34 protein-coding genes and 1 pseudogene (2 of these 35 cut by a window edge) are annotated in these 57,671 nt (G+C 46.1%); 4 read left to right on the top strand and 31 right to left on the bottom strand.

Going from position 1 to position 57,671, the window contains the following annotated elements; all coding sequences use genetic code 11:
- Positions 1 to 429, top strand: partial view of a small multi-drug export protein gene (locus AC1DM9_RS20225; protein ID WP_339207415.1) — the 3' portion only. The gene continues 48 nt to the left of window position 1, outside the view; the window shows 429 of its 477 coding nt (coding positions 49-477); its start codon lies off the left edge, out of view; its stop codon occupies positions 427 to 429.
- Between the two features lie 113 nt (positions 430 to 542).
- Here the strand turns inward: AC1DM9_RS20225 and AC1DM9_RS20230 are convergent, their stop codons facing one another.
- From AC1DM9_RS20230 to AC1DM9_RS20255, 6 genes are all read right to left on the bottom strand, one after another.
- On the bottom strand, positions 543 to 8,018 hold the full coding sequence (locus AC1DM9_RS20230) for an S-layer homology domain-containing protein (RefSeq protein WP_477581846.1): 7,476 nt from the start codon (positions 8,016 to 8,018) through the stop codon (positions 543 to 545).
- Positions 8,019 to 8,389: 371 nt separating this feature from the next.
- Positions 8,390 to 11,509, bottom strand: a complete 3,120-nt coding sequence (locus AC1DM9_RS20235) for a hybrid sensor histidine kinase/response regulator (RefSeq protein WP_477581848.1) — start codon at positions 11,507 to 11,509, stop codon at positions 8,390 to 8,392.
- Positions 11,510 to 11,541: 32 nt separating this feature from the next.
- Positions 11,542 to 12,681, bottom strand: coding sequence for a response regulator (locus tag AC1DM9_RS20240; RefSeq protein WP_441877008.1), 1,140 nt, complete (start codon positions 12,679 to 12,681; stop codon positions 11,542 to 11,544).
- Positions 12,682 to 12,748: 67 nt separating this feature from the next.
- A complete protein-coding gene (locus tag AC1DM9_RS20245; RefSeq protein WP_477581850.1) occupies positions 12,749 to 21,292 on the bottom strand; it encodes a cadherin-like beta sandwich domain-containing protein in 8,544 nt (2,847 codons plus the stop codon).
- Positions 21,293 to 21,529: 237 nt separating this feature from the next.
- Entirely contained in the window at positions 21,530 to 22,348 is an 819-nt protein-coding gene (locus AC1DM9_RS20250; protein ID WP_441877014.1) for a PPK2 family polyphosphate kinase, read from the bottom strand.
- A gap of 22 nt (positions 22,349 to 22,370) precedes the next feature.
- Entirely contained in the window at positions 22,371 to 23,057 is a 687-nt protein-coding gene (locus tag AC1DM9_RS20255; RefSeq protein ID WP_441877017.1) for a M50 family metallopeptidase, read from the bottom strand.
- Positions 23,058 to 23,175: 118 nt separating this feature from the next.
- On the opposite strand from AC1DM9_RS20255, the gene AC1DM9_RS20260 reads away from it, so the two are divergent.
- A complete protein-coding gene (locus tag AC1DM9_RS20260) occupies positions 23,176 to 23,991 on the top strand; it encodes an alpha/beta fold hydrolase (protein ID WP_441877020.1) in 816 nt (271 codons plus the stop codon).
- A gap of 37 nt (positions 23,992 to 24,028) precedes the next feature.
- Here the strand turns inward: AC1DM9_RS20260 and AC1DM9_RS20265 are convergent, their stop codons facing one another.
- The 10 genes from AC1DM9_RS20265 to AC1DM9_RS20310 all read right to left on the bottom strand — a co-directional run bounded on the left by AC1DM9_RS20265 (position 24,029) and on the right by AC1DM9_RS20310 (position 34,259).
- Positions 24,029 to 24,670 carry a hypothetical protein gene (locus tag AC1DM9_RS20265; protein ID WP_339207406.1) on the bottom strand — a complete coding sequence of 214 codons (642 nt, stop codon included), beginning with the start codon at positions 24,668 to 24,670 and terminating at the stop codon, positions 24,029 to 24,031.
- A gap of 192 nt (positions 24,671 to 24,862) precedes the next feature.
- Positions 24,863 to 25,393 carry a type 1 glutamine amidotransferase domain-containing protein gene (locus AC1DM9_RS20270; protein ID WP_441877023.1) on the bottom strand — a complete coding sequence of 177 codons (531 nt, stop codon included), beginning with the start codon at positions 25,391 to 25,393 and terminating at the stop codon, positions 24,863 to 24,865.
- A 45-nt stretch (positions 25,394 to 25,438) separates the two neighbouring features.
- Positions 25,439 to 26,326, bottom strand: a complete 888-nt coding sequence (locus AC1DM9_RS20275; RefSeq protein ID WP_477581853.1) for an STM4011 family radical SAM protein — start codon at positions 26,324 to 26,326, stop codon at positions 25,439 to 25,441.
- Positions 26,323 to 27,621 (bottom strand): STM4012 family radical SAM protein, encoded by a 1,299-nt coding sequence (locus AC1DM9_RS20280; RefSeq protein ID WP_441877574.1) that lies wholly within the window; start codon positions 27,619 to 27,621, stop codon positions 26,323 to 26,325. Before AC1DM9_RS20280 ends, AC1DM9_RS20275 begins: the two co-directional genes overlap by 4 nt.
- 74 nt (positions 27,622 to 27,695) lie before the next feature.
- Positions 27,696 to 28,481 (bottom strand): STM4013/SEN3800 family hydrolase, encoded by a 786-nt coding sequence (locus tag AC1DM9_RS20285; protein WP_477581855.1) that lies wholly within the window; start codon positions 28,479 to 28,481, stop codon positions 27,696 to 27,698.
- A 6-nt stretch (positions 28,482 to 28,487) separates the two neighbouring features.
- A complete protein-coding gene (locus tag AC1DM9_RS20290; RefSeq protein ID WP_477581857.1) occupies positions 28,488 to 29,741 on the bottom strand; it encodes an STM4014 family protein in 1,254 nt (417 codons plus the stop codon).
- Positions 29,714 to 30,553, bottom strand: coding sequence for an STM4015 family protein (locus AC1DM9_RS20295; RefSeq protein WP_179089872.1), 840 nt, complete (start codon positions 30,551 to 30,553; stop codon positions 29,714 to 29,716). Before AC1DM9_RS20295 ends, AC1DM9_RS20290 begins: the two co-directional genes overlap by 28 nt.
- Positions 30,554 to 30,699: 146 nt before the next feature.
- The gene (locus tag AC1DM9_RS20300; protein ID WP_477581859.1) at positions 30,700 to 31,551 is read right to left on the bottom strand and encodes an SDR family oxidoreductase; all 852 of its coding nucleotides are present in this window, start codon (positions 31,549 to 31,551) and stop codon (positions 30,700 to 30,702) included.
- 139 nt (positions 31,552 to 31,690) lie between these two features.
- A complete protein-coding gene (locus AC1DM9_RS20305; RefSeq protein ID WP_477551178.1) occupies positions 31,691 to 33,460 on the bottom strand; it encodes an ABC transporter ATP-binding protein in 1,770 nt (589 codons plus the stop codon).
- Positions 33,450 to 34,259, bottom strand: a complete 810-nt coding sequence (locus tag AC1DM9_RS20310) for a MerR family transcriptional regulator (RefSeq protein ID WP_477551177.1) — start codon at positions 34,257 to 34,259, stop codon at positions 33,450 to 33,452. Before AC1DM9_RS20310 ends, AC1DM9_RS20305 begins: the two co-directional genes overlap by 11 nt.
- Before the next feature lie 348 nt (positions 34,260 to 34,607).
- Between AC1DM9_RS20310 and AC1DM9_RS20315 the strand changes: the two genes are divergently transcribed.
- A complete protein-coding gene (locus tag AC1DM9_RS20315; RefSeq protein ID WP_076269769.1) occupies positions 34,608 to 34,904 on the top strand; it encodes a hypothetical protein in 297 nt (98 codons plus the stop codon).
- Between the two features lie 169 nt (positions 34,905 to 35,073).
- Here AC1DM9_RS20315 and AC1DM9_RS20320 read toward each other — a convergent pair whose 3' ends face one another.
- Both AC1DM9_RS20320 and AC1DM9_RS20325 read right to left on the bottom strand, forming a co-directional pair.
- Positions 35,074 to 37,266, bottom strand: coding sequence for an alpha-galactosidase (locus AC1DM9_RS20320; RefSeq protein ID WP_477512088.1), 2,193 nt, complete (start codon positions 37,264 to 37,266; stop codon positions 35,074 to 35,076).
- Between the two features lie 36 nt (positions 37,267 to 37,302).
- Positions 37,303 to 38,340 carry a LacI family DNA-binding transcriptional regulator gene (locus tag AC1DM9_RS20325; protein ID WP_477581862.1) on the bottom strand — a complete coding sequence of 346 codons (1,038 nt, stop codon included), beginning with the start codon at positions 38,338 to 38,340 and terminating at the stop codon, positions 37,303 to 37,305.
- A 153-nt stretch (positions 38,341 to 38,493) separates the two neighbouring features.
- Between AC1DM9_RS20325 and AC1DM9_RS20330 the strand changes: the two are divergent.
- A pseudogene (locus tag AC1DM9_RS20330) lies at positions 38,494 to 38,841 on the top strand (GNAT family N-acetyltransferase); the annotation flags it as partial.
- 95 nt (positions 38,842 to 38,936) lie between these two features.
- On the opposite strand, the gene AC1DM9_RS20335 reads toward AC1DM9_RS20330, so the two are convergent.
- From AC1DM9_RS20335 to AC1DM9_RS20395, 13 genes are all read right to left on the bottom strand, one after another.
- A complete protein-coding gene (locus AC1DM9_RS20335; RefSeq protein ID WP_441877053.1) occupies positions 38,937 to 39,806 on the bottom strand; it encodes an ABC transporter permease subunit in 870 nt (289 codons plus the stop codon).
- On the bottom strand, positions 39,803 to 40,756 hold the full coding sequence (locus AC1DM9_RS20340) for an ABC transporter ATP-binding protein (RefSeq protein ID WP_477581864.1): 954 nt from the start codon (positions 40,754 to 40,756) through the stop codon (positions 39,803 to 39,805). The genes AC1DM9_RS20335 and AC1DM9_RS20340 overlap by 4 nt, the downstream gene beginning before the upstream one ends.
- Positions 40,753 to 41,928, bottom strand: coding sequence for a hypothetical protein (locus AC1DM9_RS20345; RefSeq protein ID WP_477581866.1), 1,176 nt, complete (start codon positions 41,926 to 41,928; stop codon positions 40,753 to 40,755). The genes AC1DM9_RS20340 and AC1DM9_RS20345 overlap by 4 nt, the downstream gene beginning before the upstream one ends.
- A 65-nt stretch (positions 41,929 to 41,993) precedes the next feature.
- Positions 41,994 to 42,521, bottom strand: a complete 528-nt coding sequence (locus tag AC1DM9_RS20350; protein ID WP_477512084.1) for a sigma-70 family RNA polymerase sigma factor — start codon at positions 42,519 to 42,521, stop codon at positions 41,994 to 41,996.
- Between the two features lie 199 nt (positions 42,522 to 42,720).
- Positions 42,721 to 45,210, bottom strand: a complete 2,490-nt coding sequence (locus AC1DM9_RS20355) for an EAL domain-containing protein (RefSeq protein WP_477581868.1) — start codon at positions 45,208 to 45,210, stop codon at positions 42,721 to 42,723.
- 307 nt (positions 45,211 to 45,517) lie between these two features.
- Complete coding sequence (locus tag AC1DM9_RS20360) at positions 45,518 to 46,048, bottom strand: hypothetical protein (protein WP_477581870.1); 531 nt, start codon at positions 46,046 to 46,048, stop codon at positions 45,518 to 45,520.
- Positions 46,049 to 46,181: 133 nt separating this feature from the next.
- The gene (locus AC1DM9_RS20365) at positions 46,182 to 47,297 is read right to left on the bottom strand and encodes a CobW family GTP-binding protein (RefSeq protein WP_477512081.1); all 1,116 of its coding nucleotides are present in this window, start codon (positions 47,295 to 47,297) and stop codon (positions 46,182 to 46,184) included.
- Between the two features lie 174 nt (positions 47,298 to 47,471).
- A complete protein-coding gene (locus tag AC1DM9_RS20370) occupies positions 47,472 to 50,909 on the bottom strand; it encodes an S-layer homology domain-containing protein (RefSeq protein WP_477581872.1) in 3,438 nt (1,145 codons plus the stop codon).
- A 324-nt stretch (positions 50,910 to 51,233) separates the two neighbouring features.
- Positions 51,234 to 52,115, bottom strand: coding sequence for a carbohydrate ABC transporter permease (locus AC1DM9_RS20375; protein ID WP_441877076.1), 882 nt, complete (start codon positions 52,113 to 52,115; stop codon positions 51,234 to 51,236).
- 18 nt (positions 52,116 to 52,133) lie between these two features.
- Positions 52,134 to 53,006: a carbohydrate ABC transporter permease gene (locus AC1DM9_RS20380; protein WP_076269757.1), complete on the bottom strand. Its 873-nt coding sequence runs from the start codon at positions 53,004 to 53,006 to the stop codon at positions 52,134 to 52,136.
- A 310-nt stretch (positions 53,007 to 53,316) separates the two neighbouring features.
- Positions 53,317 to 54,645, bottom strand: coding sequence for an extracellular solute-binding protein (locus tag AC1DM9_RS20385; RefSeq protein WP_477581875.1), 1,329 nt, complete (start codon positions 54,643 to 54,645; stop codon positions 53,317 to 53,319).
- A gap of 97 nt (positions 54,646 to 54,742) precedes the next feature.
- Positions 54,743 to 56,281 carry a response regulator gene (locus tag AC1DM9_RS20390; protein ID WP_477581877.1) on the bottom strand — a complete coding sequence of 513 codons (1,539 nt, stop codon included), beginning with the start codon at positions 56,279 to 56,281 and terminating at the stop codon, positions 54,743 to 54,745.
- Positions 56,281 to 57,671, bottom strand: partial view of a cache domain-containing sensor histidine kinase gene (locus tag AC1DM9_RS20395; RefSeq protein WP_441877088.1) — the 3' portion only. It continues 382 nt past the right edge of the window; only the last 1,391 of its 1,773 coding nucleotides appear in the window; the start codon falls outside the window, past its right edge; the stop codon is at positions 56,281 to 56,283. Before AC1DM9_RS20395 ends, AC1DM9_RS20390 begins: the two co-directional genes overlap by 1 nt.

Consider the following 57,671-nt stretch of genomic DNA (forward strand, 5'->3'; position numbering starts at 1 on the left):
TTATTTTTACTCGCAGCAGCGCCGTGGTTGGATGTATTTCTAGTCGTACCTCTTGGCATCGTAGCAGGATTGTCGCCAGTAGCAGTAGCCATTATCGGCTTTGCAGGCAACTTTCTTTTGGTACTGCTCCTGGGCCTGTTTTTCAAACAATTTTCGAAGTGGAATACGAATCGGAAATTGAAGAAGGGCATTACCACAACATCAAAAAAGGAGACTCGCGCAAGGCGAATTTGGGAGCGTTACGGTCTTCCCGGACTTGCCCTGCTGGCTCCCCTTATTGTGGGTACCGACATCGCGGCTTTATTAGCTTTGTCATTAGGCTCCTCGCGAAAACGCGTCATTCAATGGATGGCAGTCAGCCTTGCCGTATGGACCATTGTAATGGCGCTCGGCTCTGTTTATGGATTTAGCTATATGAAAATAATTTAATTGCGATGATCGAGCATACAGGCTCACTTAAATCCTATTGCTCAAACAGAAAAAAGGGTTATCTCACATTGGTGTATTCACCTTTGTAAGATAACCCTTTAGTATTTAGTCTTTTAAATCAAATTAGATTTTTTGAGAAGTCTTTGGATGATCACAGCCACTTCTGCTCTCGTGATTTCATCTTTAGGAGCAAGCACAGTACTGCTTCTGCCTGAGAAGATCTCCACTTGCAAGCAATCGAGGATGCTGCTCTTCGCCCACTCGGATGCGGCATTCGCATCTTTATAAGGAAGCAGCAATTCTCCAGCTTCACTCGCTGCAAGACTCGGTTTCAAGCCGGTGATTTTCATTGCTTTTGCAATGATCGCCATGGCTTGCTCTCTCGTTATTTTGTCCATAGGACGGAAGGATCCATCTTCATATCCGTTAATAAGACCATTTGCAAATGCGGTTTGAATATAGCTGCTATACCATTCATTTTTGTTCACATCCGAGAATGACGATGAGCTTGCCTCCAATTTCAAACCTAATCCCCGAACGATAATAGCAGCAAACTCCGCACGAGTAATCGATTTACTCGGATTAAACATTTCATTGCCAACACCCGTTATTACCATTCGTGAACCCATATCATTCACAGCTTCTTTTGCCCAATGCCGCTCTACATCCTTAAATGCAAGTGGATGCCAGACAATGGTATACGTGCTGTTCGTTAAGCTGTTCACTACGGCATAATACTTTTCGTTCTTAACGACAAGTCTAGTTGGAACATGACGAACAGATCCATCTGGTTCAACCACAATCCCTGTCGTTATTCGGTTAGGATCAACACCAGCTGGGATAGCTATCATTCTTTCTACATACGCATCGAATTTAGAAACTTCAATCGTTTTTCCATCATACGAAGCTCGCACTGTAAAATTAAGCGGTGGAACAACCATCTCAAACTGGCCTTTAACTGCTGCACTTTCCACCATTTTTATGGTATCTGCTATTGGCTTGGCAATCTCTATCTCGAGCTTGAGGTCTTGAAGATTTAATTTTTTTCCAAAAAGCTTAGTGAGTGCATCGATACTGATCTGTGATGCAGGTATCGTATACGTAAATTGATCATGTTGAAGGACTAAGACAGCTTGCTTTAGTTCCAAATCAGAAATGATCTGCCCATTTATCTGTGAAGCATAAACATCTGAGCTGCCTTTTAGCGGAATCGTAATGACAGCACGCTGACCCTCAGACTCCAATCTGTTCTTAAGCTTATTCGGATCCACGATAATGGTTGTGACCTTTTGGTTATTCACAATTGCTGTAGTCGCTTTACCTGCATATTCAATTTTACCGTTCACCAGCACTTCAACATCGGTTTCGTCCGTTTTTGGCGGGTTTGGCTGTGAAGGTTCAATCGAATAAGTTGTTACCGTCAAGACATTCGAGTTTCCTGCATTCGCTCCGCCTGTTACAACTAATCGGAAGTCATATCCCGTTGCGGCGGACAAACCTATTACTGTCGCTGTTGTTGCATTCGTGGCAAGCGCTCCAGTTGTCGCTGTTGTCCACGTATTTGCACCTGTTGGTGATTGCTCAACTTTAATATTTGTTGCGCCTGTTGCTGCGCTCCATGTGAACGTTGCGCTTGTTCCCGTTTTGCTTGCACTCGCGAAGTCTGTTAGTGCGATCGGGTTTGTCGTCACCGTTACTACGTTCGAGTCGCCAGCATTTGCTCCGCCTGTAACTACTAGACGGAAGTCATAACCTGTTGCGGCGGACAAGCCTGTTACTGTCGCTGTTGTTGCATTTGTGGAAAGAGCACCTGTTGTCGCTGTTGTCCATGTGTTTGTACCTGTTGGCGATTGTTCAATTTTCAAACCGGTTGCACCCGTTGCTGCGCTCCATGTGAAGGTTGCGCTTGTTCCTGTTTTGCTTGCACTCGCGAAGTCTGTTAATGCGATCGGGTTTGTCGTCACCGTTACTACGTTCGAGTCGCCTGCATTTGCTCCGCCTGTAACTACTAGACGGAAGTCATATCCCGTTGCAGCGGACAAACCTGTTACCGTTGCTGTTGTTGCATTGGTCGCAAGTGCTCCAGTTGTCGCTGTTGTCCATGTGTTTGCACCTGTTGGTGATTGTTCCACTTTTATGTTTGTTGCGCCCGTTGCTGCGCTCCATGTGAAGGTTGCGCTTGTTCCTGTTTTGCTTGCACTCACGAAGTCTGTTAATGCGATCGGGTTTGTCGTCACCGTTACTACATTCGAGTCGCCAGCATTTGCTCCGCCTGTAACTACTAGACGGAAGTCATAACCTGTTGCGGCGGACAAGCCTGTTACTGTCGCTGTTGTTGCATTTGTGGAAAGAGCACCTGTTATCGCTGTTGTCCACGTGTTTGCGCCAATAGGAGATTGTTCCACTTTTATGTTTGTTGCATTCGTTGCTGCGCTCCATGTGAAGGTTGCGCTTGTACCCGTTTTGCTTGCACTCGCGAAATCTGTTAGTGCAATCGTGTTTGTCGTCACCGTTACTACGTTTGAGTCGCCTGCATTTGCTCCGCCTGTAACAACTAGGCGGAAGTCATATCCCGTTGCAGCGGACAAGCCTGTTACTGTAGCTGTTGTTGCATTGGTCGCAAGTACTCCAGTTGTCGCTGTTGTCCACGTATTTGCACCTGTTGGTGATTGCTCAACTTTAATATTTGTTGCTCCCGTTGCTGCGCTCCATGTGAACATTGCGCTTGTTCCCGTTTTGCTTGCACTCGCGAAGTCTGTTAGTGCGATCGGGTTTGTCGTCACCGTTACTACGTTTGAGTCGCCTGCATTTGCTCCGCCTGTAACTACTAGACGGAAGTCATATCCCGTTGCAGCGGACAAACCTGTTACCGTTGCTGTTGTTGCATTGGTCGCAAGTGCTCTAGTTGTCGCTGTTGTCCACGTATTTGCACCTGTTGGTGATTGCTCCACTTTGATGTTTGTTGCTCCTGCTGCTGCGCTCCATGTGAAGGTTGCGCTTGTTCCTGTTTTGCTTGTACTCGCGAAGTCTGTTAGTGCGATCGGGTTTGTCGTCACCGTTACTACGTTAGAGTCGCCTGCATTTGCTCCGCCTGTAACTACTAGACGGAAGTCATATCCTGTCGCTGCAGACAAGCCTGTTACTGTTGCTGTTGTTGCATTGGTCGCAAGCGCGCCTGTTGTCGCTGTTGTCCATGTGTTTGCACCTGTTGGCGATTGCTCCACTTTAATGTTTGTTGCGCCCGTGGCTGAGCTCCATGTGAACGTTGCGCTTGTTCCTGTCTTACTCGCACTCGCAAAGTCTGCTAGTGCGATCGGATTTGTCGTTACCGTTACTACGTTCGAGTCGCCTGCATTCGTCCCGCCTGTTACAACTAGGCGGAAGTCATATGTCGTTGCGGCGGACAAAGCTGTTACCGTTGCTGTTGTTGCATTGGTCGCAATCACGCCTGTTGTCGCTGTTGTCCATGTGTTTGCTCCTGCCGGCGATTGCTCCACTTTAATGTTTGTTGCACCTGTTGCTGCACTCCAAGTGAACGTTGCGCTCGTTCCCGTTTTGCTTGCACTCGTGAAGTCTGTTAGTGCAATCGGATTTGTCGTTACCGCTACTACGTTCGAGTCGCCAGCATTTGCTCCGCCTGTAACTACTAGACGGAAGTCATATGCCGTTGCGGCGGACAAGCCTGTTACTGTTGCTGTTGTTGCATTGGTCACAAGCGCGCCTGTTGTCGCTGTTGTCCACGTATTTGCACCTGTTGGTGATTGCTCAACTTTAATATTTGTTGCGCCCGTTGCTGCGCTCCATGTGAACGTAGCGCTCGTTCCCGTTTTGCTTGCACTCGCGAAGTCTGTTAGTGCAATCGGGTTTGTCGTCACCGTTACTACGTTCGAGCTGCCAGCATTTGCTCCGCCAGTTACAACAAGGCGGAAGTCATATCCCGTTGCAGCGGACAAACCTATTACTGTCGCTGTTGTTTCATTGGTCGCAAGCGCACCTGTTGCCGCTGTTGTCCATGTGTTTGTACCTATTGGAGATTGCTCCACTTTAATGTTTGTTGCGCCCGTTGCTGCGCTCCATGTGAACGTTGCGCTTGTTCCTGTTTTGCTCGCACTCGCGAAGTTTGTAAGTGCAATCGGGTTTGTCGTCACCGTTACCACATTCGAGTCGCCAGCATTTGCTCCGCCTGTAACTACTAGACGGAAGTCATAACCTGTCGCTGCCGACAAGCCTGTTACTGTCGCTGTTGTTGCATTGGTCGCAAGCGCGCCTGTTGCCGCTGTTGACCATGTATTTGCTCCTGCCGGGGATTGCTCAATTTTCAAGCCGGTTGCACCCGTTGCTGCGCTCCATGTAAATGTCGCCGATGTTCCGGTCTTGCTCGTACTAGCAAAGTCTATCAACGCAACTGAATTAGTAGTCACATTCACCACATTCGAGTTGCCAGCATTTGCTCCGCCTGTTACAACTAGGCGGAAGTCATAACCTGTCGCTGCCGACAAGCCTGTTACCGTTGCTGTTGTTGCATTAGTCGCAATCACGCCTGTTGTCGCTGTTGTCCATGTGTTTGCGCCAGTTGGCGATTGCTCAATCTTCAAGCTGGTTGCGCCCGTTGCTGCGCTCCATGTAAATGTCGCCGATGTTCCGGTCTTGCTCGTATTTGCAAAGTCTGCCAAAGGTACATTCATAGGAATTACTGTCAACGTTGCACTATTTGAGGTTGCCGCAGGCGTAGTACTACCCGAAGCGACTACGCGATAGTGGTATCCGCTCATTCCCGCTGTTGCACTTTTTATAACTAAAGTTACTGTTGTTGCTCCAGTGTAATCGGTATTATCACTAATATTTGTAAATCCCGCACCCATGTTCACCTGCCATTGATACGAACTCGCATTAGATGCAGCAACCGTGAAGGTAGCGTTGTCACCCTCATTGATCGTTGCATTGCTTGGATTGCTTGTAATCGACGGAGCTGGCCTTGTCACAGGATCACCAATTTGAACGTCATTAATTGAAGTCCACATTTCTGAATCTTGAGGAATTATTCGAATTTCATCAATATTGTCAAATGAAAAGTTTAATCCATTTGAGTGATCGAACGTAAACTTCCATGGATCAACACTAATTGTTAGATCGACCCATTCTCCAACCTGAACACCATCATTAAAAGCACCAATCTTGACATCTTTAGTACCCGAATCGATCAACGTAATCGATTCTAAAGAGAAGTTTTGAGATGAATTGCGACTTTTAATCGTCCATATACTTTGGGATTCATTATCTGCATAACCAGCAGATAGTCCACTTGCACCAATTGTATCCGGATAAGGAATTTCATAAGTTAGAACTAAATCTTTATTTGGGTTTACAGCAGACTTGGCCGAAAAATCTAGCGAAAAGCCCGGTATATCATCTGATCCGCCCTGCCCATCTGACACAACGGTTGCGTTGCCAGCAATACCAGCATTCGATTTAAACATAATAGTCGAAGCAATCGATGGTGCTTTTACCGTTAACGTTGCACTATTTGAGGTTGCCGAAGGCGCTATGCTGCCCGTAGCGATGACTCGATACTGGTATCCATTCATTCCCACTGTCGCACCCGTTATAGTTAACGTTGACGTAGTTGCTCCACTATACGTTGAACTATTAACAATATTTGAAAATCCAGCACCCGTATTTACCTGCCATTGATACGAACTCGCATTAGACGCAGCAACCGTGAAGCTAGCGTTCCCGCCTTCATTAATCGATGCATTGCTAGGATTTCCAATAATCAAAGGCGGTGAAGAAACTACGGCAGCAGCCTCTATAGTCGTAAAATTATATCCAAGTGAAAGAAACCGACTGCCGTCATAAACCACATTTGTAAGAAAAGCTGCTACATTAGTTGCTTCTGAAGTCCAGCTTGCTCCATCCGGAGAAGATACAATTTTCCCTCCAATACCTGAAACCATAAACTGTCCCGCTCCGTATGCAATCCCTGTTAAGAGACCAGTAGCTGTACTATCTTGACTAGTCCAGTTCGAGCTGGTGCCATCTGACGAGGTAAATATTTTACCACTGGCTCCTACAGCAACAAATAGATTATTTGCATAAACAACGTTTCTGAAAATGAAGGATGAACCTGTTAAAGAGGAAGCAGTCCAATTCAATCCGTCTGATGAATATGCCATTCTGGACCCTTGACCTACAGCAACATATGTTCCATTCCCATAAGCAACAGAGTAAAGAACAGTCGTGATGGCCGGACCTGCAGTAATTGCAGCTGGTGTCCACGACGTTCCGTCGCTAGATGTTAAAATCGTTCCGCTGTTTCCTACAGCAATAAACCGATTATTTACAAATTGGACGCCTTGTAAGTTGCTTGCCGTATTAGAGGCTGCCAAATTCCAATTGGTTGCATTACTTGATGCATAGATCGTACCGCCCGAACCAACTGCTACATAAGTGCCGTTGCCGTATGCAATACTTGAAAATCCATTTGCAGTTGGCGTTATCCGGCTTGTCCAATTCACTCGATCAGTGGAAGTAAAAATGGTGCCGCCAATCGTAGCCGAATTGTTATAGCCTACAGCAACATAAAGACCATTGTTATAGACCGTATCTGTGATGTTTGGTGTTACCGTTGTCCATTCAATACCATCAAGCGAATACATGATAGAGCCGCTATTGCCTGCAGCAACAAATTTTCCATTGCCAAATGTAATAGCCTGCATCGTGTTTCCATAGTTTGTTGTCCGTTCAGTCCAGCTCACCCCATCCGTAGAAGTGAAGGCTGTATTAGCATTGCTATACAAAACATACACGCCATTGCCATATGCACCTGCAAAAGCCTGCCAAGCTAAAGGAGTACTTGTCCAGGTAAGGGCATCTGAAGATCTGTAGCTTGCAAGTATTGGACTGGAATCAAAAGCGTAAAAATGATTATTTAAAAATCCTATAAAGTTTATTGAACTATAATATGTACTGTTAAGCTGCTGTCCTCCGCCCCATGTTGATGGATTTCCAGTGGCCGAATAATAAATTTTTCCGTTTGCATCGCCTAAGACATACTTACTGTTTCCATAGGAGATGTTGTACAAATCGTTGGAAATTCCAGATGCAATGGATGTCCACGACTGTCCATCACTTGATTTCAAAATAATGCCGGATGCTCCAACTGCCCAAAATGATCCATTTAAAAATTTCACAGAAAATAACTGATTCGACGTGTTGGATGTTGCTGCATTCCATGTAACAGCATCAGTAGAATATAAAATCGTACCTCCTGCACCAGCTGCAACATAGACGTTGTTTCCATAATCCACTTCATTTAAGTTTTGAGTACTATTCGTACTTCTTGTTGTCCACTTTGCAGCATCCGAAGATGTAGCAATCAGACCGTTACTTCCTACTGCAACATAAACGCCGTTACCATAGCCCATCCCCAAAAACTGGTTGCTCGTATTATTGATAGGATTATTTAATGTATTCCAGCTCGAGCCGGCTCCATATGTTGTTGATGAGAACCATACGATTTGAGAAAATACGACGAGAAAACTAAGAATAACGAGTAAGGGAGCGCGAAAAAAACGAATACGCTTATACATAAATTCAACTCCAAATTAGAATTTTACAAGATGTGTCTTTTGATACAGCTGCTACTCAACTAAAAAAATGTCTAGCATTCTCCTTTCTAGTAAAGGAACTGAACTTCCGATTCGTTTCTATGAAATGCTATCCAGTTGAAATTTCCTCCCAACCTTCCTTTCACCAAAAAATGTCAGTGTTATAACTAATTTGATATTCGACAATATAGAATAAAATCCTCTTTTTTTCGACATAAAATGACGTTTTATTTCAGACAGAATCAACAATAAACTGATGTTTTCTCCAAGCAGTTTTTTTCAAGAAAAAAAAAGCACTTAGGTTCAAACTCTAACTCACCTAAGCGCTTCTCTCTTCATCGATTCAATCATCTTTACGAAGTCTTGCTCATATCTATTTGTATCTGCGGCACCTCAAAGGTCACCGTCGTCCCTGCTCCCGCTTCGCTTGAAATACCAAGACCATTTCCGTACAAAGAGAGCAGTCTGCGGTGAATATTGGTTAAGCCAACGCCTGACAACTGCCTTTGCCCTAGCAATAGCGAGCTGAGATCACTTTGCTTGATGCCGACCCCATTGTCCGAAACCGAAATAATTAACTTCTCCTCTGCCTCTTGAATACGTAATACGATCTTGCCCCCAGCAGCCTTTTGCATGACACCATGCCTAACTGCATTTTCTACAATCGGCTGAATGCTGAGCGGCGGAATAAATCCTCGCAGCTGTTTATCCACCTCATATACAACATTCAATCGTTTGCCGAACCGGGCTTGCTCTAATTTGACATAAGACTGAACAAGCTCCAGCTCCTTCTCTAAGCTGACGATCTGCTGACGATTCTGGAAATCGAAGCTGCTGCGTAAATATCGGCTTAAATTCAATAACAATTCTGTAGCCTTATCCGGATCATCAGGACATATCGAAATAATCGTATTGAGTGCGTTGTACAAAAAATGAGGTTTAATTTGTGCCTGCAGAAAAGCCAGTTCCGATCGAATAGCCGCTTGAACAGATTGTCTAAGCTCAAGCAAAGTTCGTACGCGAGCACGCAGTACAATTCCGTCAACAGGTTTAGTTAAAAAATCATTGATTCCAGCACTAAAGCCCGTTTGAATATCACCTGCCAGTTTTCTTGCGGTCAGCATAAGTACAGGCAGTTCAGACAACGAGTATCGTTCCCTGATCCTACGGCAAAGCTCTAGTCCAGACATCGCTGGCATCATCCAGTCTGTTATCACGAGATCAATCCGTCGCTCACTGGATAGTACCTCCAGCGCTTCAGCGCCACTGTCAACCGCAATGACTGTGTAATTTTCCATAGACAATACATTTATTAATACTTGCAGGTTTACGGGATCATCATCTACTACTAACACAGTGAATGGATGTGTATCTTCTATTACTTCATTCCCATTCATCGCTGCTTGAAATGTTTTATTGAGCGCTAATGCCGGTTGAATCGCTGCTCTGCCGCTTTTACCAGCAGCAACCTCAGAAGCAGCAGACAGCGCAGCTGAAGGAAGTGTAAACGAAAACGTTGAACCTACACCTAGCTGTGAATTTGCTTCGATATACCCGCCATTCAGTTCCACGAGTCTCTTCGTAATGTTCAACCCAATGCCGGTGCCGCTATAGCCCGATTGTAGATCTACAGTGGAAACACTATTAAATGCCTTGAAAATGTCATCCAAACGATCTGCCGCGATGCCAATTCCAGTATCTGTAACGCTGATTTTTACCCATGAATCCACGACTTCCGCATAAATCCGAATCTCACCCTGATGCGTAAATTTCACCGCATTGCCAAGCAAATTAAATAAAATTTGACGCAGACGCTCCTCATCAGTATCGAGCAGCGGCATCTGCTGCGGCCAATCCTGCGTCAGGCTTACCCCTTTTTTGTCAGCTAAATGTCCAATGACCTCGACTACAGATTGCGCTGCTGCTGCTAAATCAACAGCTTGCCGATTCAGTGTAAGCTGACCATTTCGCAAGGTGGAAAAATCTAAAATATCATGAATCAGATAATTCAATCTTCTACCCGTCGATACAATCATAGAGAGCTGTCTAGCCTGATCGGTGTTTGGCGTCCCCGCTACACCTTCAAGCAAGGATTCTGCGATATTTACAATACCATGCAGCGGCGTTCGAAGCTCATGCGACGTATTCGCCATAAATTCATCCTTTAATTCGTCCAAGGTCAACAGCTTGCGAGAGAGCTCTTCCACCTCATTAAAGGTGTGAGAGAAACGTCGAGCTAGCATGATTACTTGAACAATGACCAAGATAAGCAGCTCAAACGAGATGAAAAAATGATTTTCCAATAGACCAAATACTTGCATGACACTGACGATTATAAATACTAAAATGCTTATCGCACTCAAAAGCAAAAAATAAGCGTCCCGCGATCGGCGCATAACACCTTTGACAAGCGTGTAAAGCACAACTCCAAAAGTAAATACTGAAAGGCCTATTCCCTTCAAAAACCACTGTGAATAAAGCATCGTCGGCAGCATGAATGCTGCAACAATGACAATACTCGATGCAATATTGCTTGCCCGCCACACAAACTTGTTAACAGCTCTTGGTACTGACACGTTCACATATTGCAATAAAAAATAATAACCGAATGCTGAAGATATGTTCTGCAGCTTCATGATCCAATCGTAGCTAAGCTGAGGCAAGGCCAGTGCAATCAGCTTCTCGCCATGAGTACATACATAGAGCAGCAGCGCTAAGCAAAATAAAGCCAAGTAAAGCAACGAGCGCTCTTTTTTGCGCATGTAGAACAAAAGAAGGAAAAACATAGAAAACAATGCAAACCCGCTGATGTTCATAAATTCACCAAACAACGCGATGTCGCGGCTCTTGCGAATATCAGCCTCATAGCCAAACCAAATCGGATAGATGATGCCGCCCGAAGCATAGTTGAAATTGGATACTTGTACGATAATTTCAACATAGGATCTATCTACGGATACAAATCCAACATAAGGGATATTCGATGCGATATCTTCTTTATCTGAGACTCCAGGTACTCCGCTTGCTCCCACTTCCTGTCCATTTATAAATATCCGGTTAGCCATGCGGATATTTGTCGTTCGTATTCCGTAATGCGTTTCTGCTGTGTTGTTTAACTCCACTCTCAGCCTATAAGTACCGAATCCTGCTCCCTGTGGGTTGCCGTCCTCCGCTATATAGCTGTTCCACTCCGCTGGCACAGGAAAGAGGCCTGTTAGTTCAGGCCTCTTATAAGGAGAAATAGCTGGATCTGCGAATTGCTCTGGCAGCAGCAGCTGTCCACGATAAAATTCCCATTGACCATTCAGCGCGACAAGTCCTTCTGATTCGAAATTCCATTCCCGCAAATCCAACGTGCCAGCGCTTGAATGAGGTGCACTCTTCTCAATGGATTGATTATAAAAAAACTCGTTTACCGGAAAAGCTACAACGATAAGAAAAAATACAACTATCGTCCACCATTGCTTTCTCATCCCATCGTTGCCTCCTTGCCTAAATTCACGTCTTACTGGGATAATTGATGATATAAATCCGTCGTTTGCCTCTCAGGAATAACTCCTAGCTCCTGCAATAATAATTGCGCATAGGTTTCGTAGCAGCGGTTAAGCGATTCCGTATCCCCTATCTGAGCATAACCTGCAAGAAGCAATCTGCAAATTTCATCTGAGTATGGGAAGCTGATCTGAGCAGTCGTCAGTCTCTGGATAGCCGACTGAGCACGGCCTTCCTCCAGCTCATATCTTGCCATACTGCTAACCAGCCGAAAATAACGATGCTGCAAATTTATTCTTTTGGTCTCTGCCCACGCATAATTATGATCCTCCAAATAATCGCCTTTATAAAGAGAAATCGCATGCTCATATCGACTCCAATTATCCTGAAACTGATACGGGAGCTCAGCTACTGTCTCCTCAAACTCAGCTACATCAGTACGAATGGCAGCATACGGGAGTCGGTAGCTCTCACCTTGAAACTCAACTGTGAAAGAAACTCCCCACTCACGCAGTAGCCATCTAATGCGTGAAACGGAATGATGAAGATAGGTAACCGCCTTGTCCAGCTCATACTCTCGCCAAAGCGTTTCAATAAGCCGCTCTCTCGTAACCCAAGCACCCTCCAAATGAAGGAAATAAGCAAAGAGCTCCTGCGCCTTTTTCGTTCGCCACTTCACCTTGCCGTTTAAAGCAGCCCCGCCTACAAGCTCAAGCCGTTTAAAGCATCGCACTGAAAGCTCATTTCGTTCTGCTAGAGCTTCGAAGCTTTGTGCTTGATTGTTCAAAAGCTTCGCATATTCCTCAATACGATCTATCGTTTTTCCAATTCTCGCAGAATCGACCGGCTTCAATAAATAATCCAGCGCATGCAGCTCAAATGCTTCAACAGCATACGCTGAATAGGCGGTTACATAAACGATTCGTATTGCAGGGTACAACTCCTGTATACGTTCAGCTGCTTCAAGGCCGTTCATCTCGGGCATGCCGATATCAAGAAACGCGATATCGGCATAACTGCGAGCAAGGTGGTCAAGTCCCTCCATAGCAGAGGTATACTTGCCCACAACTTGAACCCGGCCATCTGCCCTCAGCAATCGTTCCAAATGTATCAATGCCGGCTCCTCATCATCCACTAATATTACCTTTAGCATTGATCCATGCCCTCCTCCTTCCATTGTTATTTTTCAGTGAGCCTTCTGCTATCGGTATGACTTAGTTTTACTTCGTTTTTACGACTCGAACTTGTCCATCTGGCAGCTTCTGCACATATCTAGAAGCGGCTTCAATATCTAACATAGCCCAGTGTTTTGGCGCGACATCCGGCCAGCTAGAGCTAACAGTTTCCTGCGGCACTGGACGGTTGAAGATTGCGTTGAGTACACGAACCGCTTCTCCGCGAAGCAGCAAACCATTCGGACGGAAGGTATGATCCGGATATCCCTTCATAAACCCTGCCTCTGCAACAGCAGCAACTTCATTTGTTGCCCAGTGTCCCGTTAAGTCTGTAAAATCCGCCTTGGCAGTACCGCTTAGGGACAGCTTGTTCCAACGAGCCGCGATAACCGCTATTTCTGAACGAGAGACTCCGTCGCCCGGTCTAAATTTGCCTTGCTCGTCACCATTCATAATACCATGATTTTTCAACAGCGTAATCGCTTCTTTTGCCCAGTGATCGGAGACGACATCGCTAAACTCTGTCAGCTCTGTTTCATTAGGATTAGGCGCCGTTTCTTCCAGCAGGCTGGCGTTTTTCTTAAGCTCTTTGGCAAGTATGACTGCAAGCTCCGCACGAGTAATCGTTTTACTTGGACGGAAGGTTCCATCCGGATACCCCGTTACATAAGGCTCATAAAGTTTGTCCTTCGTAAGCCGAACGACAGCAAAATTGCTGAATTTAGCAACATCAAATGCCATACCATTCACGATTCCTTTTGCATCATATTGAAGTGTTCCTGGCTGGAGCACCTTTTCTCCATCGCTGTGCTCAATGTAAACCGCTAATTGAGCCTCAAGCTCCTTCGCAGCTGCACTGTCCTTTGCAATCTCAAGACCAGCTATCGGCAGTACGATGCGAGTAACACTATCCTTATAGTTCGTCTCAATTGCAGTAGGTTGGCCTAGCAGTTCAGCATCCCTGCCGCCCAACTGCTTCTTAAGCTTCTCTTCGCCAAGCAGCCTGTCATAAATTTGATTTTGCTTCGCTTGTTCGCGAATCGGTACAAAGCGGAGATAAAGGTCAATACCCGCTTCCTTGATATGACGAATCGTCTCTGGCGATAACGTCAATTCTGCTGTTGGCGTTGAGATGACAAGACTAATTCCGCTCTCGGCTAAAGCGGCAACTGCTTTTGACGGAACATTCAGCTTGATCTCATCGCTCGGATTATTAAGCAAATTCGTAATAACGATGCGAGCCGCATTCTGCTTCTGCAATTTCATCTGTGCAACAATTTCCTCCGCCTTAGCAAGCGGAATATTAACCGTATCTATTTTGCTGCCATCTCTAGCAACCGTTCTAGTAATGGTTACATTTGCTATTGCAGCATTTGAATCCCCAGATGCGACAGTCGCTAATCGATCCGGCGTTGCATACGTTGGTTTACGAACGATTTCAATCGAATATTGCCTTGAACTGCTGCGGTCAGCAGACTCGACTCCAATCACAATTAGATTTGTACCCACCTTTAAACTTACAGTCTGATGCACGCCTTTTTCAACCGGCCTACCATTTATGGTCAAAATAGCATCAGAACTTGAGGTGTTGGCAAGCACAGTCACATTCGCGTCTTCGATCTCTGACTTCAGCTTATAGCTGAGCCTGCTCACAGAGAATTCCGGCAGCAAGTCTAATCCAGAGAGAGATAGCTCTGTTAAAGATGGCSCTGTTGCTGCAGAAGCTGACTGCTTGATGACAGCGAGCTTATAAGTTGCCACAGTGCCATCCTCTGCCGTTACTTCTAATTGAACAGGCTGAATTCCGGTGCGCAATGGAACCACATGCGTTCCTCCGCTGCCGAGGTCAACTTCGCCATTTGCTATACGAATGACTGCACTCGGACTAGCTGCTTCTACAGCGATGCTAAGAGCCGCAGAATCGGAAGGCGCTATGATCTGGTAATCCATCTCATTCCCAGCAAAATCTCTCGTTAGCACTCCTCCGCTTACCGTTAGCTCCTTCAATTGTGCATTGCTATCCTTCGCACGAATAACCTTAACGTTATAGGTTCTATTCTCTTGCCCATTTGGCGCGATAACCTGTATGGCTACATGGGTCTCTCCCACCTGTACTGGCACAGAAATCCCAGCTTCGCCAATCTGCTCGCCATTTACACGAATCGTAGATCCTTGCTTATAAGCTTCAGCCGCAACGCTTACCGCATTCGTATTATTTTCGACATACACGCTATAAGCGGTATCAGCACCATTGAATGCTGGTTCTGTCAGCAGCTCCTCTGTCCCTGCCCGCATCGTGAGGCTCTTCAGAACAGCGACATCCGACGGCTTGCTTCTCACTTCAATGACGTATGTCTTTTCACTTGTATCTGCTCCTGATACCTTCACCTGCGCTGTAGTTACGCCATTGCCAATCGGAGCCTCAAGCTCTGCGTAACCCTCCGCGTTCAACGGCACATTGTTCACTGTTACAATAGAATCTATTGCAGCAGCAACAGCGTATAATCGAACCTTGCCTTCTTCTATTACCGTCTCATATTTGCCCGTCATATCCGGATGGAAAGGCTGGGATAGAACACCCTTGTCCAGCTCTAGCGCTGCCAAATCAGAAGGCTTCACCTTGGACTGCTCCTCGGTCTCTGTTCCCTGCACCACATCAAATCGATATTCGACTCGATTGCCGACTTCATCTTCCACTTCGACGATTACAGTATGAAGGCCAGTTTCATCCCACACAATCGGAGCAAAATAATTAAATTTCCCTTCTGCGTTGACTGGAACAGCTCGTCCGTCAACGGTCAGCAAAGCGCCTATTTCCGTTTGACCAACCATAGGTATACGGCTGCCATATACAACCTGCCCATTGAGAGGCTCACGAACAAAATCCTCGTTCTGCTTGCCTGCTACATACAAGAATGGCTCCGTACGGTCTACGTACAATTTCCTATAATCAGAGCTGTAATCGCCGCGCTCGTTAATTGCTTCAATTTCAATCGTATAATCAAGCTGCTCTAGCGGCTCATTCGTTTCTTTGCCTAGCAGCAATTCATTCAGATTGAACGATGCGACCGCATTGGCTTCGGAATCCTTGGACTGCAACAATTCCCCATTTACGTAAAGATTAAGCTTTGCTGCTTGATCGCTAGTCAGCTCTACACTAACCTTTTCCGCAGCTGTGTTAACCATAATCTCCTCTTGCTCATCATAACTTTTGTAGGTGCTTGTTTTCTGCTTAGCACCAAAAGTATTAAAAGCAACGTTAAGCTTTGCCCGTTTCGGATTAGGCAAAAACGCCTCCACATTAGCTGACACTGGACTAACAACAACTTTGCCATTTTGCTCGCCAACCGCCATCGCATTGATGGTGTAGCTGTGCTCCGGCTTGTACCCGGATATAATAACGTCCTGCCAATCTCCGGCCATAGGATCTGCTCCGAATGTATCCGTTACAGTTTTTCCTTCATCATCCTTATAGCTGACCGTCAACTGGTAATATTCTAGTCCCTCGGCCTTAATGGAAGGAAAACGCAGTGTAAGCTCGCCGTTTCCAGTTGAAGTAATCGCAAGCTGCTTCGGCTGAGGCAGCATGACTTTAGCAGTCAACTGTACAGGCTCAGACGTTACCGCAAACAGCGGTGCAATTTCTTCACCTTCCGCCACCATAGACAACCAGTATTGACCCGGCATAAATTCATCCGGAATGTCAATCGTTTGAATGCCTGATGCAGGAAGATCCTTCAAAATAACCGGCCCGATTGCCTTATTGGACTGATCGGTTACCATTAAGCTTACTTTGGTTCCCTGCTTGGCATGGTCCACGTTCCATTTTACTTTGAAGCGATTAGTGCCTTCTGTCTCTGGATCTGCACTAAATTCGCTAATTTCAGTTACAGGATCGAGCTCATACATGCTTGCTTGAATAGGCAGAGAGGAGCGAATTTCCCATTTTCCTGTTTGTTCAATATCAGCAGCGACATAAAGCATATCTGCATCTGCAACAAAAGGCAGATTCGAGGTAAAAGTCATATCGCCGTATTTATCCGCTTCCTCATCTTCCTTGGCAATTGCTGCTTGCAGCACCGCATTGTAATTTTTGGCATTCTCGTCCTCAAAAACAACCGGAATGGCTTTGTTATCCGGTGCAATAATTTGGGTATCGCGAGAACCACCCGTTAACATAAACATATATCGGCCTGGCTTATCGATTTGCAAACTCGTCGTATACTCTGCTGTTCCATTTGAGAAAAACGGAATTAAGCTGTCGTATTGCTCATCACTGCGGAAGGCACGTATGGTCACGAATTGTTTGCCGCGAACGGTCCAAAGCCCCGCTTCCTCTTCCGCTACTTGCACCAAAATCGTCCATTTTTGTTTATCAGCCTCATAATAAGCATTCCAGTTTGATTCGCTGCGATCCGCTTGCAGCGGATATGGCGAGCCATCTGGACGATACAGCACGGCTGTCTCATCCGCCTGATCGATTTCAAGCAAGGTCTGACCGCTTTTTAGGTTGACTTCAGTACGAAGCTCACCGCTTGTTATCCAGTCTTTCAGCTCCCCAATCGTGGTATGCTCTCCAAGAGCAAATACCTTAGCCGGCGTTTTCTGTCCTGCTTCAAGCAGCCATTCTCCCGGCTGAGCTACATCGATCAACAGATAAAGCTTACCGCTTAGTGGATCGACAAAATGATTCCAGCCTGATTTAAGCGAATCCGATTCCAGACCATATTCACGGCCATCTGGCTTGTACAATTTCACAGCGCCTTTAGGCTGGTCAAGCTCTACCAGCTTCAAACCGCCCTCCATCATAGCTATTGCTGTTAGCTTCAATTCAGGCGCTGCCGCCCAACGTGCTGCCAACTCAGTAAGACTGAGCGATTCATTTAGGAATGTAAGCTCGTACAACTCCACTTGCAAAGAGTGCGATGCAACCAGCTTCCAATCTTCATTCGCTGTTAGTTGCAAACGGATATACGTTTTATCCTCATCTTCACGATATACGGCAGAAATAGCACCATTACCAGCCTTTTCCGTCTCAGGGAACTTGAGCGATGCCACGCTTTCATCCGGACGAATGATTGAAAGATCTTCCTGCTTGCCATCCAGCACTAGCAGCGCTTTGAAGCTATGATCTGCCTGCAATGTGTATTGAATCTGATCCTGCTTCGTAAAGCTGGCTTGCGGTGAATTCTCACGCAATGCAGCCGTAAACTGTCCCAATAAAATACGTCCGCTTGCAGCCGTATCTACGCCTATCTCACCCTGCTGCAGCACATCCTTCTGAAGCTTCAGCATGTAACCTTTATCCTCTGTGAGCAAAGGATTCGTAAGTGGTGTAAAAGAAGTATCCGCGAATGCGCTTGTGAACAGCAAAGCACTGCTGCTTAGCAGCGGCATCGAGCGAGCGCTCGGCGGCTTAACCATATTTTTTTTCATTCTCTCAATTTCTCTCTTCATATCTTTGCTCGCGCCAAGACTGAAGTCGAAGCTGTTCGGAGCAAACATATATTTGGCAGAACCACCGAACCAGCCTGAACCAACCGATCCAAAGATCTCACGATTGTTTACGCCGACATCAATGCCGCCAAAGCTTTTGCCGCCAATAACCGACACCCAGTTCGGTATTTTTATGCGTGCACTAACAAAACCTGCGTAACCGCTTTTCGCAAAATATTGAGCGAACAGCTGACCGACCACAACGTCTACTAGATTCAAGTTCGCATCCAATCGGAAGCCTGCACTGCTGTACTCTTTAAAGCCCGCTGCATTCCAAATCGTCAGAAAATCCAAATTCGCAACCGGAACCCAGTAAACAGCCAGCTCTCCGGATGCTTCAAAATGATAACGCGATAATCCTACGCTCAAATTGTTGCCGTTCACCATATTGTAGCCTTTGATCTCAGGCGCAATGACATCTGATGCACCGCCAAACGCTTTCAACGTAAACGGTACTTCGCTCTGGCTCGCTAGATTTGAAAACCCGCCGCCAAGACGAGTGAGCTGTGCCCCCGTCGAGCCAAGCTTGATTTTGCGGCGAACGCCAAAGCTAAGCGCATCAAGCTTCCCGCGTTTGAACTGAATATCTGCTTCAAATCCAACCTTCTGCTTGCGCAAATCGAAGGATCCTCCCGCACCATAGAGCGGAATGCGTGTATCAAGCCGGAAGTTTAGCTCAGCACCCTCGAGCGGACCTGCCTCAAACTCGCCTGCAATACTGAATTTACCAGCAAAATCGAACCGTTCGCGCTTGAACTCTAACGCTTCAATCTCCGATTCGCCTTTAATTTTGGTCGTTCCTGCACTGAAATCTACTTTAATATCCCCGCCGAGCCTTACCCCGCCAGCTATAAAAGTAATTTTCTTCAATGTAATCGGCAAATTCAAGCTCAAATAATCAGATTGCATATCACCAGCAAGCTCGATAACGAACTCGGCTGAATTAAACTCAAAGGAGCCAAGGAACAGCGTATACATAATGCCAGCTTTTTCAACATAAAGCCGTCCGACACCCGTTACATACGTATCTACACCCGTCTTATCAATCGTCAGGCTCGTTCCTTTAAATTTAATATATTCATTCAGCATGACCACTTGATTCATGTTGTTTAGCTTAAATATACCAAGCTCCGAGGGATTCTCCGTGAACGGTCCTCTAATAGCCATTTGACTAATATCTTCATTGTCCGAATCTGTACTAGGAATGATAATTTCATTATAATCGCGCGGCTCATATACGCCGGTTGAAGTAATAAGCAAAGCGCTTGAGAGAACAAAATCATCGTAAAAATCGTGATTTAGTTCCAAATCATATTTGCCATCCGGCAATTCATCCGTCCAAGTCAGCTCTAGCTCCTGATTATTGCGAACGTTTGGCGTCAACGGATACAACTGTCCGCCTTGGCTTTTAAGTGAATAATGAATATTAGAAGCTGGCTTTCTCCACAAATTGGTGATGCCCTCTCCGACGACAACCAGCCTCTTCTTATCCTTCGTATGCAGCACCGATGGTGAAGCTCGGTCATAACGCAGGTCTGGAACCACCATAGCCGGGTCCTCAAAAAACTTAAACGTAGAAACTGCGCTGTATGCCGTCCCCACAACATTTGTCGCATACACGCGTGCTTCGTAGTCGACCTGCCACTTCAAGCCATTAAGATCAATGGTGACCGCACCAGCCTCAGCCGGCAAATGCGCCTTCTTCTGCCATGTGGTTTGACCCACTTCACGGTATTCTATCCCAATTTCGCTAAGCGCTTTGCCTTTCACATTAGCAGAGAACCTTGCTAGATCATTCGCTTTGTTGTTCTTGTCCATCAATATCGTTGGTGAACCCGTTATGCTCACGATCGGCAAGGTAGGCAAAGGATTGCCGAATGTAAACGTCTCATTCGTTAGTCCTCCCCATTCATGGTTTCCGCCGAATACGACAAAGTTATAGCCATCATACGCCATGCTCATAAAGCTGCCTGAGCCTGGACCGCCTTCTATGCCGCCGCCCGGTCCTTTGCTTTTGCCAGACCATACCGACCAAGCACTCCCATCCCAGCCGAAAGCAGCCTTCTTCCCTTGATCATCCTGCGAATTCGCGATAGGCCGTTTTTTGTTTGGCGTAACCGCACTATTGCTCGGGTTAATCCAATCGAACTCTCCACCGTAGAAGACGACTCTCCGTCCATCGTAGGCCATCGCTTGCCCCCAGCGGCCCCAGTCCTGCGCTTCAACCTTTGGAGCGCTGTCATTCCAAGTCGTTCCGTCCCATGCCCATAGCGTATTGGAATTGATTTGATAGGCTGTTCCGCGAATTTCATCACCAATATTACCTCCATAAAGCACGGCATGCTGCCCGTCATAAGCCATCGAGCCCGAATAAGTGGCCGGAGGGCTTTGGGCAGGTGTCCGCTGTTCCCAGCTCGTTCCGTTAAAAATCCAAGTATCCGCTAATCTGCTTTTAGTAGATGCAGACAACGTATAACCGCCAAACAGCACCAAGTTTTGTCCATCATAGGCTAACTGAGCGCCAGCACGTGCCGATGGAGCTGGGATTAACAATGGTTTCCACTGCAATACCTCACCATGCCACACCCAAATATCGTTCAAGACGCCTGAAGCACCCTCGCCTCCGAACATCACGACGCGCTCTAGGTTAGGATCATAGGTTATTGCCGCTCCTTTGCGGGCAACAAGGCCACTTGGCACACTCGAGTCAGCGAGCTTTTGCCATTGCTTGGTTTCGCCGTCCCACAGGAAGTTATCCTTCAGCAGCCCGGAAGTGCCTTCGCCCCCGAACATGATGACCTTTCCATTCTTTTCATCAAATGCCATAGCAGCCCCCATACGCGGGCTAGGCTTAATGTTCGATTCTATCTTCTCCCATCCATAATCGGAGAACTTATCAGTAGCTCCAGCAACAGCCAAAGACGCTAGATCGTAGGAGGAGCTTGTTACTGTAGGCTCTTCCACCTCTGTGTCAGCCGATTCCTGAGCGAATATTTGCTGCCCCGATCTGCTTGGATATACAGGATAAATAGATGTAAGCAGCACCACTGCGAGCAGCATGCTGACTACTCTGACAAATGGTTTATGTATCATAAAAAAATCCCTCCTGAGTCTTCTATCATCGTTGATATAGCAATAAATACCATTATAGTAGTTGGCTCTGGACATGTTCTAAACATATTTCGACATGTTTCTCGCTCTCGATAACAAGATAAATAGGAAAGCTTCCTTGAGGATCAAAAGGCAGCCTACATCTTATAAACACAAAAAAGGCAGCCCCGCACATGAAGCCATGTGTTGGACTGCCATTCTTTATCAATCATCTGCAAGCTATGCTTCTTCTTTCTTAAGCTCCTCCAAAAAGGGCTCGAGCTCAGGTCTTGCTGCCGGATCTTTCAAATCAAGGCTCCGCAGCGCATCCACCGCGATTCGAAGCACCGCATAATTGCGATACCAGCGATTATCAGAGGGGACGACATACCATGGCGCCGCTTTGCTGCATTTTTCAAACAGCTCCTCGTAAAGCTCGCTGTACTGCTTCCAAGACTTGCGCTCCTTTAAGTCGGACGGGTCGAACTTCCAATTTTTTTTCGGATCTTCAATACGGCTTATTAGCTTCTCCAGTTGGAACTGCTTCGATATGTGCAAAAAGATTTTGACCACTTTCACCCCGCTGTCGGCTAAAAGAGCTTCAAAATGATTGATGTGCTTAAACCGCTCCTTCGCTTCCTCGCTCTTAACCGTACCATGGATTCGCGTGATCAAAACTTCCTCATAGTACGAACGGTTAAATACAGCTATCTGGCCAAGGGCAGGCACGGCTACATGTGCTCTCCATAAAAAATCATGCCGCGCTTCCTCCTCTGTTGGCGTCTTAAAGCTATGGGCAGAAATGCCCTGCGGATGAAGTCCGGCAAATACTTTTTTGATTACACCATCCTTGCCGCTGCAATCCATGCCTTGAAACACAAACAGCACGGCATGCTCTTTGCTCGCGGCAAGTTTTTCTTGCAGCTGCTGCAGCTCAAGCTCAAGCTCCTTCACTGCCTGAACGACCTCTTCTTTATTCGAAAAGCGCCCCGTATCCTTCGGATCGATGTCCTTCAGATCCACCTTTTTCTTCTCGGGCAATTTGTAGCTTTTGGACATTTGCTCACAGCCTCTCCAGTGTTTATTTACTTATTAGTATCCCACCAGCGCCTCTCCTAAACAAGCAGCTGGTCGCTATTTTGGCACACCAGAGCGAGAAGAAGCAGAACAAAGCGGACCACACAAAGGCAGGTACACCGGTTACGTCGCTTAAACCAGCCGCATCCCCAGCTGATGCGGGCTCCGTAATCGCAAGATAGAGCAACACAAATGGACTAATAATGGATTCCACTAAACAAATAAAAGCGATCAGCAAATAATAAAAGTCTCTGAGCCAGCGAGGAGCAGCAAAATAAATAAGAACCGTCAATGCTAGGAAACCCGCGCTCCAAGCCATGCCGTAATCATTTCGAACAAAAAGCGCGAGCGCCACTCCAGCTGCTATCGCAACGATCGCGAGTCCAAAACGAGCTTTTCCTTTTGCATATAGAAAGAAAAGCAGCAGCGAGAACAAAGCTGAGCCCGAATAGCCGGCAAGCGCAATCGGGATTAGCATCCAGCTGTCCGTGTACGAGGTATAAGTCACTCCGCTTTGGTCAGCGTACAAATAAATATGCAAGACGCTTCCCTTAAGCAGCAAAGCTGCAAGCGCGTGGGCAAGCTCGTGGACTAATGTATTCACATTTTGAAAAAAAGCCGAGAACGGAATGAACCTAGTTAAAAAAGCAGTAACGATAATAATAGCCGTCATTCGCAACCAAGAAAACATGCTTTAGCCTCCAAGTCATATACCGCTATTCTAACTCTTCTTACGTATGAAAAAGATTTATTTTTCAAAAGATGCTAATACGGGTAAGTAAAAGTATAGACGCGAGAGGAGAGATATGATGGGACATTATATTGAGGTGGAGAAAAAAGTTAAACTTTATGTTGAGGATATAGGCTCCGGCAGCCCCGTTATCTTCTTGCATGGCTGGCCGCTGAACCACAAAATGTTTGAAGCTCAGTTCACCCTGCTATCCGAGCAAGGTTATCGCTGTATTGGGATCGATCAACGCGGCTTCGGCAAATCCAGTGCTCCCGCAGCTGGCTATAGCTACGATCGGCTAGCAGATGACGTAAAGGCTGTTATTGATTATTTGAAACTGGATCAAGCCTATCTCGTTGGTTTCTCGGTAGGAGGAGCAATTGCCGTCCGCTATATGGCGCGCCATGGCGGTTACGGCGTTCGCAAGCTCGCGCTTCTAGGCGCAGCAGCTCCCTCATTCACGCAACGTGAAAATTACCCGCATGGCATGACACAAGAGGAAGCGAATGATCAAATAGCTGCAATCAAAAAAGACCGTCCGCAGCTGCTCCGTGATTTCGGCGAGAAATTTCTAGCCGATCAAGAGCCAAACGCCATCAGTCAGCCATTCAAAGATTGGCTGCAGCTGCTCGGCTTAGAGGCATCCGCGTGGGGGTCAATCCATACGTTCGAGTCGCTGCGCGATGAGGACTTGCGGAAGGATGTGCTGCAAATCAAAGCTGCAACGACGATTTTCCAAGGCAATCTGGATCAAATATGTCCACCAGAATTCGCCAAGCAGCTGCTTAGCGGCATTGACGGCTCTACGCTCGTTACGTTCGAGCAAAGCGGCCATGGCATGCTCTTCGACGAACCAACTAGATTCAATGAGGAGCTGCTCGAATTTTTGAAATAAAAAGCAGAAAAGGAGCCGGATTAATCGGCTCCTTTTTCTACATGTTATGGAGCTCAGCTAGCTCTATCTTGTACTTATTCAATAAATGGTGAAAGCGCTGGAAATCGCTTGAAAGAACTTTTATTTTCCGTTTGATCCTCAGCTTCCGCTTATGATCCTTGTCTTCCAGCATAAACTGATCAATATTTTTATCCAGCTTCTCCCGAAGCGTAAGGATAATGCCGATCGCAATATGCGAGCGTTCCATCTCCTGTAAATCTGCAGCAAGCGCTTCGCCAAGATGCTCCATTGTTTGCTGTTGAATCGTTAATGATTTATCAATTATGACCTGCTCAGGTGTAGAGTCCTCACGAAATGCCTGACCGGGAACATCATCCCAAAACAGGTTCCACTCTTCCAACTGTTCAACCTCAAACAATAAATATTTATGAAAACCGCATAACCATGCTGTACAGCTGGTATTTCGCAATTGACAGCCTACACCATCGAGCAAATGACGGCAATCGCGGCAGCATGATCCGCTGTTAGCTATACAAACTTTGCAAATATGGTCTGCTCCCCATTGCTGCAAAACGGTCATGCCGTTATCAATAAGGCTTGTCCTGCTCACTGTGGAAGGCCGTTGAATAAGGGGGCGGTTTGCTTGATCTGTATGTTCACCCTGCTTCATGTGTGGCATTCAAGCATGCTCTCCTTCCTTACTAAACGTATATATACTAAAAAGTATACCCTACTTGCATTGCGATGACCAAGTTCGCTCCAGCAAAATATGTAATGTGATACAAAAAAGGACTGTCCCAGATCCGCTTCGATCTAGTGAGACAGTCCTGCCTGCTTGCGCTTTCGCTATAAAAGCGAAAGCCATTTCAAACTACCAAGCGTTTACGCCAAGCTTTACAAGTGTCTCCCGAATGAAAGCAGGCTCGTCCTCTGGCGTTCGAGACGTAACAAAGTTGCGATCAACGACAACTTCTTTATCGACAAAAGTCCCGCCGGCTGCTTCAATTTCTGCGGATAAAGCAGGATAGGCTGTTAAAGTGCGTCCCTTCAGCAGGCCAGCTGCCTCCAAAATTTGCGGACCGTGGCATATTGCCGCAATAGTTGTGCCAGCTTGATCTGCCTTTTGAACGAACGCCTGCACATCCGCATTGTCCATAAGATGAGACGGTGATTTTCCGCCCGGAATAATGATAGCAGCGTAGTCATCTGCATCAGCTTCTTCAATGGACAAATGCGAGGTATACGCAATGGTCCCCTGTTTTCCTTTTAATTCGTCGTTGCTCTTCAAGCTAATAATAACGGCGTCGTGACCGTTCTTTGCCATTTCATCATAGGGATTTTTCATTTCGGAATCTTCGAAGTCGTCAGCTAGCAGAAATGCTACCTTTTTTAGTGGTGTCATATGTTGCACACTCCTCTCATGATTCAAGCCATGATTTACTTTACCCTATTTCGATGAATTTGAAGCAAGCTGCTGCGTATAACCTGACGGAATACGTTCTAGCAGACGATCACCGTAAACCTCGCCAAGCTTCAGTTCTGGCATATGAATATAGCCAATGTAGCACCCGCATTTCTTCATCGTGCAAGGACGCTCAGATGCTAGACCCTCAAGTCCGTCACGATAGAGATGGCCGATAACCTTGCGATCGTTATAGCAGCGTTTGACAATGCCAGCCCCCTGCACATAAAACACATGTGAGCCCGCGCCGCATGGTTTGCCTAAACTATCGTAATCGGGAACATTCAGCTGGAAATGCGGATCAATTTCGGTTAAATAAACAATATCATTCTCTGAATAATAATTTTTCTGATCCTTGAAGGCGTTGACCCACAGGTACACGTCCTCTGGCAGCAGCTGCCGCAGCTGCTTAATCGCGCCGAAAGCCGAGCGTATCCCAACGGATCCGACACTAAAAGGAATTCTCTGCTCATACAGCTTCATGCACTGGCTTAGGAAAGCAGCATGGCTCGTTTGTCCAGGATGATAGGTAACCCAAAAGGCTGCCTTGCTCCGGTCGATGTCGTTCGTCCAATCAAGCTTGACGGATAAATTGGTCTGGACAGCTACCTTCTCGATATGCGGCATATGGGACAGCTCGATCATCGCCTCACGATACCACCGATGTACGAGCGCTTCGCCATAAGGATTGAAAAAAATCGAGAGCTGATGTCCAGAGCCGCCTTGCTCCCGAACCCAGTCCATAAAGGCATGAAGCTGCTGCTTATCCTTCGCAAGCGTCGCTTTGCTGTCCTTTGTTTTGCTGAATGGGCAATAAGGGCAGTCATAATTGCATGATGACAACGCGCCGCGGTAATAGAGCACCGCCTTCATCGCACGACGTACCCGTTCATAAGCTCCCTTACATCGCTCGAAATAAACTCGTCGCCAATCGCATCCGAATAAGCCATGCCTTGTGTCGTCAGGCGAAGAGTACCCTCCTGAAGCTCCGCCAGCTCCAAACGGATCAGTGTCTGCAAATCAGGATGATCGGCTAGCGCATCACTCTTGAATCGCTCCTCATACGTGTGTAAGCTGAGCCCCTCGCGGTGCAGCAAAGCTTTCAATATAAACCTGCGCTTCTGCTCCGCTTCATTCAGAATAAAGCCGTAATCGGCCGTATCATAACGCTCGGCAGCAACATATTGTTCAATAATGCTGCGCGTTGCCGCTGCGCTCACGCCGTAACGCGATGCATAATGGACATCACGGGTGTAAGAGCGTGCTCCACAGCCAAGCCCTGCCATGCCTTCCTCCTGACAGCTGAAGGGCAGCACGGTTTTATGATCAAACGATGTATCTCGAGCGAAACGCCTCATCGAAAACTGCTTATAGCCTGCCGCTTCCAGACGCTGCCGCGCAATATGGTACAGCTCCAGTCGAATATCCTCTCCTGCGCTGCGCATCTGTTCTGGCTTAATAATGGTGTTCTCACGTGTATATAGCGGATATATAAATATTTCGCCAGGCGCATAGCTGATCGCCTTCTCCAGTGAATAAATCCATGTTTCCGCGGTTTGCTTAGGCAAACCGTAAATAAGATCGACATTCACGAGTGGAAACGAATAGGACATCAACGTCTCCAGCGCCTCTTCCGCAAGCCGCGGCTTCTGCGGACGATAGATTGCTGCTGCTTCCTCTTCAACGAAGCTTTGAACACCCATGCTGATCCGATCAACATGCCGATCTTTAAGAACGCGCATGCGGTCAGCCGTTACCGTTTCCGGCGACGTCTCAACCGATATCGATGCTTTCATCGGATCAAGGCCCATTGTATTCTCAGCAATATCGAATAAACGGTTCAACTGGGGAGCCGCAAGCAAGGTTGGCGTTCCTCCGCCAATCGCAAATCGCGAAAATGTTTTGCCTTTAAACCAAGGCGCCCACTGCTCCGCCTGCCGCTGCATGGCATCAATATACTGCTCATGTACGTCTAAACGACGATCCGGCAGCGTGAACAAATTGCAGAAGCCGCAGCGAGCACCACAAAAAGGAATATGCATATACAAAAAATAATAATCGGTTTGATCCCGCTCCCACATCTCCTTCAGCGACTGCGCGGGATGCAAATCTCGGTAAGCTGTCTTATGGGGATAGGAATACAAATAGGAACGGTAAGGAGCCCCCATCCAGCGCTGCTCCTGCTCCTTAAGCTCCGGAAAAGATGGTAGCGAAGATGATTTTTGCAAGCTGCTTCTCCTCCTTATTCCAAAATAAATTCGCGATACGGCACATTCCAGACAACCTCATGGGCAAGCCGATGCCCTTCATAGCCATCCTCGCCGTAAGCTGTCCCATGATCGGAAAACGCGAGACATAATGTTTTTCCTCTGCGCCGCATGGCTTCAAACAATGGGGCAAGCTGACTATCAACATAACGAAGCGCGGCACGCTGTGTTTCCACGGAATCCCGTTTGGCGCCATCTACAAAATAATGATTAGGTCCATGCATGGCAGATATATTCATGAACAGAAACAGCTTCTCAGCAGGGTCCGCTTTCTCCAGCAGCTTAAGCGCGTGATTCACTTGATGCTCCGTCGAACGCGGATTCGTTACCCCGAATGTCATCCGCCAATAGCTTTCTTGAAAATAACTAGGCAGAACCTTGGCTAGCTTATTCTTTTTCGTAAAAAAAATGACGCCTCCGATGCAGATTGTTCGGTAGCCCGCCTCCTGCAAGCCGGATACAAGATCCGGAGCGTCAAATAACCATGTATGAGGGTGCGTCTTAAGCCCCGTATTTTTTGTATGAAACAATCTAATATGAGAAGCTTTGTCCGTATTTGCAGGAGTAGGCAAAAAACCGCCAAAAAAAGCATGATGGGCAGCATAAGTAAAGCTGCCCGGCGAATGCCTCTTCTCCCAGCCTCCACTTCCGCAAAGGTTCGGGCAATTCTTTTCCTCAAGCTTCGCAGCGTCATAACGCAGCGTATCAAGCGTAATCATGAGTATATCGTGAGAACCTACAATTTGGTTCATATCTAGCATTCGTATCTATTCCCCTCTAAGCAGCTGCTGCATTTGCCATTCATAGGTGTTCATTCCCTCATACTCGGCGCCGTACAGCAAATCACCAAAAGGATTGATGTCTATCGGATAGGTCATGCCGCTTCCTCTTTGAACGAGCACATCAACGCCTGCCGCAGAGCAGCCGGGAAAAGCTCGGAGCGCGGATTCAGCTGTCCGCTGCACCGCTGCCATTACTTCTGCAGATAGCAGCTGATCGACATCCATCCTCCGTTCGTTGCGCAGATGAAGATTCGTAATTGGAGTGCTGCTTAAACGGAGTACCGTATGACAAGCCTTACCATCCACAACAAGCTGCCGTACATCAAACGACTTGCTCTCGAAGCTTTCCTTCTCAATCCATCGTTCAATATGTGCGCCTTCCCGGCATACCCAATCGACCATTCGCCGAATGTCTGAGCGTTCCCGGTAACGCCGCAGCTTGCCTTCGTTGAAATAGCAAATGCCGCGGGCCCGTTCTTCTATGCCGATGGTCGTGATAGCAAGTTCATCGCCTGTACGAGGATTGATTTGATAGGCAATAACACCAGAAGCGCCCGATCCGCAAGCAAGCTTAATAAACAGACGCCTTATGCCGCTTGCAGCAATCGCCGCTTGCAGCTCATCGTAATTTTTTATGCTTCCTGTAGGAGCTGGAAGAGCCGGCATGATGAGTCCATGGCGTGTGAGCAGCTGCCAGCAGCTTCTTTTGTCGAACATATTAGCTACGCTTCCCGGCGAGTTTACCCAGCTTGCGGAAACGCCTGATGCTTTAACCTCTGTATGCATAGCAGCAAGAAATCGGCAGTACCCGCGGTACCACTGTGCTGGATAATAGATTCGTCCTTGCTCCAGCGGCAGCTGCTGCGCTTCCTCCGCGGATATCGAAATATTGTGCGGCAGAGAGCCCGCTGACCAGAATAAGTCATCGCCGCTTCGGTCAGCCGCACCCCATGCGATCAACTGTCGTTCAACGGCTTGATCCTCACCTGGCGCATCAAGCCGAATAATGACCTTATCCGCACCAGCATATTCTCGCAAAATATCTTGAATAAACACGGTTCGCTTGAGCAACTGCTCATAGGAGAGCACAACAGCAGGAGCGAGCCCCTGCTTCCTTCTTGCTGCCTGCAAGCCGAATGTTCGTTTGTTTGACGGATTTCCGATGAGCAAATAAGGAGCTTCGGCAACGCCGTCGTTTTTAAAATGATCCATTATTCGGTAAGGAACGGATAACGCCAATCATCTTCATCCGTTTCCTGCTGGTCCGTCACATCTACTGACAGGCCTGCTTGCTTCCAGCGAAGCAGCAGCTCATCCGACATATAGTGGTAGCTCAGGTTAAGATGCTTCAGCTTCTTCACACGCTCGCTTGCAAGCAGTGCCTTGCCGCCTTCATCGGATAACGTGCCGTAAGAGAGATCAAGTATTTCCAACTGGTCCAAAATCGGCGCATCCGCGATCGCAATTGCGATTTCGTCCTGAATTTCACTATCCTTCAAGCCTAAGTATGTAAGCTTTGGAAACAGATCACCTTGCAACAGCGGCATGACATCCTCTATTCCGCCGTCAAAACCGTAATCATCTACGCCCAGATAAAGCTCAAGCTTCTTCAGCTCAGGCAGCTTTGCACTCGTTATTTCCTCTAGTACAGACTTCGGAAGCCCTCCGCAAATAATAACGAGCTCTTGCAGCTTCTCGTGTACAAGAGGCTGCAAGCTTAACTCTTGGCTGCCCTTGATCGACAATGACTGCAAATTCGGGAATGCCGCAAGCAGCGGTGAAAGGTTCGTCTGATTAATCCAGGAAACCTCACATTCCTCAAAACCCATATCTCCAATAAATAATTTCGTTAAATTAGGAAAAGAATCTTTGTGGCTGATCAATGATTCCAAGAAGCTGTCCGGAGAATTCTCATACGCCTGACCCCAATCGCCAATCGTTAGTATAGACAGCTTCTCGCCATCTGCGCTAGATGCCAATTTCTCAATCAGTTCAGACATCCTTACGCCTTCTTCATACTCGTCATAACCTACCGATAAGCGAATTTCAATCAAGATGATCCCTCCAATAGTTTCCATGTGAAGTTAGAGTAACATGGACTTTTTCGATGCGTCAATGGTCTCAGGGTCTTATCTGTCTTGGCTTCATAAAAATAAAGCCGAGCAGCGCAGAAAACAGCGCTCTCAGCTATTTGAATTTAGTGCAGTGCTTTGCGAAGTACAAATTCGATGAGTCGCCAAGGGAACAGCTTTTTCATAACAAAAATCATCTTCGCATCATTTCCGCACACATAACGAAGCTTCGGACGGCGGGTTTGGCAAATTTTCACGATCGTGTTCGCAACCTGAATCGGATTAGGCGCATTTTTCTCCGACTTTTTATTGAATTGATTAAAGCGCTCAATCATTTTGCTGTAAGGGGAGTTTTGTTCCGCACGAAACACATGCTTTGCTGCAATGCCAGTATCGTAAGTACCGGGTTCTACGAGTACGACCGGGATGGAAAATGGCAGCAGCTCTAGGCGCAGCGCTTCACTAAAGCCCTCTAATGCAAATTTCGAGGCCGAATACGCACCCGTGTTGGAAAAACCAAGAATGCCTGCTCCGCTGCTGACATTAATAATTTTGCCTTGGCTGCGAACTCGCATATGTGGCAGAACCGCTTTCGTAACAGCAACGGTACCAAAGAAATTCGTATCAAATTGAGCACGCCAATCCACCATCGGTATTTCCTCAACGACGCCCATTACGGCATAACCCGCATTATTTACGAGCACATCGATTCTGCCCCAGCGCTCCATTACCTGCTCAATGACTTCCACTATGTTGTCAGAATCGGTAATATCAAGCCTCATTATTGCAATATGATCTAGTACGCCGTTCTCTTTTGCTTTTGCAAGCACTTCTTCCTTTTTCCCGATGTCCCTCATTGTTGCGATTACAAAGTAGCCCTCTTGCGCTAAGCGAATCGACGTCAAAAGCCCAAATCCACTGGATGCTCCCGTAATCAATGCTATAGGTCGATTGGTTACTTCTGCTACATTAGCCATCCTTAAGCCACCTCAATTCCTAGGAATGGTATACAATAACCTGTTGTATTGAGTATAGCTTATCTGGACAAAAATGACTTGGATACCCGTTGGAATCGCATTAACGCTACAGCATACTTTATTGTCGCAAATAACCTAACTACTCAACACTAAACTGCTGCTGTACGAGCTTAGCATATAATTCATGGTTCTCCAGCAGCTCTGCATGGGTGCCCTGACCCGAAATTTCACCTTTCTCAAGCACAATGATTTGGTCGGCTCCACGAATAGTTGAAAGTCGATGGGCAATGACTAATGTCGTTCTTGCTTTCATAAGTCCCTGCAGCGCCTCTTGAACCTGTACCTCCGAATCGCTGTCCAGATGAGCCGTCGCTTCATCCAGCAGCAGTATATCCGGATTTCGTAAAATAGCCCGGGCAATCGCCAGCCGTTGACGCTGGCCTCCCGATAGCTTAACGCCTCTTTCACCAACCTCCGTCTCATAACCTTCAGGCAGCGAAGCGATAAAAGTTGTCAAATTCGCTTGATCGACAGCTTCCCTGATTTTCGCCTCGCTCACATCCTCCAGCCCATAAGTAAGATTGTGACGAATCGAGCCTTGCATCATCGGGCTATCTTGTGAAACATAAGCAATCCGCTTACGCCAATCTTCCAGCGCCATGGACGCGATCGGTTCCCCGCCATATGTTATGACGCCCTCGGTTGGATTATAGAACCGTTCCAGCAGCGAGAACAGCGTTGTCTTGCCTGTGCCGCTCGGGCCTACAAACGCCGTTACTTGTCCCTGCTTCACTTGAAACGAGAGCGAATGAAGCAGCGGCCGATCCTCCGAATATCCGAAGCTTACCTGTTCAAATTTAATATAGGAATGAAGATCTTTCTCGTGAAGGACTGCTGCAGCAATCTCATGGCTGGACTGTTCCTCCTTCTCATTTAGCAGCTCCAAAATACGTTCTGAAGCACCCATCGCCTTCTGGAATTGCGTGAAGAACGAAGCCATCTGCGTAAACGGCATAACAATTTGGAACATATACAAAATGACAGCAACCAGCTCTCCGCCCGTTAAAGTGCCCTGTGCGACCCTTACACCGCCATAACCGATTAATATAACAAGAATGAGCAGCATCACCGTCATCATTAAAGGGGTTACGATTGACATGATTCGAGCTTCCTGCAAGCCAAATGTAAACAAATGCGAGATTCGCTTGTCGCCTTGACGATTTTCTACTGGCTCAGCAAGCGACGCCTTCACAAGCCGAATGTCGGAGAGCACTCGGCCAAGATCGCCTTGAAATAATGCAGTTTCATCCTGCATGGATTTGGATACTGTGAACATTTTGGTGCCTAGCGGCCATAGAACAAGAAGTGCTACCGGAACGGCAATCAGCATAAGCAGCGTGAGCTTCCAATCAATCAACAGCAGAAGAATTACGCCACCTATAATAGATACAATTCCTCCAAAAAACGATATTACATGCCCGATGATAAAATCTTTGATTACATTTGTATCATTCGTAACACGACTCATCGTCTCGCCGGAATTGTTGCGATCAAAAAACGGTACTGGCAGCTTTATCACTCGGTTCCATACTTCACGTCGCAAGCCTGCAATAACATACTGACCTACATAGGACATCGTATAGACCGAGAAACCAGACATAATGGTCTGAACGAGAAACACTGCTCCAAGCACAACAAACGTCATCGTTTGGATGGTAGATTGCGATAACTCCTCGACTAAATTTTTCGTCAACAAAGGAATGAGCAGCGAGAGCAGCGTCTCTCCGAGTCCTAGTACAACGGCAACGATAATTAAAAACTTAGCGGGTCTATGCTTCGCGATCAGCTTGAAAAATTGTGAAACGCCAATGGTTGCCTTCGGCATATCTGCTTCAACATTATTTTTCATCGGTTATCCCTGCTTTCAACATTTTCAATGCCTCAAGATGATCGAAAGTAACGGCTAAGAAGGCTTCTTCATCCTTCGTAAACAAATTTGGGAATAAAATAGGATCAAAGGAATGAGCTGGATCGTTCAGCACCTCTAATTGCGCAAGCTCCTCTTCACTAAATCTCTCTAAGACAGGTGACAGCAGCTCCTCTAAGAGCGCAACAAGACTCAGTCCGCAAGCAAGCACTTCTTCGTCCAGAGGCTGTTTTCCTTGATTGTAAAGTTCCTTTAGCTCCATGGCGAACACCGTTATTTTACTTTCAAATGCCGATCTGATTTCCGAGTCTATCCCCTCCATAAATATCGCATCTACTAAAGAAGGCGGCATCTGCGTTGACAGCCATTCCTTCTGCTGCTGCTCATGCTGAATATGTTGAATAAACACTAGCAATGAATTGCTGTCGACCTTGCCCGCTCCCTCCAAAATTTTCTGCATCCGTCCAATGGTGTCTATTACACGCTCCAAATGCGCCTGCTTTTTTTTAAGCATCTCGTATTGCGAAGCTAATGAGTGCTGCAAGTCCTCTTCCGGCCGCTGCAAATAAGCAGAAATGTCCTCTAATGAGAAATCCAAATATTTTAACGTTAAAATCTTTTGCAGTTGAATTAAATCTTGATCCGTATAAAAGCGATGCCCATGCGCGTTTCGGCTGGACGGCTTAAGCAGTCCCTGTCGATCGTAATAACGGAGCGTTCGCTCAGTAACTTTTGTCAGCTTCGCGAATGCGCCAATCGCATAAGAAGAACTATTATTCATCTGTTCATTCCCCCTCTTGAACAGAGTATAACCCTTGACGTAACGTCAAGGGCAAGTGGCTTACAGGATGAAATTTATAATTTTATGGAAATATTGTCTACTTTATGTCTGCTTAAAAGGGGTTTATCCTCTCCTTTCCGCCCGTAAAAACACAAATTGATAATCGATAATATCATTTATTTTCTATCAATTAATCTATTATTTTGTCGCTATAATTGAATACAAGCCCTAAATTTTATAAATAAAAAACAATTTTCTTCAATTCAAGGGTTGTAAATTATGGGAATTTATATATAATCAATTTGTGACCAAATTGTTACAGCACTATGAACTCAGAGGAGAGAAAGAATGGATAACTATCAGCAACCCCCCGTAAATCCCGGTGTACCAGGATACGGGCATCAACAAAATCAGGAAATGTCGCCTGTCATTACAATTAAAGAGTGGATGCTCACTACACTCATTTTAATCATTCCGATCGTTAATGTTATTATGATGTTTGTATGGGCGTTTGGTGAAGGCAACCCAACGAAGAAAAACTATTTTAAAGCATCATTAATTTGGGCGGCAATCATTCTCGTTATTTACATCATCATTTTCGTTATTTTTATTGCAGCAGCAGCTTCAACTTCTATGAGCGGCTAGTACAATAGTACATAATAGAAGTGAAAGTTTTTGAAAAAGGAATAAATAGCGGTACAGGGACGACCCCTGCATCGCTATTTTTTTATTCACACCTAAGCTAAAACAAAACAGGGGTTACCTCAAAAGTAATTAAATCCACTTTTGAGATAACCCCTTTATTGTAGATCGTTTACTCCACGGCGAGGAAGCGGTACACCTTGCTTGCATAATCGCCATAAAATTGCGGAGTTGCAAGTCCAGCATAAAGCAGCTGATCGCCGCCATATACCGTTTCTTCACCAAGCAGCTTGTAATCGCGGTTCGGATCAAGGCCTTTGAGGCAGAAGCGATTAAGCTTCAAATTTGGCTCTTGCAGAACAGTAACGAACACTACAAATGCTTCCTTTTTATCCTTGGAAACGAACATCCACGCCGTTTCATTGCCTTCGAACGGACTAAGCAGACGATAGAAATCTCCGAATTGCACAAGATGCCTTACATCCTTATAAAGAGCAACCTGTTCCTTAACGGTCGTCTTCTCTTCCTCCGTAAATTGAGTCAGATCAAGCTCATAACCAAAGTTTCCAGATAGCGCAACATTTCCTCTAGTTTCTAGGGAGGTTATCCGGTTCACTTGATGGTTAGGCACGGCTGATACGTGAGCACCCATCGCGCTAACCGGATAAACGATGCTTGTTCCGTATTGAATTTTCAAGCGAGATACCGCATCCGAATTGTCGCTTGTCCATGTTTGCGGCATGTAATACAGCATGCCCGCATCGAAGCGGCCGCCGCCGCCAGAGCAGCTCTCGAACAATACATCAGGGAAAGCAGACGTGATTTGCTCAAGCACGGAATAGAGACCCAGCATATAGCGATGAGCAGTCTCGCGTTGACGCTTGGCAGGCAGAAGTGCTGAACCGATCTCTGTCATATTGCGATTCATATCCCATTTCACGTACGTAATCGGCGCACTTGAAAGAATATCCGATATCGACTTAACGATATATTGTTGAACGTCCGCGCGTGACAAATCTAAAATGAGTTGATTTCTCGCTTGTGTCCGTCTGCGGCCGTCGATATGCAAGCACCAATCTGGATGAGCTTTGTACAGCTCGCTCTCAGGCGAAATCATTTCCGGCTCGAACCATAGGCCGAATTGCATATCTAGACGCTTCACGCGGCTAACCAAATCCTCTAAACCGTTTGGCAGCTTTTTCGGGTCAACAAACCAATCCCCGAGCGAAGTTGTGTCGTTGTCGCGTTTGCCGAACCAACCATCATCCAGTACGAACAGCTCGATGCCAAGCTCCTTGCCGGCACGCGCAATATCTTCGATTTTGTCCGCATTAAAGTTAAAATACGTCGCTTCCCAGTTGTTGACGAGTATCGGACGTGTTTGATCACGGAACGTGCCGCGAATTAAGCGAGCACGGTACAAATCATGGAAGCTGCGTGACATGCCGCCGAGGCCATGCTCAGAGTGAACCATTACCGCCTCTGGCGTTTGGAACTCCTCGCCCGGCTCCAATCGCCAATTAAAGTCGAATGGGTTAATGCCAATGAATAACCTAGCTGCATGGAATTGATCCACCTCGACGCCAGCCGTAAAATTACCGCTGTACACAAGGTTTACACCGTATACATCACCGTGATCCTCGGTAGAACCCTCAGAGAGCAAAGCGACAAACGGATTTTGCATATGGCTGCTTGAACCTCTGCGGCTCTCGATCGATTGCAAACCTGGCTCAAGCTTGCGCTTATGAATATGGCGCTCACGAATCCAAGCACCAGAGAGCTGCAGCATCTCAAAGTTGTCATGCGCAAAGTCCAAGCTCATGCTGAACGCGCGCTGTAAATCCAAAGTATCAGTACCGTTGTTGACGATTCTAGCTGAACGGGCAATCGCATCGTAGTTTTCAAATACGGTATAAGACAAAATGACGGACAAGCCTGTCAGATCATCTTTCAGCGTGATCTCAAGCGTTTGCGCTTCGGAGTCGTTCTCAATATACGTTGCAGGCAATCCAGCAAGCGCCGGCTTTCCATCCACAATGCGGTGCGAATCAAAGCGCAGATCCGTTACTGTTGTTCCATTTGGAAGCTTGACCTGGAATGCAGGCATGCGGAAATCAGAGTTGCCGTATGCAGGATACTCATGCGGAAGCGTATCCAGCGACAGTTCCAATTGGTCCAGCTCTGTGCTAGGCGTGAATGAAGCCCGCTCCTTAAGCTCAAATAAACGCTCCAGCTGCACGCCGCGAATTTTTTTGCCCCAATAGACATGTGCAGGATAACCTGATTTCGTAATATGGATAACATAGCTTGTATCCTTCGCTTGCAGGTGGAATACCGAGAGCTGTTGATCATATTGAATAGACAAAATAATAACCTCCTAAAAGTTTATATAAATGAATACTTACGATTTCACAGAGCTGCCGCAGCTTTCCCGCACGATGAGTGTCGTATTAACGGTCATATGAACAGCTGCCTCACGGCCTTCGATCCGCTCAAGCAGCAGTTGTACCGCCGTTCTGCCCATATGCTCAGTATGCGCGCGAACCGTCGTTAGCGGCGGATTCAAAAATGCAGAGATTTCAATGTCATCAAAACCTACAATAGCCATATCCTCAGGAACCCGAAGACCATGCTCATGCAGCGCGCGCAAAGCACCTACAGCCATGGGATCACTTCCAATAAAACAAGCGGATGGCCGCGAGCTTTGCTGAAGCATCTGATTCATCGCCTCATATCCGCTGTTTGAAGACCAATATGCCTTAATGACGAAGTTTGCATCATAAAGACCTCGCTCACGCATCTCCTTCTCGAAAAAAACACGGCGAAGCTCATCCGTCTCTGTACTCTCAAATTGACGATTCAGACGATGGATATAATCATTCCCGCCGATGTAGCCTATTTTTTGGTGTCCTAGTTCTCTAAGATGTTTGATTACTGCTCGGGTTGCTTGCTCAAAATGCAGCTTTACGGTGTCATACTCATACAGCTCGCCTGAATGGTTTACAAATACAAGCCGATTTCCGTTGCTATACAACTGATTAACATCCTCATCATGAATGGAGCCTACAACAATCACACCATCCAGCTCGTTGAACGACTGCATCTCCACTCGACTGTTGCCGCGAAGCACTTTCACAATGTTGATTCCAAGCTCCTCGCAGCGCGTTTCAATGCCTTTGCGAATGGAGGAGAAATAAGGATCATCATGCTCATCTTCCAGTGTCGACCACATGAGCAAACCGATTTGCTGACGCGAGAGCTGCTCTTCCTTCTTCATTCTTCTCAGCCTGGACGGCTTATATTGCAGCTGCTCGGCAATGCTGAATATTCGTGTACGCGTTTCCTCACTTACTGCCAAGGTGACATCATTGTTCAAAACCCTGGATACGGTAGCAGCTGAAACGCCTGCCTCCTGCGCAATATCTTTTATCGTTGCCATGCCACACTCCGAATTTAGTTAATAAATTTACTGAATAACAACTTTAGTTTAGCAGACGCTCGCAAAGTCCACAAGCACCCTATTGCATTTTTATTGAAATCACTTTTCATACCTAACGAAGAAGAAGCATTATCGGTGAATTTATGAATAACTAGATACAAAAACGATGGATTTGGTTTATGGGGAGTCTGCTTAAAGGCAACGGATGAACTAATCGGTGATTGTGGCCTTGTTAAACAAACGATCGATGGAACAATTGAGGTAGAAATCGGCTACTACCATATAAATAAAAAATATTGGTCCAAAGGATTCGCCTCTGAAGCAGCCATGGCTTGCAAGCAATATGGTTTTCATCACTTAGGCTTGCAAAAATTAATCAGTATTATAGACCCCAATAATTTAGCGTCCATTCGTGTTGCCGAGAAAATTGGATTTTCCAAAGAAAGAGAAGCTATTATTTTCAACAAAAATCATACTATTTATGCGGGCTTCCCCACTTAATCTTTACTGATGCTCTTCCCTTTAATGGCATCCAATCTTCCATAAAGACATAAAAAAAGCAGTCGACTGCCTCCTCCAAAAAGGGGCAGCCCCGCTTAAAAATCTTTTCGCCTCATAATTAGTATACCTATGCCGAGCAGAGCAGCCGTGTAAATACCGCAATAAATTAAAAAGGAATTTGATGCCGCCCCGTTAATAGAGAAAATACTTAGCTCTGCGTTAATGTTATATAAACCTCTAAGCTCAGAGATTGAAAATAATTCGTTAAGCATGCGCTGCTGTAAAGTATCCGCCGGCATAGCCAGCTTAATTAAGCCTGTTATGGTCTCAAGTGTTTGCATCCCTTTCATTTGAATCCTACCTGTGCTCATAAACCGGCCAATCGTACTGCCAAGCCAGCCCATACCGAAGAGCATCGTCATCCAAATGCCGTTTCCTAAAGGACTTAAATAACAGGAGCCAAGCATCGTTAAGGATACTAATAGCGGAATAACAGACATAAAAAACAAAAGTGATTTGAAGTACACCATCATGCTGAATAAGACGCCAGTTTCTGCCCAGCTGATAAGAATAATTGAGCTGAATAACAGGAATGCATATAACGCAACATAACTGACAAAGCCGAGCCATCTGCCCAAAAACCACTTCCAGCGCGCAATGGGCCTTGCGAGTACGGATTGAAGAACGCCTTGCTCTGCTTCCCCTGTCACAGCTGCAACGGAGCTGAATATAGAAAGGAAGGCAACGGCAAAAGCGCCAAAGAAGAAACCTAATGTCATAATCATTGCACTGCGGGCAAAATTTTCGAATAAGTTCATAGAAGTCGCAACATTCACCTCGCCACCGGCGATAGCATCAGCAATAAACCAGTAAGCAATCCAGAAGAGAACCGTCATGATGACCGTCATAAGCGTTACTCTTTTACGAACGAGCTCCTTCCAAGTTAGGCCCCAAACCGCGATCATCTGCGCTCCCCCCTATGCTCAAGGCCCGTTACGGCCTGCATAAACCACTCATCGAGCCGTGATTGCAATTTCCCAACCTCATACAGCGTCAATCCCAGCTCAATAAGAATATAATTGACCAACCCAATTTGCTCGTCATTTTCCAGTTCAATCTCCAGCCATACAGATGCATCATCATGCTCAGCGTTCGACACGATCACATTCGCGCCTAGCAGCTGCTGAATACGTTCAACTGCTAAGGGGGTATAACCGCTGACACGCAAACGCCAGCTCGACTGCGAGCTCAGCACATCGGATACCTTTCCCTCCGCCAGCACTTTTCCGTTATTCAGAAGAGCGACCTTATCGCATAACTGTTCCACATCCTCAAGCAAATGCGAATTAAGAAAGATCGTTTTCCCTTGGCTTCTCAGCCTAGCAAGCAAATCTCGCACCTCATGCCTGCCAACGGGATCAAGCGCTGAAGCCGGCTCATCAAGAAAAACGATATCCGGATTTGTGAGTAACGCGCATGCGAGTCCAAGCCGCTGCTGCATTCCCTTCGAATACCCTTTGAGCCTGTCGCTTCCCCGGCTGCCAATGCCCACATCGTCCAGAAGCTGATGAATGCGTCGTTTGGCCATAGAGCGGTCGAGCTCACACAACTTTGCATGAAAAGCCAAAACCTCTTCGCCCGTCAACCAATCCGGATAACGAAACAACTCAGGCAAATAGCCAAATCTCCGTCTAGCCTCGATTGATCCTGAAGGCTGTCCGAAGATTTGAGCTTTACCTGAGGTTGGTTTAATAAGGCCTGTGAGCATTTTCACTATCGTGCTTTTTCCCGCTCCATTAGGACCGAGGAAGCCAAAGGCTTCCCCTTCTCTAATCGTCAGTGTAACATCGTGGCAGCCGCGTCCTTCACCGTAATCCTTGCATAATCCGATGGTTTCAATAGCAACAGCACTCATGGATGAATCAGCTCCGCAATAAGCGACTGTACTTTTTGTTTGTCCTCAAAATCATTAAAGTGTGCGCTTGCTACAACGCCATCTTTAAGCCACATCGCATTTGCATAACTATGGTCAGCGGATTGATTCAAATATACATCAACCCCTTCAATAACGATTTTCTCCGGCTTTTCATTTGTAATGAGCGGAAATGGAATTTCTCCGTTTTCCATGTTTGATGCTTGCATAAGCGATTTGCGCAAATGATCAGGAAGCGCTGGGAATCGAATGATAGCCTCATAGGCATCCTTTGCATCCACTGAAGGATCCATTTTGATGCTAGGCTGCTTAATATATTCAACCCATAGGCTTTGCTTAGAAGTACTTCCTTCCTTAGGTTCATACGTGATCGTTACACCTTGGCCTGTGTTGAATTCAATTGCTTTGCCGTCTACTGATTTCGGCAGCAGCTTATCTGCGCCCAGCTTACGCATTGCACTATTGATTTCATCCACATTTAGGCGGAAGGCAATCGTCTGAGCTGACATCGATGATATGGCACCTAACTGAATCCCTGGAACCGTCAATGTTGGAACAGCAAAGCCCAGCTCCTTAGAAGCTTGTTCTACGCTCATCTTTGACCAGCTTCCGACAGTCGTCTGCTCGAAGGTGCCGAAACGGTTAACGGTTTCACGCGTTTCGCCATCCTTCATGAAGCTGTTCATGAGCGACTCCAAATCATTTTGCTGCACAATCATTACGTTATCCATTCGGAACGTATTAAGCCATGCCGCCAATGCTTCATTTGTTGAGGGCGTCGCAATAACTACCGTAATGATAGCTGCTGCGCATGCTGCTATTGTTTTGCCAACGTTCTTTTTGAACCAGCGGCCTGCCGCCCCACTTTTATTCGGTTTATTAGCAGCTGGACTGGATGAAGTACGAGCTCGTCCTAACGGAACCACATTTGCTTGCATTTGTTCAGGATACGTTTGAACGGTAGCAGCTTTTGTTTGCGCAGCGCTAGCTGCAGCTGTTGACTCCTTATTGAGCTCATCAGCGTGCTTGCCTTGTTCTTCCCATTTCTCCCAAAGCGGCGATTGCTCTGAGGCTTGAAGCTGTTTCTCTAGACGCGCCCATGCAGCCGACATTTGCTCTGCTTCTTTTTTGTTTATTTCATCATTTTTTGTCATCTTGAATTCCTCCTAAAAGGTTTTGACCTTTCATGCTAAGTGCAGCAGGCGCTGGCCATCGCACATCATTCATGAGACAAAGCTCCTTCTGCCTTATGCGCATGGCGCTTCAGCCTAGCCCCGGCTCTGCGCAGCATCGTCCCGACCTGCGGCTGCCGCAGCTGGAGCTGCTCTGCGATTTCCGCATAGCTGTATCCTTCATATCGGAGCAGAAGCATTTTTTTGTCCCGTTCGGGCAGCGTATCTAACCAGCCTCTAACCCGTTCCTGCTCGTCCTTATCAATCAACTGCTGTTCATTCGACTGAACCGCTTGCGGCTGTGCGAGTATGCTTTGTTCCTGCTTTTGTGTTAGAGCACGCTCTCGTGCTTTTTTATCCATATAATCATAAGCCAGCCTCGTTAATACACGATGAAGCCAGCCTCCTATTGCTTCAGGCTGATCCGGTGGATTCCGGTAAAGCCTTAGAAATGTTTCCTGGGCAAGATCCTCCGCAGCTGCTTCATCGCGTATAAGTGCGACAAGCTTTCGTCTAACCGTAGGATAATGTGCATTAAACTGTTGACGAAACAAATCCGGCGCCGAATGTTCCATTCCGTTTACCTCCTTACGTTTTTTGCTCAAGCTATAAAGAAGACGATGCCTTCGATCATTTTGTAACACCTATCGCTCAACAATATTTTACCAAACGAATGTCATATTTATCGACAAGCCCAAGACGTAACAATTATACGAAAATAAAACTGGTCTAATAAAAAACCGCCTCCACGTTTGACGGGAGACGGAATGTCCATCAGGCTTCCTTATTATGTTCCATATACAGCTGTACAAATCTCGGTGCCGCAACAGGAGGGCTATAAATATATCCTTGAGCAGCATCGCAGTGGTGGTCGTTAATAATCCGCAGCTCTTCCTCTGTCTCTACTCCCTCGGTCACAACCTTTAAATTTAAATTGTGAGCGATGACGACGACCGATTTAAAAATCATTTGTTTCTTATAATCGTCTACGATGCCGCTTATAAAAGATTTATCGATCTTTAACGTGTGCAGAGGAATATTTTGCAAATAGCTGAGCGACGAATAACCCGTGCCAAAATCATCAAGCGACAGCTTAACGCCGAGCTGCTGAAGCTCATGCAGTATGTTAAGCGTGTGAGCCGCATTATCCATAAAAATCGACTCTGTAATTTCCAGCTCAATTTGATGAGGCCGAATCCCTGCATCCGAAATGATTCTTTCAATCGTATGGACGATTTGTTTCTGCTGGAATTGGATCATCGACATATTTACACTGATTGAGATCTGCTCCAGCCCCATGCGCTCCCATTCTTTAATTTGCTGGCAAGCTGTAAACAGCACCCATTCACCAAGCGAAATAATAAAGCCGGTTTTCTCCGCAATCGGGATAAAATCAAGCGGTGACACCATACCAAGCTCCGGGTGATTCCATCTAATTAATGCTTCCGCCCCATATATAGAGCCAGTAGCTAAATCAACCTTGGGCTGGTAATAAAGCATAAATTGGCCCAGCTCCAGCGCTTTGGACATGCTGCTCTCAAGAATAAGCTCCTTCTTCGTTACATCATTAATCGTAGGAGAATATAGTTTGCATGTATTTCGCTCTTTCTTCGCCACATACATCGCAATATCCGCTTCCTTCACCAGCTGGTCTGCAGTCGCAGGCGTCCATTCATGATGAATGCTCATTCCAATGCTTGCTGTAATATAAAACATCCGATCCTCAAGCCCAATGGGCTGGGAAATAGCTGATAAAATTTCTTCTGCTTTATGCATCGCCGCATGGAGAAAAGTAACTTGCTCTAGCAGCACGATATACTCGTCCCCCCCGAAGCGGAATACTTTCCCCGAGCTGCCGACGGTAATTATAATTCGATGCGCCATTTTCTGGAGCAATTGGTCACTCATCGTATGATCGAGCATATCATTTATCATTTTGAACCGATCAAGGTCTATGAAAAGCAAAGCGATATGGCCTTGTTTCTTGTCCTGCTCCGCTAATTTCCCTTCCATATAGCGATGATAAGCATAGCGATTAGGAAGTCCCGTCATTAGATCATGTGTCGATTGGTATTCAATTAATTTCTCCGCTTCCTTGCGGTGGATAAGCATATGATTAAAATGATTAGCCATGTATTCAAACTCATCATTCGTATGAATGGTTAACTGCTGTTCTTCGCCTCCAATTGCGACAGCCGAGGTGGCTTGTACAACTTTATAAATATTAACTAAAATGATTTTCCTTACAAGCGACACCATGGCAATCGCCATCAAAAATAAAGCAATACCTGTGATGAGTATCGATTCCCAAAGGCTTTTGTAGTAATTAGAAAGCATGTTCTTTTTGGGGATGATTGTTTCGATATGCCATAATACATTGTGAACAAGAATCGGATGAAGCAAACGCAGCACAGTCTCTTTGTCCTGCGAGTCTCGTGTATAGGCAATTCTTGAATCCGTCCCTTTCATCGCCTCAAGTTCATCCTTATTTGACCATAACCGATACGATGTGTTCACAAGCTCAGGGTACTTGCCGTTAGCCAAATATTGATTATCCGTCGTAATAATCGTGGAGTATCCTCCTAGCGGCCGGAAAGCTTCGATCTGTTTCTGCATCGATTCAAGTGAAATATCTGCTCCTACTATACCTAAAAACTCATTTTGCTCATTCAATAGAGGCAGCACAAGCGATATCATCATTATTGATTTGCCATCAACATCATAGGCATATGGCTCTATGAGTGAAAAAGATTTCGTAAGTTTAGGCGTTTGATAGAAGCTGCCTTTCTCCTTATCCTCGTAATTTGCAATGGCCAGCAGTTGAATGGACTGATCCTCGCGAACGACATAAGGAATGAAGCGCCCCGTAGCATCGTCATAGCTGTTTTTATTTTTGTAAAATGCATCTTTCCCGTCATAGGCATTAGGCTCCCACAACGTATAAACGCTTAATAGATCAGGATGCTTGATAAGCATTTGCTTAAGCAGCTCGACTATGTATTCACGATTTTGCATCTGGTTTTTGCCCATTTGAGTCATGGTTACTTCAAGCGTTTCCAGCATCATCATCGTTTGATCCATCGTTTTAGTGAAAGGATTTATGTAGGCCATGGATTCCGTCTGTGCAAGAAGCTCGCTTTCGCGCAGGTTGGAATGATAAAGCTTGATGAGGTGAGCGGTTACCAATAGACCAAATGAAAGAATAACTAGCAGGCCTATGGAAAATATTAATTTTTGAGCGATGCTTAGCCTAATCTTTCTCATCCGATCTATCAGCCCCTTGTTGTCGGAGAAAGCAGAAAACGATGTAATATGTCAAATTATGATACGGTTCTAGTATACTTGACATTTTGACCCAAACACAATGATAAAAATAGGATAATAACACTATATAATTCGACAAAAAACCACTTTATTTCTTTATTTTTTGAAACGACAAGGGTCTATCGCATCTATTCGTGTTTGTATGATATCTAGTAAAAAAGTCCAACACTTTTCATTTAAATCCATTATATCCACACGAAGAAAAGCCCCCTCTGTCTATGACAGGGGAGGCGATGGAATCGTTCACTTACACTTGATTTTGTTTGTTCTTCTCTTTAACATCATTATCCTCGTTGCTGCGGTCATGATCCTCTAAGCGATGGGGACGTTTGCCTTTTCCGCCATGCAGCTTATATAGCTCTTCGCGCAGCTGCTCCGACGTCTTGCCTTCTGTTTTAATGCCATGTTCCTTCGCAATCTCACGCAAATGCTCCAGCCGCTTCGCTTGATGCTCTGCTTTAAATGCTTCCCATTTATCTTTATTGGCAAGCTTCGCAGCCTCTACTTCCTTCTTCAGCTGGTCCACTGACTTGCCATCGGCTTGAATACCAAAATAGGTCGCTATTTCCTTCAGCTTCTCCAGCCGGTAAGCCTCAAAATCTTTGCGGGTCATTTTGCCTTTGAAATGCTTATGCTCGTTGTCTATATCAGACTCTTTAGGGTGAAGAACCACTAGTGAAGCATCAGGCAAAGCAGTAACCGACTTCGCTGCCCATACGGGAGCGACTGAAAACAGTACAAGCAGCGCTACCATAGGAATAAACCATTTTCTAATCATTTGTTGCCACACCTTTCTATTACATTCGTGATGCAGAGACGATGGTCATGCCTCGTCAGCATTATTTTGCCCAAGCGATCACAGGAATAGACATGTTAATGGCAATTTTCGACATATCCCTACAGCAAGTTCATTACCCCTGCGTCTCTATGTTCAAATGCTGCTCAAGTAGCTCCAGCTCATTTTGCAGCCATTCTTTGGAAAAATGCTCTCCGATAAATACCGCAACATCGTTTACATGTCCTTGCGGCTCGATTCTCATAAAATCAGATTCCTTATATGCATATTGGAACAGGAACCGGCTAGGCGCATCCGTAAACGTCACAATCCCTTTTGCGCGGTAAATGTTAGCTGGAAGCTTTTGCAGCAGAGATTCAAAGGCTTCACTGCTCACCGGGCCGCGCCAATAATGCGTCACAACCATAACATGGTCATGCGAATGATGATGGCTGCTGTGGTTGTGGCTGCTAAGGTCATCATCATGGGAGTGAACGTCATCGCCGTGGTCATGGGTACATCCAGCTACTGAGCATACTTGGCTGTCATAGCTATGAACATGCGCGGCTGATGCGCGCTCTTGTATGTCTAAAGCTTCATCACCAGCATGCACAGGTGCATGGCGATCCGTATTTTCAGCTGTTTCAAGCCAGCTCCAATCGTCAATTGCGCAGCGCACGGTTGCTATAATTTGAGCATGGGCATTTAATTCCCGCAGCTGCTGCTGCGCTTCAACAAGCTGATCCGGCTCAAGCTTGTCCGCCTTATTCAACAGCAAAATCGTAGCACATTTTATTTGCTCCAGCATCAGCTTGAACGTGCGACCCTTCCCGTCGCGGCTCCGCGCGAGCAGCTCAGGACCATCAACAATCGTGATCACACTGCGTAGATCGATTTCCTTATACATCGCTGCCTCGGTTATCCCATCCAGCGTCTCCATCGGATTGGCAGCACCAGTCGATTCAATAAAAATGACGTCAGGTTTATGCTCGTCAATGAGCATGCTGATCTCCATCCCCAAATCGCCCCGCATCGTGCAGCAGATACAGCCGCTTAGCATCTCAGCCATAGGCACTTCATCCCCTACAAGCTGACCATCAAGGTTAATATCGCCCAGCTCGTTCATAATGACCGCCGGCTTCAATCCCTGCGCGGTGTAATAATCCAACAATCTTCTCAGCAGCGTCGTCTTCCCGCTTCCAAGAAAACCAGACAGCAAATGAACCGGTATGTGTTTTTCTCTATTAGTCATTGTAAGTTCTCCTGTATGTAACAAATTTTAAACGCATTTGAATATTTCTATTATATCGTAATTGTTACGTTCATTCATCTTTTCGTAAACAGGACTGCGATTTAGCAAAAAGAAAAACGCAGCTCGTTATAGAGCTGCGTTCCGTTTGTTTACTATTAAACTCACTATACCCGCTTAATTAGTAGGTACCATTTTCAAAAGACGAACGATCAACACAACGGCTTCTTCTCTAGTAGCATTGGCTTTAGGCTCGAATTTTTGTCCACTCTTACCGTTAATGATCCCAGCGTTAGCTAGTGCGTTGATTTGATCTTCTGCCCAATTCGCAGTGATATCCTGGAATTTCGCTTCTGTGCTCAAAAGAGAAATATCCAGCAGCCTTGCTAATAGTGCTGCAATTTCAGCTCTTGTAATTTCACGATTGGGTTCGAAGCTGCCATCTGCATATCCTGTCATAATGCCATTTTCCATTAAGGCCCTAATTGCTTTCTCCGCAAAGTGACCCTTAGCATCCGTCAGCTCTTGCGCTGCGTTAGATGTGAATCCAAGTGCATTTACGAGCATTTGAGCAAACTCACCGCGTGTTACTTTCGCTTCACCACGGAATTTATCGCCTGCATACCCTTTTACAATCCCTGCCCGTGCAGCGAAATCAATGTCAGCAAAACTCCAAGAAGTAGATTTTACATCTTTAAAGATTGTTGGAGCTGCTGCTTCAGCCTTTGCTTTCATTTCAGCTACAAATGCTTTATCCACTTTGTCGTTGTAAACAGGTTTGTTGACAACAGGCGTGGGTGTTGGTGCTATCGGTGTCGGTGTAGGAACTGTCGGTACACTCGGTCCTGTTGGCGCTGTTGGCGTCGGTGTTGGTACAACTGGCGCTGCATTCACAGTTACAATATAAGTGGTCTTCGTTGTTGAATCCTGCGCTGTAACGACCACCTTGATGCCTGTCTCTAAAGTTTCTGCCTCATTCTCGCCGTCCGGCTCATAAACTTCAAATGTCGCATAAGCTGCTGGCGTGATCGCTGCCTTAAATGCGGCTAACGTTGTTCCATATGGAATGTTCGTTATTGTTTCATCTTCAGTTCCACCTGTGCTTACTGTTCCTATTGTCGAAGTCAATGTGGACACCGTGCTTTTTTGCTTAATATCCGCTGATCCAACCGTCAACACTTGTATAGCAGATGCAGGATTTTCTGGCGTTGCTGCTGTACGAACGGAGATTGAGTCTCCTGCTTGTACATTAATGTTATCTACAGAGATCTGACCCGTTGCAATCGCTACAAAATTAGTTGCCGTCACAAAATCAATATCATTTCCGCTATTGTATTTGTACTCCATCTTATCTGTAACACCATTCAAACGCGTTGTTCCAACGTTTGTTCCTGGTGACAAATGCCCTGTTGGCGGCGCTGCTTGCATCGTTACGATGTATGTGGTCTTCGTCGTTGTATCCTGCGCTGTAACAATGACCTTGTTGCCCGATACCAATGTATCAGCTTCTTTTATTCCGTCCGCCTCATAGACAACAAACGTGGCATGCTCTGCTGGAGTGATCGCATCAATAAACTCATCTAACGTTGTTCCGTATGGAATATTCGTTATCGTTTCATCTGCTGTTCCGCCAGTGCTTACATCTCCCAGTGTCGAGGTCAACGTGGAGACCGTGCTTTTTGGCTTAATGTCCGCTGAACTAACCGTCAACACTTGTTCAACAGATGCAAGGTTTTCTGATGTTGCTGCTGTACGAACGGAGATCGTGTCTCCTGCTTGTACGCCTATGTTATCAACAGAAGTTGTACCCGTTGCAACCGCAACGTAATTCTCGCTATTGCGTTTGTACTCCATCTTATCTGTTACACCATTCAAACGCGTCGTTTCTGCGTTTGTTCCTTGTGACAAATTCCCTGTTGGTGCTCCTGCTTGCACCGTTACAGTGTAGGTGGTCATCGTTGTTCTATCTTGCGCTGTTACGATGACTTTGTTGCCTGTCGCTAACGCGTTCGCTTGGTTTATTCCATTCGCCTCATAGACTTCAAACGTCGCATCGGCTGCTGGTGTAATTGCTTCCTTAAATTCGGCTAACGTTGTTCCATATGGAATGTTCGTTATCTTTTCATTTACTGTTCCGCCGATGCTTACTGTTCCTATTGTCGAGGTCAGCGTGGACACCGTGCTTCTTGGCTTAATGTCCGCAAGACCTACCGTCAATACTTGTGCAGAAGATGCTGGTTTACCCGATGTTGCTTTTGTACGGAGAGATAGCACATCTCCTACTTGTACGCTTAGGTTGTCAATAGAAGCAGAACCCGCTGCAATCGCCATATAAAGCCCATTATTTAGTTTGAGCTCCATTTCATCGGTAACTCCATCCAAACGTGTGGTGTCAACGTTTGTTCCTGGTGATAATTTTCCCGTTGTTGGTGCTTCTGCTGCTCCTATTATCGTGTAGCTCTGAATCATAACTTCATTATAGGTCATACCTTTAACTGCAATGGCCTTAATCGTCATATCTTCCGTCACTACAATAGGTGAGCTGTATCGTGTACTGCTCAGCGTCGGCACATCGCCGTTCGTCGTATAATAAATGGATGCGCCTATTGTCCCACTGCTAAGCTCCACCTCTGTCTTCCAATCAATTGCCCCTTCTTCTACATCCGCTGTAGGAGTTTCTGCCAAGAAAACTTGCAGTTGAGGATAGTTCCCCTCTTTTATAAACCAATCTGAGCCAAAGTCCCAATTCGTAAATGTGGATTTTGTTTTCATCTCAGCAGTTGACTTAGGCATTCCTTTCCCTGAATTATCATATTGTTTTGAAACCTCTTTGTCATAAAAGCTATCCACGTCTACGCTAGCGTCTGCACCTCCATAAGTACCGCCCACTAGCCCGCCACTAAAATTGGCAGTTGCGACGAAACCTGCAGCAAAACTATTTGTAATCGCACCTCTATATTCAAGCCCAACTAAACCGCCTAATTGAGAAGTGCCTGAAACATTGGTTATCGTATAGCTATTTATGATCTTTGCTTCTTCTTTATACCCTACTAGACCGCCTGTATAATTCGTCCCTTTAACATCGCCTGTAACATAACTGTTCGATACTTCTGATGTAGAGCCCCTTAAACCGCCGACTAAACCACCAGTAAACATTCCACCTATGATATCCACATTTTCTAACCCTATATTTTTTATAAAAGAACCTGCAGCTACTTGTCCGAAAAGACCGACAAAATTTTCGTTGCTATTCGTTCTCAGTCCCTTAATCACATAACCATCACCATCGAAGGTGCCGTAAAAGTTACCGATGGGCTTCCAAAACTGTCCATCATTGTACCCTCCTTCACCTTCAGAAAGATAATCCGTTAAATCGATATTACTGCCGAGCTTGAAATTTACCGAATAATAATTTCGCACGCTATCTAACTGCTCAGGTGTCGTAACGATATAAGGATCATCAACAGATCCAGTTCCGCCGCTAAAGCCTGGCGCCGCAAATACCTGTGAAGCATTCGTCAAAGGCCCAAATAATGAAATCATTAATGCGAAACACATGACTCGTATTAGAATACTTTTTACCTTTTTCCCAACTAGTATTGATCCTTGTGCCATACGAATAGTTCACTCCCAAATCATGAATAAGTTATAGTTGCATACGGGCTTTAGCATAAATGCTAGGCTTTTTAAAAAACACCAACTAAAGTTAGTTTTGCGAAAATAAAGTCGAAAAATCCAATATTCACGCGCATTTTGGCGTCTATTAGTAGTCTATTTATCCTATATAAGCAATAAACCCAAACGAATGGCATCGTACTATTTTGAAGCTCCATTAGGTATTCAAGATCATCTGCGTCTGCTGAATAAAATGATAGAATCAGAAAAAAACGGTATCCTCCCCTGCGGGATGATACCGTTTTTTTGTTTACTATCCTCTAACTAACCTTTAACTGCTCCAGCTGTCATCCCTTTCATGACCTGCTCTTGAAATGCCAGATAAGCAATGATCGTTGGAATAACAGCAAGTGCCATCGCTGCCATCGTAAGCTTATAGTCTGTGGAGTAACCTGTTGCAAATATGGATAGACTGAGCGGCAGCGTCTTTAAGCCAGGGTCGCTAATAAAGACGAGCGCGAAGGAGAAATCATTCCAATATCTCAAGAAGGCTAGGATACCAACTGTCGCTAGAGCCGGAAGGGACAATGGAAGCATCATACGAAGGAAAATTCCCCAGTAGCCAGACCCGTCAATCATCGCAGCCTCTTCAATTTCTTTCGGAAAGGTATTCATATAAGCCACACAGACAAAGATGGCAATCGGCATTTCGAACGCTGTATAAGGCAAAATTAATGCTGCATAAGTGTTCAAAATATCGATCTTGTTCATTAATATGAACAGTGGAACGAGTGTGCTGTGAATAGGGATGAGCATGCCGAGCATAAAAATGCCCATTACGAGCAGCTTGCCTCTAAACTGAAAACGTGAGATCACATATGCGCTTAATGCACCCATTACAAGCGTAATGACAAGCGCTGTTAAAGTAACAATGGCCGAGTTCATGAACGCAGTGCCCATATCTGCAACTTCCCAAGCACGAGTGAAGTTGCTCCAATTCCAAATGTCCGGCAGGCCGAACGGACGCGAGTAAAATTCTTCATTTGTTTTAAAAGCGCTAATAAACAGCCAAATGAGCGGATAAAGCGTGACTAAGGCGTATACGGTTAGACCAATGGATTGCAAGCTTCCTCTCAGCTTGCGCAGCCCTGTTCCTAAATTTGCGGAGGAGGCTGAGTGTGAAGCGCTAATTGATGGCGTAGTCATACTGTGGGTCCCCCTCCATTATTTTTTTGATTTCATTAAATATTGGCTTCCCGCTACGAGAACCAAGCTGATGATGATAATCATGGTGGATACTGCGCTGCCATAACCGAAGCGATAGATCGAAAATGTATTATTGTACATGTACGATGCGAGCAGCTCCGTCGAATTCGCCGGCCCGCCGCCTGTCATGACATAAATAAGATCGAATGCTTTAAGGCTGCCGGATATACAGAGCACCACGGCTACTTTAATCGTATCCCAAATCATCGGAAGCTTGATCGAGAACAGCTTGCGAGAGCCTTTTGCGCCGTCAATCTGAGCGGCATCATCAATTTCACTCGGAATATTTTGCAAAGCGGCAATAAACATAATAAGATATGGACCTACATTCAGCCAAATGATTGGAACCATGATGGCATACATCGATATCGATGGGTCAGACAACCACTGCTGTTTCCAACTGCTTAATCCCAACGTATCTAGCAAAAAGTTCAGTACACCAATTTGCGGATGATAAATGTATCCCCAGATGATACCGACTACAACGGAAGAGAGTACCATTGGCATAAAGATGGAAGCTCGGATAAACTTTTGAAACCAGCCGTTTTTGAGCAGTACTAAGGACAAGACCAATGCAATCGGCACTTGACCGAAAACAGACGCAGCAACAATGAGCAGATTGTTTTTGAACGAATGCCAGAACAACCGGTCTTGAATAACCTCTTTATAGTTGTCCAGTCCGATAAACCGCATCTCCCCAATGCCTTTCCAATCAAAAAAGCCATAATAAGATGACCATAGTATCGGTACGATAACAAAAAAGATGAAAAGCGCAAGCGCCGGAAGAAGTCCGATAGCGATAAAGCCTCTGATGCGTAAAGATGATGACATAATCGTCCCTCCTAAAGGTTTGCGCAGCAAACCTACTTCGTAAGCATAAGCTAAGGTTTGCGCAGCAAACCTGCTTCGTAAGCATAAGCTAAGGTTTGCGCAGCAAACCTGCTTCGTAAGCATAAGCCAAGGTTTGCGCAGCAAACCTGCTTCGTAATGCTAGTAAGAGCACGGGGATTTCCTGACAGCTTCGGCATGCGATCCTTTTAGCAGCTTCCAGTTGTGCTTGATGTAAAGGACTTCAGCTTGCTGATCTTCATGCAATCAGGAAATTCCCTGTACTCAATAACCTAACTACCGAGCAGCTATGTTACTTTCCTAGCGCTTTCGCTTGCGCCTCTTGGATTTTTTTCGCGATGTCTTCCGGTTTGCCACCCATCAACAGCTCCTGTAGTCCATTGTTCACGGCTTCAGCTCCTGCAGAAGTCAACTTGCCATCATACACCGGCGTCATCTTCACACTGTTCACAAGCTCATATACTTCGCTAAAGATTGGCGAAACTTTGCTCTTATCCAGCTCTACTTTGTAGCTGACAAGCTGATTGCTCTCAAGCGTACGTTTTTGCGCTTCTGGTCCTGACATCGCATAGATAAGTTCAAATGCTGCATCCTTTTTCGGGCCAATCGCATCCTTGCCTAGACCCATGCCGACACCTACGACACCAGATAGAGAATTAGGATCGCCTTTTCCACCAGGAATGGATGGAAGAACCGTTGCGCCCATTGCTTTAAGTGCATCTTCTGAAGCGTTGGAAGCTAGATTCGACAATGCCCAGCCGCCGTCAATCATCATCGCAGCTTTGCCTTGCGCGAACATTTGCTCCATTTGCGTGTTGTCGATTGCGTTAAATCCGTCTTGGAATGCACCTGCCGTACCAAGCTGCTGCATGTAAGTTAATGCCTGTACAAATCCAGGGTCCGTAAATGCCGCACCATCCTGGCTTGCTGCTTTCAAGAACCACTCCGTACCTGTTACACGGTCAGCCAATGAGCTGAAAATACTGGATTGTGCGAGCCAAGCCGCTTTATTGCCTAGAGCGATTGGCGTAATATTTTTGCCTTTCAGCACGCTAATTGCATTCAACAGCTCATCCCATGTTTTTGGGACAATAAGGCCGTTTTCTTCAAGAATCGTTTTGTTGTAGTATAGAATCGATGTTGGAGACAAGCCCATCGGAGCGCTATAGATGTTGCCATCTACTGTGAAAGCGTCGAAGGAATTAGGCATGAAACCATCTTTCCATTCTTGGTGGCTGTCAATCAGCTCATTAACCGGCTGAATAAGTTTGCCTGCTGAAAATTCCTGTGTCATAGAGCCATTGGATAAAATGAATACATCCGGCATTTCATCTGCTGCAGCGACCGTTTTTAGACGCGTCTTGTAACCGTCTGGCGGGATCGCTTGAATATCGAGCGTAATGTTCGGATGATCGGTCTGGAACTGCTGAATAATCGAACGCATCGTTTGCGCTCTAAGATCGTCACCGGTAAAGTTATGCCATAGGCTTAGCTTCACTTTCTCAGCTGCCGGCTCACTGCCGTCCTCATTTTTTTTGCCGTTATTGTTTGTTCCGCCGCACGCTGCCAAGATAGAAATCATTAGAGTGACCATAATTGCAATTGTTAGTGTCTTCTTCATGTCATGTTTCCTCCTTGATATTTGTCTTACCTCCGAGTATAGGGAATCATAGGCGACATGGGCAGGGGACAGAACTCAGGAGTAGGGTAGATAAACTTCAGCTTCTCGTCCGGTATTCCGAAGGTGTAAAACCCGTAAACCGTTTAAACAATTGGCTAAAATATTTCATATCCGTATAGCCTACGCGGCTTGCAACCTCACTCACCTTTATCGGTGATTCATCCAAAAGCCGCTTGGCGCGCTCCACTCTCATGCGAGTTACAAATTCAATGTAGGTATGACCCGTCTCACGCTTGAATACCTCGCTGAAGTGGTTTGGATTCAAATGAACATGCTTGGCAACCTGCTGCAATGTGAGCTCTTTGTCCAAATGATCATGAATATAGGCAATCGCACGCTTAATGTAAGGTATGCCTTCTTGTCCGATCGTCTCTCGGTACAGCATCATCAATTGGTGAAGCTGCTCATACAGCAATCCAACTCCGTTATCAGTGCTTGGGGAGGGGAAATTGCTGTTAGCAAACTTCTCTTTGGAGAGGGCAGCAGATTCCCCAAAAGAGGCAATGACTCGCTCCACCCAGCGGTGGGCAGAAATTTGGACGGATTGAAGAAACTTCTGCAAGGAATCTGGCGTCGTATCTCCATCTTTGAGCTGGAGTTCGATAAGCTCTTGAACCCATTGGTAAAGCTGCGCGTCCGATCCGTTCTGGAATAACGCTGTGAGCTGTCCTTCCTCCTCCTGCGAGCAGACGGTACGTCCGCCTCGGCGTCCCTTTATGTCGTCGTATGCGAGCAGTCCTTCTTGGCCAATAATTCCTTTGAACAAAAAAGCATAAGAAGCCTCCGTGTAAGAATCCTGAAGCTTGTGCCAGTCTGAAACAACTGTGCCTGTTGCCCCGAACAATTTGCATTTCAGCTTCCTTGTTACCCTCTCCATCAATCTAGCGAGCTGTGATTGATCTGCTCGCATGCTTTCATGCCTAAGGAGAATGACGAGACTATCTTTACGCAAAAGCGCCTCTCCATCTATCAGCTCGCTTATCATATTGTGCACGGCAAACAGCAATAAATAGCCGTGTCCCGATTCATTTCCCCAGCCTTCAGCCGAGACAATTACCGTTTGATAAAAAAATGATTCGTTTAATCGCAGCTTCGGCAGAAGCTTCGCCGCTTTCTCTGCGGAGTGATTGTCAATTTCCGTATCAGCAATCAGCCTCTCAAGCAATCTGTCGCGTAGCTGGTCTTTTTTTAGTGCCTCCCACTTTTGCAGAATTCGCATCTTCGCTCCATTTACCGCTCGAATGATTTCATCCGGACGACTCGTTTTGAGCAAATAATCTCCTGCTCCTTCTCGAATCGCCTGCTGGGCATAGGAAAATTGATCGTAGCCTGTCAAAATAATGACCTCACTATCAGGCAGCAGTCTCCTAACATCTCCCGCAAGCTCTAGTCCGCTGCGTCCCGTCATTTGAATATCCGTCAATACAATTTCCGGCTGCTCCAATTCCAGACGAGCAAGCGCCTCCTCGGCTGATGCTGCCGGCTGCAGCAGCTCGTAGCCAAGTTCTGCCCATTTTATAACGGTGCTCAGACCAGTTCGAATAATGACCTCATCATCTACGATTAACAGCTTCATTAGGCTTTGCCTCCTTCGTGTAACATCGGGATCGAGAAGGACACGCGTGTCCCTATTCCGTCCAAGCTTTCAATGCGCAAGCCTGCTTCTGCCCCGTAATGCAGCTGCAGCCGCTTATGAACGTTGCGAAGTCCATAGCTGCCGCGTTCTAGGCGATCACGTTCTTTTTTGCGATCATCCGGTCCGTGGAGCTCCTTATATATAGCAGCCAGCTTAACCGAGTCGATGCCAACGCCTGTATCTTCTACAGCAAAGGACATAAACAATCCTTGCATATGTGCGGTTACTTTGATCAAACCAGCTTCAGCTTTTTTCTGAATACCATGAATAAGTGCATTCTCAATTAAAGGCTGCAGAAGAAGCTTCAGCATCGTTAAGTCCATTAGTTCCTGATCGACCTGAACGATAAACTCAAACTTGTCCGGGAAGCGGATCGACTGAATATTGGCATAATGGCCGGCATGCGCCACCTCCTGCTCAACCGAGCAAAACTCCTCGCCATTGTTTAAGCTGAATCGCATAAAATCACTTAAGCTGCCTACCATATCCGCCGTCTTCTCATCTTGATTCATGAGCGCCATCCAGTGGATAGAGGATAGAGTATTGTACAAGAAATGAGGATTGATTTGCGCTTGCAGCGCATGCATATCCGCTTCTTTTTTTGATGATTCCTCCAGCTTTACCTGCTCCGTCAAACCTTCAATTCGCTCGCTTAGCTTATTGTAGCTTCGTACGAGCTGTCCTACCTCATCCATCGTTTCCACCGGATACGTTTGCATCGGCTCTTCCGGGTTCGAGTGCTTTAGAAACTGCGTCAGCATAATAAGCGGATTGGTCACTCGTTGAACGAAGTATAGAACGAGTACGGCCACGAGAAGCATCGAAAAAATAATGACGATCGCCATCAGCTGCAGGACATAATTATTTTGAGCTTTGTATTCTGTAAAGGGCATGACGCCCGTCAGCCGCCAGCCTACATCAGCAACCGTGTCATAGAGTATGGTCTGTTTACTTTCACCATGGCCGTAGTTGAGCGTTCCTGCATTCCCTCTTATCGTCAAGCCTGGCAGCAGAGCTTCCATTGTCATCATTGACCTGCTTTGATCACTGCCGGACAAGATTTGTCCCTTCTCATTGGACAGAACGACGTAGCCCCCCGCTGAAATGCCCGCCTGATTCATCAGCTTGGAAACAGCTTCTTCGTTAAGGCTAATGACCAACGTTCCAATTTGTTTGAAGCTATTCAGACTGCGTATCGGCCGGACGAGTGAGATCACCTGCTTCACCCCAGCTGCTGTATCCGTCTCGTAACGGCTTGTCCACCATTTTGCACTAGATTGATAATGCTCAATATCTTCTCCAGTCAGCTCGGATAATTCCGTCTCAAAAA

It is taken from the genome of Paenibacillus sp. 01T431, assembly GCF_056398625.1.

Excerpts from the sequence above, each read along its gene's own strand:
- AC1DM9_RS20325 (WP_477581862.1), bottom strand. The coding sequence starts at position 38,340 with ATGGCAACGATAAAAGATATTGCGCAGGAGGCAGGCGTTTCAGCTGCT.
- AC1DM9_RS20310 (WP_477551177.1), bottom strand. The coding sequence starts at position 34,259 with ATGAATAATAGTTCTTCTTATGCGATTGGCGCATTCGCGAAGCTGACA.
- AC1DM9_RS20375 (WP_441877076.1), bottom strand. The coding sequence starts at position 52,115 with ATGACTACGCCATCAATTAGCGCTTCACACTCAGCCTCCTCCGCAAAT.
- AC1DM9_RS20380 (WP_076269757.1), bottom strand. The coding sequence starts at position 53,006 with ATGTCATCATCTTTACGCATCAGAGGCTTTATCGCTATCGGACTTCTT.
- AC1DM9_RS20360 (WP_477581870.1), bottom strand. The coding sequence starts at position 46,048 with ATGATTAGAAAATGGTTTATTCCTATGGTAGCGCTGCTTGTACTGTTT.
- AC1DM9_RS20385 (WP_477581875.1), bottom strand. The coding sequence starts at position 54,645 with ATGAAGAAGACACTAACAATTGCAATTATGGTCACTCTAATGATTTCT.
- AC1DM9_RS20265 (WP_339207406.1), bottom strand. The coding sequence starts at position 24,670 with ATGCCACACATGAAGCAGGGTGAACATACAGATCAAGCAAACCGCCCC.
- AC1DM9_RS20350 (WP_477512084.1), bottom strand. The coding sequence starts at position 42,521 with ATGGAACATTCGGCGCCGGATTTGTTTCGTCAACAGTTTAATGCACAT.
- AC1DM9_RS20255 (WP_441877017.1), bottom strand. The coding sequence starts at position 23,057 with ATGTTTTCTTGGTTGCGAATGACGGCTATTATTATCGTTACTGCTTTT.
- AC1DM9_RS20275 (WP_477581853.1), bottom strand. The coding sequence starts at position 26,326 with ATGAAGGCGGTGCTCTATTACCGCGGCGCGTTGTCATCATGCAATTAT.
- AC1DM9_RS20260 (WP_441877020.1), top strand. The coding sequence starts at position 23,176 with ATGGGACATTATATTGAGGTGGAGAAAAAAGTTAAACTTTATGTTGAG.
- AC1DM9_RS20355 (WP_477581868.1), bottom strand. The coding sequence starts at position 45,210 with ATGAGAAAGATTAGGCTAAGCATCGCTCAAAAATTAATATTTTCCATA.
- AC1DM9_RS20390 (WP_477581877.1), bottom strand. The coding sequence starts at position 56,281 with ATGAAGCTGTTAATCGTAGATGATGAGGTCATTATTCGAACTGGTCTG.
- AC1DM9_RS20370 (WP_477581872.1), bottom strand. The coding sequence starts at position 50,909 with ATGGCACAAGGATCAATACTAGTTGGGAAAAAGGTAAAAAGTATTCTA.
- AC1DM9_RS20305 (WP_477551178.1), bottom strand. The coding sequence starts at position 33,460 with ATGAAAAATAATGTTGAAGCAGATATGCCGAAGGCAACCATTGGCGTT.
- AC1DM9_RS20285 (WP_477581855.1), bottom strand. The coding sequence starts at position 28,481 with ATGCTAGATATGAACCAAATTGTAGGTTCTCACGATATACTCATGATT.
- AC1DM9_RS20280 (WP_441877574.1), bottom strand. The coding sequence starts at position 27,621 with ATGGGGGCTCCTTACCGTTCCTATTTGTATTCCTATCCCCATAAGACA.
- AC1DM9_RS20365 (WP_477512081.1), bottom strand. The coding sequence starts at position 47,297 with ATGACTAATAGAGAAAAACACATACCGGTTCATTTGCTGTCTGGTTTT.
- AC1DM9_RS20340 (WP_477581864.1), bottom strand. The coding sequence starts at position 40,756 with ATGAGTGCTGTTGCTATTGAAACCATCGGATTATGCAAGGATTACGGT.
- AC1DM9_RS20270 (WP_441877023.1), bottom strand. The coding sequence starts at position 25,393 with ATGACACCACTAAAAAAGGTAGCATTTCTGCTAGCTGACGACTTCGAA.
- AC1DM9_RS20335 (WP_441877053.1), bottom strand. The coding sequence starts at position 39,806 with ATGATCGCGGTTTGGGGCCTAACTTGGAAGGAGCTCGTTCGTAAAAGA.
- AC1DM9_RS20315 (WP_076269769.1), top strand. The coding sequence starts at position 34,608 with ATGGATAACTATCAGCAACCCCCCGTAAATCCCGGTGTACCAGGATAC.
- AC1DM9_RS20230 (WP_477581846.1), bottom strand. The coding sequence starts at position 8,018 with ATGTATAAGCGTATTCGTTTTTTTCGCGCTCCCTTACTCGTTATTCTT.
- AC1DM9_RS20240 (WP_441877008.1), bottom strand. The coding sequence starts at position 12,681 with ATGCTAAAGGTAATATTAGTGGATGATGAGGAGCCGGCATTGATACAT.
- AC1DM9_RS20345 (WP_477581866.1), bottom strand. The coding sequence starts at position 41,928 with ATGACAAAAAATGATGAAATAAACAAAAAAGAAGCAGAGCAAATGTCG.
- AC1DM9_RS20235 (WP_477581848.1), bottom strand. The coding sequence starts at position 11,509 with ATGAGAAAGCAATGGTGGACGATAGTTGTATTTTTTCTTATCGTTGTA.
- AC1DM9_RS20250 (WP_441877014.1), bottom strand. The coding sequence starts at position 22,348 with ATGTCCAAAAGCTACAAATTGCCCGAGAAGAAAAAGGTGGATCTGAAG.
- AC1DM9_RS20300 (WP_477581859.1), bottom strand. The coding sequence starts at position 31,551 with ATGGCTAATGTAGCAGAAGTAACCAATCGACCTATAGCATTGATTACG.